General features: G+C 45.5%; 59 protein-coding genes (2 of these 59 running past the window's edge). 29 read left to right on the plus strand and 30 right to left on the minus strand.

What is annotated here, in order from left to right:
• From pdxH to trkA, 6 genes are all read right to left on the minus strand, one after another.
• Positions 1–5 carry the 5' end (the start) of a pyridoxamine 5'-phosphate oxidase gene (gene pdxH / locus FME95_RS09205; RefSeq protein ID WP_147714093.1) on the minus strand. It extends 634 nt beyond the left edge of the window, so 5 of the gene's 639 nt are visible here — the first part of the coding sequence; its start codon is at positions 3–5; its stop codon lies off the left edge, out of view.
• Between the two features lie 37 nt (positions 6–42).
• On the minus strand, positions 43–861 hold the full coding sequence (mutM, locus tag FME95_RS09210) for a bifunctional DNA-formamidopyrimidine glycosylase/DNA-(apurinic or apyrimidinic site) lyase (protein ID WP_147714094.1): 819 nt from the start codon (positions 859–861) through the stop codon (positions 43–45).
• 170 nt (positions 862–1,031) lie between these two features.
• Positions 1,032–3,098: a glycine--tRNA ligase subunit beta gene (glyS, locus tag FME95_RS09215; protein ID WP_147714095.1), complete on the minus strand. Its 2,067-nt coding sequence runs from the start codon at positions 3,096–3,098 to the stop codon at positions 1,032–1,034.
• Complete coding sequence (gene glyQ / locus FME95_RS09220) at positions 3,098–4,063, minus strand: glycine--tRNA ligase subunit alpha (protein WP_147714096.1); 966 nt, start codon at positions 4,061–4,063, stop codon at positions 3,098–3,100. The genes glyS and glyQ overlap by 1 nt, the downstream gene beginning before the upstream one ends.
• 117 nt (positions 4,064–4,180) lie before the next feature.
• On the minus strand, positions 4,181–5,629 hold the full coding sequence (locus FME95_RS09225) for a TrkH family potassium uptake protein (protein ID WP_147714097.1): 1,449 nt from the start codon (positions 5,627–5,629) through the stop codon (positions 4,181–4,183).
• A gap of 68 nt (positions 5,630–5,697) precedes the next feature.
• Positions 5,698–7,074 carry a Trk system potassium transporter TrkA gene (gene trkA / locus FME95_RS09230; RefSeq protein ID WP_147714098.1) on the minus strand — a complete coding sequence of 459 codons (1,377 nt, stop codon included), beginning with the start codon at positions 7,072–7,074 and terminating at the stop codon, positions 5,698–5,700.
• A 164-nt stretch (positions 7,075–7,238) separates the two neighbouring features.
• Here trkA and FME95_RS09235 point away from each other — a divergent pair, with 164 nt between their 5' ends.
• The gene (locus tag FME95_RS09235) at positions 7,239–7,793 is read left to right on the plus strand and encodes a VTT domain-containing protein (RefSeq protein WP_147714099.1); all 555 of its coding nucleotides are present in this window, start codon (positions 7,239–7,241) and stop codon (positions 7,791–7,793) included.
• A 32-nt stretch (positions 7,794–7,825) separates the two neighbouring features.
• On the opposite strand, the gene rsmB is transcribed toward FME95_RS09235, so the two are convergent.
• From rsmB to def, 3 genes are read right to left on the minus strand one after another with little or no spacing between them, the layout of a single operon-like run.
• Positions 7,826–9,124: a 16S rRNA (cytosine(967)-C(5))-methyltransferase RsmB gene (rsmB, locus tag FME95_RS09240; protein ID WP_147714100.1), complete on the minus strand. Its 1,299-nt coding sequence runs from the start codon at positions 9,122–9,124 to the stop codon at positions 7,826–7,828.
• Complete coding sequence (gene fmt / locus FME95_RS09245) at positions 9,121–10,080, minus strand: methionyl-tRNA formyltransferase (protein WP_147714101.1); 960 nt, start codon at positions 10,078–10,080, stop codon at positions 9,121–9,123. The genes rsmB and fmt overlap by 4 nt, the downstream gene beginning before the upstream one ends.
• Positions 10,081–10,083: 3 nt before the next feature.
• Positions 10,084–10,590, minus strand: a complete 507-nt coding sequence (gene def, locus FME95_RS09250) for a peptide deformylase (protein WP_147714102.1) — start codon at positions 10,588–10,590, stop codon at positions 10,084–10,086.
• A gap of 311 nt (positions 10,591–10,901) precedes the next feature.
• Between def and dprA the strand changes: the two genes are divergently transcribed.
• The 4 genes from dprA (at position 10,902) to FME95_RS09270 (ending at position 15,757) form a co-directional block, all read left to right on the plus strand.
• Positions 10,902–11,996, plus strand: a complete 1,095-nt coding sequence (dprA, locus tag FME95_RS09255) for a DNA-processing protein DprA (RefSeq protein ID WP_147714103.1) — start codon at positions 10,902–10,904, stop codon at positions 11,994–11,996.
• 161 nt (positions 11,997–12,157) lie between these two features.
• Complete coding sequence (tsaC, locus tag FME95_RS09260; RefSeq protein WP_147714104.1) at positions 12,158–12,715, plus strand: L-threonylcarbamoyladenylate synthase type 1 TsaC; 558 nt, start codon at positions 12,158–12,160, stop codon at positions 12,713–12,715.
• A 27-nt stretch (positions 12,716–12,742) separates the two neighbouring features.
• Complete coding sequence (hemF, locus tag FME95_RS09265) at positions 12,743–13,675, plus strand: oxygen-dependent coproporphyrinogen oxidase (protein ID WP_147714105.1); 933 nt, start codon at positions 12,743–12,745, stop codon at positions 13,673–13,675.
• Between the two features lie 408 nt (positions 13,676–14,083).
• Positions 14,084–15,757, plus strand: coding sequence for a methyl-accepting chemotaxis protein (locus FME95_RS09270; RefSeq protein ID WP_147714106.1), 1,674 nt, complete (start codon positions 14,084–14,086; stop codon positions 15,755–15,757).
• A 180-nt stretch (positions 15,758–15,937) separates the two neighbouring features.
• On the opposite strand, the gene leuA is transcribed toward FME95_RS09270, so the two are convergent.
• Positions 15,938–17,653: a 2-isopropylmalate synthase gene (gene leuA, locus FME95_RS09275; RefSeq protein ID WP_246109345.1), complete on the minus strand. Its 1,716-nt coding sequence runs from the start codon at positions 17,651–17,653 to the stop codon at positions 15,938–15,940.
• 331 nt (positions 17,654–17,984) lie between these two features.
• Here leuA and FME95_RS09280 point away from each other — a divergent pair, with 331 nt between their 5' ends.
• The 5 genes from FME95_RS09280 to FME95_RS09300 all read left to right on the plus strand — a co-directional run bounded on the left by FME95_RS09280 (position 17,985) and on the right by FME95_RS09300 (position 21,684).
• Positions 17,985–18,470 (plus strand): Lrp/AsnC family transcriptional regulator, encoded by a 486-nt coding sequence (locus FME95_RS09280; RefSeq protein WP_147714107.1) that lies wholly within the window; start codon positions 17,985–17,987, stop codon positions 18,468–18,470.
• An 11-nt stretch (positions 18,471–18,481) separates the two neighbouring features.
• A complete protein-coding gene (gene lspA, locus FME95_RS09285) occupies positions 18,482–19,075 on the plus strand; it encodes a signal peptidase II (RefSeq protein WP_222709929.1) in 594 nt (197 codons plus the stop codon).
• A complete protein-coding gene (locus FME95_RS09290; protein WP_147714108.1) occupies positions 19,075–19,686 on the plus strand; it encodes a fumarylacetoacetate hydrolase family protein in 612 nt (203 codons plus the stop codon). Before lspA ends, FME95_RS09290 begins: the two co-directional genes overlap by 1 nt.
• 194 nt (positions 19,687–19,880) lie before the next feature.
• Positions 19,881–20,870 (plus strand): oxygen-dependent tRNA uridine(34) hydroxylase TrhO, encoded by a 990-nt coding sequence (gene trhO, locus FME95_RS09295; RefSeq protein WP_147714109.1) that lies wholly within the window; start codon positions 19,881–19,883, stop codon positions 20,868–20,870.
• Between the two features lie 79 nt (positions 20,871–20,949).
• Positions 20,950–21,684, plus strand: coding sequence for a pyridoxine 5'-phosphate synthase (locus FME95_RS09300; RefSeq protein ID WP_147714110.1), 735 nt, complete (start codon positions 20,950–20,952; stop codon positions 21,682–21,684).
• A 39-nt stretch (positions 21,685–21,723) separates the two neighbouring features.
• Here FME95_RS09300 and FME95_RS09305 read toward each other — a convergent pair whose 3' ends face one another.
• From FME95_RS09305 to bamJ, 5 genes are all read right to left on the minus strand, one after another.
• Positions 21,724–22,194 carry a divergent PAP2 family protein gene (locus tag FME95_RS09305; protein WP_147714111.1) on the minus strand — a complete coding sequence of 157 codons (471 nt, stop codon included), beginning with the start codon at positions 22,192–22,194 and terminating at the stop codon, positions 21,724–21,726.
• A 46-nt stretch (positions 22,195–22,240) separates the two neighbouring features.
• Complete coding sequence (locus FME95_RS09310; RefSeq protein WP_147714112.1) at positions 22,241–22,867, minus strand: LysE family translocator; 627 nt, start codon at positions 22,865–22,867, stop codon at positions 22,241–22,243.
• A 46-nt stretch (positions 22,868–22,913) separates the two neighbouring features.
• A complete protein-coding gene (locus tag FME95_RS09315; protein WP_187265488.1) occupies positions 22,914–23,546 on the minus strand; it encodes a UPF0149 family protein in 633 nt (210 codons plus the stop codon).
• An 85-nt stretch (positions 23,547–23,631) separates the two neighbouring features.
• Entirely contained in the window at positions 23,632–24,024 is a 393-nt protein-coding gene (locus tag FME95_RS09320; RefSeq protein ID WP_147714114.1) for a translation initiation factor Sui1, read from the minus strand.
• A 172-nt stretch (positions 24,025–24,196) separates the two neighbouring features.
• Positions 24,197–24,817, minus strand: coding sequence for a BamJ family beta-barrel-assembly machinery protein (bamJ, locus tag FME95_RS09325; protein WP_147714115.1), 621 nt, complete (start codon positions 24,815–24,817; stop codon positions 24,197–24,199).
• Positions 24,818–25,168: 351 nt separating this feature from the next.
• Here bamJ and FME95_RS09330 point away from each other — a divergent pair, with 351 nt between their 5' ends.
• Complete coding sequence (locus tag FME95_RS09330) at positions 25,169–26,086, plus strand: alpha/beta fold hydrolase (protein ID WP_147714116.1); 918 nt, start codon at positions 25,169–25,171, stop codon at positions 26,084–26,086.
• A gap of 8 nt (positions 26,087–26,094) precedes the next feature.
• Here FME95_RS09330 and FME95_RS09335 read toward each other — a convergent pair whose 3' ends face one another.
• Both FME95_RS09335 and FME95_RS09340 read right to left on the minus strand, forming a co-directional pair.
• Positions 26,095–26,496 (minus strand): (deoxy)nucleoside triphosphate pyrophosphohydrolase, encoded by a 402-nt coding sequence (locus FME95_RS09335; protein WP_147714117.1) that lies wholly within the window; start codon positions 26,494–26,496, stop codon positions 26,095–26,097.
• A complete protein-coding gene (locus FME95_RS09340) occupies positions 26,496–27,059 on the minus strand; it encodes a TetR/AcrR family transcriptional regulator (RefSeq protein ID WP_147714118.1) in 564 nt (187 codons plus the stop codon). The genes FME95_RS09335 and FME95_RS09340 overlap by 1 nt, the downstream gene beginning before the upstream one ends.
• A gap of 118 nt (positions 27,060–27,177) precedes the next feature.
• On the opposite strand from FME95_RS09340, the gene lpdA reads away from it, so the two are divergent.
• A complete protein-coding gene (gene lpdA, locus FME95_RS09345) occupies positions 27,178–28,593 on the plus strand; it encodes a dihydrolipoyl dehydrogenase (RefSeq protein ID WP_147714119.1) in 1,416 nt (471 codons plus the stop codon).
• 31 nt (positions 28,594–28,624) lie between these two features.
• On the opposite strand, the gene mnmE is transcribed toward lpdA, so the two are convergent.
• The 4 genes from mnmE to rpmH all read right to left on the minus strand — a co-directional run bounded on the left by mnmE (position 28,625) and on the right by rpmH (position 32,387).
• Positions 28,625–29,980, minus strand: a complete 1,356-nt coding sequence (gene mnmE, locus FME95_RS09350) for a tRNA uridine-5-carboxymethylaminomethyl(34) synthesis GTPase MnmE (protein WP_147714120.1) — start codon at positions 29,978–29,980, stop codon at positions 28,625–28,627.
• Between the two features lie 107 nt (positions 29,981–30,087).
• Positions 30,088–31,740 (minus strand): membrane protein insertase YidC, encoded by a 1,653-nt coding sequence (yidC, locus tag FME95_RS09355; RefSeq protein ID WP_147714121.1) that lies wholly within the window; start codon positions 31,738–31,740, stop codon positions 30,088–30,090.
• Between the two features lie 88 nt (positions 31,741–31,828).
• A complete protein-coding gene (gene rnpA, locus FME95_RS09360; RefSeq protein ID WP_147714122.1) occupies positions 31,829–32,236 on the minus strand; it encodes a ribonuclease P protein component in 408 nt (135 codons plus the stop codon).
• 16 nt (positions 32,237–32,252) lie between these two features.
• Entirely contained in the window at positions 32,253–32,387 is a 135-nt protein-coding gene (rpmH, locus tag FME95_RS09365; protein ID WP_147714123.1) for a 50S ribosomal protein L34, read from the minus strand.
• 579 nt (positions 32,388–32,966) lie between these two features.
• On the opposite strand from rpmH, the gene dnaA reads away from it, so the two are divergent.
• Genes dnaA through gyrB form a run of 4 tightly spaced genes read left to right on the plus strand, consistent with a single transcriptional unit; the run spans position 32,967 to position 39,187 of the window.
• Positions 32,967–34,526, plus strand: coding sequence for a chromosomal replication initiator protein DnaA (gene dnaA, locus FME95_RS09370; protein WP_425468225.1), 1,560 nt, complete (start codon positions 32,967–32,969; stop codon positions 34,524–34,526).
• A 25-nt stretch (positions 34,527–34,551) separates the two neighbouring features.
• Positions 34,552–35,658 (plus strand): DNA polymerase III subunit beta, encoded by a 1,107-nt coding sequence (dnaN, locus tag FME95_RS09375; RefSeq protein WP_147714406.1) that lies wholly within the window; start codon positions 34,552–34,554, stop codon positions 35,656–35,658.
• Between the two features lie 15 nt (positions 35,659–35,673).
• Positions 35,674–36,774, plus strand: a complete 1,101-nt coding sequence (recF, locus tag FME95_RS09380) for a DNA replication/repair protein RecF (RefSeq protein ID WP_147714125.1) — start codon at positions 35,674–35,676, stop codon at positions 36,772–36,774.
• Complete coding sequence (gene gyrB, locus FME95_RS09385) at positions 36,767–39,187, plus strand: DNA topoisomerase (ATP-hydrolyzing) subunit B (RefSeq protein WP_147714126.1); 2,421 nt, start codon at positions 36,767–36,769, stop codon at positions 39,185–39,187. Before recF ends, gyrB begins: the two co-directional genes overlap by 8 nt.
• 167 nt (positions 39,188–39,354) lie before the next feature.
• Here the strand turns inward: gyrB and FME95_RS09390 are convergent, their stop codons facing one another.
• The 4 genes from FME95_RS09390 to FME95_RS09405 form a co-directional block, all read right to left on the minus strand.
• On the minus strand, positions 39,355–39,852 hold the full coding sequence (locus tag FME95_RS09390; protein ID WP_147714127.1) for a GNAT family N-acetyltransferase: 498 nt from the start codon (positions 39,850–39,852) through the stop codon (positions 39,355–39,357).
• Positions 39,853–40,017: 165 nt separating this feature from the next.
• Positions 40,018–40,302 carry an MGMT family protein gene (locus FME95_RS09395; protein WP_147714128.1) on the minus strand — a complete coding sequence of 95 codons (285 nt, stop codon included), beginning with the start codon at positions 40,300–40,302 and terminating at the stop codon, positions 40,018–40,020.
• Positions 40,303–40,371: 69 nt separating this feature from the next.
• Positions 40,372–41,874, minus strand: coding sequence for a GGDEF domain-containing protein (locus FME95_RS09400; RefSeq protein WP_147714129.1), 1,503 nt, complete (start codon positions 41,872–41,874; stop codon positions 40,372–40,374).
• Between the two features lie 235 nt (positions 41,875–42,109).
• Complete coding sequence (locus FME95_RS09405; RefSeq protein ID WP_147714130.1) at positions 42,110–42,748, minus strand: thiol:disulfide interchange protein DsbA/DsbL; 639 nt, start codon at positions 42,746–42,748, stop codon at positions 42,110–42,112.
• A gap of 282 nt (positions 42,749–43,030) precedes the next feature.
• Between FME95_RS09405 and yihA the strand changes: the two genes are divergently transcribed.
• The 4 genes from yihA to FME95_RS09425 all read left to right on the plus strand — a co-directional run bounded on the left by yihA (position 43,031) and on the right by FME95_RS09425 (position 45,554).
• Complete coding sequence (yihA, locus tag FME95_RS09410; RefSeq protein WP_147714131.1) at positions 43,031–43,642, plus strand: ribosome biogenesis GTP-binding protein YihA/YsxC; 612 nt, start codon at positions 43,031–43,033, stop codon at positions 43,640–43,642.
• A gap of 66 nt (positions 43,643–43,708) precedes the next feature.
• A complete protein-coding gene (locus tag FME95_RS09415) occupies positions 43,709–43,957 on the plus strand; it encodes a YheV family putative zinc ribbon protein (RefSeq protein WP_147714132.1) in 249 nt (82 codons plus the stop codon).
• 38 nt (positions 43,958–43,995) lie between these two features.
• Positions 43,996–44,466, plus strand: a complete 471-nt coding sequence (purE, locus tag FME95_RS09420) for a 5-(carboxyamino)imidazole ribonucleotide mutase (protein ID WP_147714133.1) — start codon at positions 43,996–43,998, stop codon at positions 44,464–44,466.
• A complete protein-coding gene (locus tag FME95_RS09425) occupies positions 44,463–45,554 on the plus strand; it encodes a 5-(carboxyamino)imidazole ribonucleotide synthase (RefSeq protein WP_147714134.1) in 1,092 nt (363 codons plus the stop codon). The genes purE and FME95_RS09425 overlap by 4 nt, the downstream gene beginning before the upstream one ends.
• Positions 45,555–45,571: 17 nt before the next feature.
• On the opposite strand, the gene FME95_RS09430 is transcribed toward FME95_RS09425, so the two are convergent.
• Positions 45,572–46,192, minus strand: coding sequence for a hypothetical protein (locus tag FME95_RS09430; RefSeq protein WP_147714135.1), 621 nt, complete (start codon positions 46,190–46,192; stop codon positions 45,572–45,574).
• 191 nt (positions 46,193–46,383) lie between these two features.
• On the opposite strand from FME95_RS09430, the gene FME95_RS09435 reads away from it, so the two are divergent.
• Genes FME95_RS09435 through dtd form a run of 3 tightly spaced genes read left to right on the plus strand, consistent with a single transcriptional unit; the run spans position 46,384 to position 48,439 of the window.
• Entirely contained in the window at positions 46,384–47,001 is a 618-nt protein-coding gene (locus FME95_RS09435) for an SCO family protein (RefSeq protein WP_147714136.1), read from the plus strand.
• A gap of 18 nt (positions 47,002–47,019) precedes the next feature.
• The gene (gene pip / locus FME95_RS09440) at positions 47,020–47,988 is read left to right on the plus strand and encodes a prolyl aminopeptidase (RefSeq protein WP_147714137.1); all 969 of its coding nucleotides are present in this window, start codon (positions 47,020–47,022) and stop codon (positions 47,986–47,988) included.
• Positions 47,989–48,001: 13 nt separating this feature from the next.
• On the plus strand, positions 48,002–48,439 hold the full coding sequence (gene dtd / locus FME95_RS09445) for a D-aminoacyl-tRNA deacylase (protein WP_147714138.1): 438 nt from the start codon (positions 48,002–48,004) through the stop codon (positions 48,437–48,439).
• Here dtd and FME95_RS09450 read toward each other — a convergent pair.
• The 3 genes from FME95_RS09450 to FME95_RS09460 all read right to left on the minus strand — a co-directional run bounded on the left by FME95_RS09450 (position 48,436) and on the right by FME95_RS09460 (position 50,233).
• The gene (locus FME95_RS09450; RefSeq protein ID WP_147714139.1) at positions 48,436–48,780 is read right to left on the minus strand and encodes a hypothetical protein; all 345 of its coding nucleotides are present in this window, start codon (positions 48,778–48,780) and stop codon (positions 48,436–48,438) included. The two genes, dtd and FME95_RS09450, sit on opposite strands and share 4 nt — an antisense overlap.
• A gap of 100 nt (positions 48,781–48,880) precedes the next feature.
• Positions 48,881–49,555 carry a YiaD family glycine zipper/OmpA-like lipoprotein gene (locus FME95_RS09455; RefSeq protein ID WP_187265489.1) on the minus strand — a complete coding sequence of 225 codons (675 nt, stop codon included), beginning with the start codon at positions 49,553–49,555 and terminating at the stop codon, positions 48,881–48,883.
• A gap of 96 nt (positions 49,556–49,651) precedes the next feature.
• Complete coding sequence (locus tag FME95_RS09460; RefSeq protein WP_147714140.1) at positions 49,652–50,233, minus strand: winged helix-turn-helix transcriptional regulator; 582 nt, start codon at positions 50,231–50,233, stop codon at positions 49,652–49,654.
• A gap of 162 nt (positions 50,234–50,395) precedes the next feature.
• Between FME95_RS09460 and FME95_RS09465 the strand changes: the two genes are divergently transcribed.
• Together FME95_RS09465 and gshA are read left to right on the plus strand one after the other, a co-directional pair.
• A complete protein-coding gene (locus tag FME95_RS09465) occupies positions 50,396–52,708 on the plus strand; it encodes a Tex family protein (RefSeq protein ID WP_147714141.1) in 2,313 nt (770 codons plus the stop codon).
• Positions 52,709–52,800: 92 nt separating this feature from the next.
• Positions 52,801–54,351, plus strand: a complete 1,551-nt coding sequence (gene gshA / locus FME95_RS09470; RefSeq protein ID WP_147714142.1) for a glutamate--cysteine ligase — start codon at positions 52,801–52,803, stop codon at positions 54,349–54,351.
• A gap of 26 nt (positions 54,352–54,377) precedes the next feature.
• Here gshA and FME95_RS09475 read toward each other — a convergent pair whose 3' ends face one another.
• Positions 54,378–54,776 (minus strand): flagellar basal body-associated FliL family protein, encoded by a 399-nt coding sequence (locus FME95_RS09475; RefSeq protein ID WP_147714143.1) that lies wholly within the window; start codon positions 54,774–54,776, stop codon positions 54,378–54,380.
• A 281-nt stretch (positions 54,777–55,057) separates the two neighbouring features.
• Here FME95_RS09475 and rsd point away from each other — a divergent pair, with 281 nt between their 5' ends.
• The 4 genes from rsd to FME95_RS09495 form a co-directional block, all read left to right on the plus strand.
• A complete protein-coding gene (gene rsd, locus FME95_RS09480) occupies positions 55,058–55,525 on the plus strand; it encodes a sigma D regulator (protein WP_147714144.1) in 468 nt (155 codons plus the stop codon).
• Between the two features lie 123 nt (positions 55,526–55,648).
• Positions 55,649–56,590 carry a WD40 repeat domain-containing protein gene (locus FME95_RS09485; protein WP_147714145.1) on the plus strand — a complete coding sequence of 314 codons (942 nt, stop codon included), beginning with the start codon at positions 55,649–55,651 and terminating at the stop codon, positions 56,588–56,590.
• A gap of 41 nt (positions 56,591–56,631) precedes the next feature.
• On the plus strand, positions 56,632–57,363 hold the full coding sequence (locus FME95_RS09490) for a ParA family protein (protein ID WP_147714146.1): 732 nt from the start codon (positions 56,632–56,634) through the stop codon (positions 57,361–57,363).
• 95 nt (positions 57,364–57,458) lie between these two features.
• Positions 57,459–57,671: the beginning of a histone H1-like repetitive region-containing protein gene (locus FME95_RS09495; RefSeq protein WP_147714147.1), read on the plus strand. It continues 960 nt past the right edge of the window; the window shows 213 of its 1,173 coding nt (coding positions 1–213); its start codon is at positions 57,459–57,461; its stop codon lies off the right edge, out of view.

Below are 57,671 nucleotides of genomic sequence, written 5' to 3' on the forward strand. Positions count from 1 at the left end.
TTCATAATCTCTCCAGCTGCTGGTTATAAAGCATAGAGCCTGTTAGCTCGGTTGGCACTGCGTGCAATAACAGGTGCTGCGATTGGCGGTTCGCATTTCTTTTATCAGCGTGCCACACACCAAACAGGGCAAGCCCGCACGACCATAAACATTCAGCGATTGGGCGAAATAACCCGGCTTACCATCGCCGCCAACAAAGTCTTTTAGTGTTGTACCGCCTTGTTCGATAGCCTTTGCCAACACTTGCTTAATGCTTTCGGCCAAAGCAACCGCTTCGGCTTTAGTCAGGCGACCAGCCTGTTTATGCGGATAAATACCGGCCAAAAACAACGCCTCATTGGCGTATATGTTACCGACGCCAACCACCATTTTGGCATCCATTATCAAAGTTTTAATCTTGGTTTTACGTTTGCGACTGCATTGATACAGGTAATCACTGGTAAAGGCATCGGTTAAGGGTTCAGGGCCCAAATGCGTAATCAACGCGTGCTGTTCAACCGGCTCAACGGTATGCATAAAGGCGCCAAAGCGGCGAGGATCATGATAACGCAGACGGGTGCCGTTACTCAGTTCAATATCGAAATGATCATGCTTGTTAGGCGTCGGGTCATCAAACAGTACGCGCAAATTGCCCGACATGCCCAAGTGAATCAGCAGTGCGCCTGAATCCAAGTTTAAAATTAAATACTTAGAGCGGCGCTCAACCGAATGGATGGTTTGGTCTTGCGCCCAAGCCGCCAGCGACTCTTCTATCGGCCACCTTAAGCGGAAATCACGAATGCTGACACGAGAGATCTGTTGACCTTCAATGTGCGGTGCAATGCCACGCTTGGTAGTTTCGACTTCTGGCAGTTCGGGCATTTCAATACCACCTATAACGATCTATTGAGACTATCTATTGAGCTTGCTAGTAAACTTATTGCAGAACAGGTCACTGATTGAAAAAAGGCCCATAAAGGGCCAATGGCTAAAAACACATCAAATACTATCGCTAAGAACACATCAAATACTGACGTTAGCGCTCAGTGCTACTAGAGCACTGAAATATCAGCCACCTGCATAAACAGATTGCGCAGCTTAGCCAATAACGCCAAACGGTTCTGACGCACTTTCGGATCGTCAGCATTAACCATGACGTCATCAAAGAAGCGATCAACTACGTCTCGCAAGCTAGCAAGCTCGGTTAACGCGGCAGTATAGTTGGCTGCCTGAACCGACTCGGTGACAACCTGGCTGACGTTTTCTAGCGCGGCAAACAATTCCGTTTCAGCCGACTCAGCAAAGAGTGCTGAATCAACTTCGGTGCTGATATCGTCTTCTGCCTTCGCCAAGATATTCGACACCCGCTTATTCGCAGCGGCCAAGGCAGACGCCTGCTCAAGCTGGCTAAATTGCGCCACGGCACGCACACGTCGGTCGATATCCAGAGGCTTGGTCAAATTTAACGCTCGCACCGACTGGAAAATTTCAGCACGGAAACCAGCATCGGCGTACCAAGCGCTGAAGCGGTCTAATGCATATTGCACAACCTCATTAACAACCTGATCTTGTTTCGCCAAAGCCTTATGTTGACCAGCGGCAAAACCCACCAGCTCGGCCAAATCTAAATCCAATTCACGCTCAACAATAATACGTAGCACACCTAATGCTGCACGACGTAATGCGAACGGGTCTTTGGTTCCTGTTGGCGGCTGGCCAATACCAAACAGGCCAGATAGATTATCGAGCCGATCGGCCAGCGCAACGGCCATGCCTTCTTTGCTTTCTGGCAATGAATCACCAGCACCTGCTGGCTTATATTGCTCCAAAATAGCCTGTGCCACGGCAGCATCTTCACCGTCAGCCAAGGCATAGTAACGCCCAGCAATACCCTGAAGGTCGGTAAATTCAAACACCATATCAGTGACAAGATCGGCCTTAGCCAAATAGGCTGCGCGCTCGGTATTTTGTTTCGACGCTGAAATTTGTTCTGCGATGTGGCCAGCGATCGATTGGATGCGCAAGACTTTATCGTAAACACTGCCCAACTCTTGTTGGAACATGACTGTTTTGAGCTTTTCAACTCGATCAGCCAACGGTGTTTTCTTATCGGTTTCCCAGAAGAAGGCGGCATCGGCCAAGCGTGGGCGAATCACCTTTTCATTACCTTCAATAACAATCTCAGGCTGCTTACTTTCGATATTACTGATAAAAACAAAGTAAGGTTGAATAGCGCCTTCGGCGTTAACCGTAGGGAAATATTTTTGATGCTCTTCCATCGAAGACATCAAGGCTTCTGCTGGCACGTCTAAGAAGCGCTCTTCATAACTGCCGACCAAAGCCACTGGCCATTCGTTTAGAGCCGTCACTTCATCTAATAAGTCATCGTTAATAACAGCAACCACGCCTTTAGTTTGCGCTGCGGCTTTGGCATCGGCCGCAATTTTTTGCTGACGCTTTTCGAACGAGGCCATAACAAAGCCTTGGTTCAGCAAGGTGTTTTCATAGTCCGATGCTTTATTAATCACAATTTCTTTCGGCGCATGAAAACGATGGCCACGAGTAACGTTTGCAGACGAAACACCATAAAAAGTCGCTGGCACGACCTCTTCACCTAACAGCATTAACAACCATTTCACCGGACGAACAAATTCGTCACGGCGCGCACCCCAACGCATACGCTTAGGAATTGGTAAGCTATCTAAGGTTTCTTGCACAATGGTTGGCAATAACGCCTTGGTTGCTTGGCCAGGCTTAGTGCCGCGATACATCAGCCAAGGGCCTTTTTTGGTTTCGACCTGTTCTAGATCGCTAACTTCAACACCGCAAGAGCGGGCAAAGCCTTCAACTGCTTTAGTGGGCTTGCCATCGGCATCGAAAGCCACCGCAACCGCAGGGCCACGGCGCTCAATCTGCTCATCGGGTTGTTGTAAATCTAGGTTGCTGAGCGTCAGCGCTAAACGACGCGGCGCAGCAAAGCGCTCACTGGCGTCAAACGATAAACCGGCAGCGGTTAAACGCTCGATAATGCCATCGGCAAAGGCATCTTGAAGCGAGCGCAGCGCTTTCGGTGGTAATTCTTCGGTGCCTAATTCAATTAAAAAATCTGCTTTGCTCATTAGTTTTTCTCTCCCGATGCTGCGGCTTCTTTCGCGATGACTTCGTCTCGTAAGGCTTTAGGTGCTTGAGGGAAACCAAGCTTTAAGCGTGAGTCATAATAGGATTTAGCAACCGCGCGTGAGAGGGTACGAATTTGCAAAATGTAACGCTGACGTTCGGTGACCGAGATCGCTTTACGGGCATCCAACAGGTTAAAGGTATGGCCAGATTTTAAAATTTGCTCATAAGCAGGCAAGGGTAGATTTTGTTCAATCAGTTTTTCAGCTTCGCCAGCGTGGTAATCAAACTGATGGAAAAGCTCTTCAACATTGGCGTGTTCAAAATTGTAGGTCGATTGTTCGACCTCATTTTGATGGAACACATCGCCGTAAGTAACAGGCGTGCCATCTGGACCGACAGTCCAAATAAGATCGTAAACGCTGTCGACACCTTGAATATACATTGCCAAACGCTCAAGGCCGTAAGTAATTTCGCCAGTCACAGGGTAGCATTCTAAACCGCCAACCTGCTGGAAATAGGTAAACTGGGTGACTTCCATACCGTTCAACCAAACTTCCCAACCTAAACCCCATGCGCCCAGCGTTGGGTTTTCCCAGTTATCTTCGACAAAGCGAATGTCGTAAATCGTAGGATCAATGCCCATGGCTTTGAGCGAGCCTAAGTACAGTTCTTGGATATTATCTGGGTTCGGCTTCAATACCACCTGATACTGATAATAGTGCTGCAAGCGATTTGGGTTTTCGCCATAGCGACCATCGGTTGGCCGACGCGACGGCTGAACATAAGCCGCGTTCCATGTTTCTGGCCCTAACGCGCGTAAAAACGTCGCTGGATGAGAAGTACCGGCACCGACTTCCATATCTAACGGTTGCAAGATCACGCAACCCTGATCGGCCCAGTACTTTTGAAGCGTTAAAATAAGGTCTTGAAACGTCAGCGTTTCGGAAGGTGTTTTCGTCGTCATGGTGCTCATTTCGCCTTGCGCAACAGCAGTGATTTAAAAGGTGGCACATTATACACAGGCCAGCCGCATGGGTCATGCGAGGATCTGAATAGTTTTAGCGCAACCGCTTAGGCGTTTTCACTTACGCCAATATTGCGGTGTAAATAGCACCAATAGGGTGAAGATTTCTAAACGGCCGAGCAGCATGGCAAGACACAGCAGCCATTTGGCGACAGCAGGAATGCTGCCGTAATGCTCGGCCACTTCACCCAAGCCTGGGCCTAAATTATTCATTGCAGAACCAACCGCAGACCAGGTAGTAACAAAATCTAAGCCGCAGGCAAGCAGACCAAAAAAGATAATGCCGTAGGCTAGGATATAGACACTGAAAAAGCCCCAAACCGACTCAACCACCTTATCGCTAACTTTGCGATCGCCGACCTTAACGCTGAATACACCCTTGGGGTGAATAAGTCGTTTCACTTCGCGAAGACCCTGCTTAAAGATCAACATAACCCGCACTACCTTCATGCCTCCGGCTGTAGAGCCAGCGCAGCCACCAATAAAGGACGCCATAAACAATACGAACGGCGCAAACAAAGGCCAGATCGAAAAATCGGCTGTGGCGAAGCCTGTGGTAGTTAACAAGCTGATACTTTCAAAAATACCGTAGCGGAACGATTCAAAGGGCGTGTAAGTATGGATTAGCAAGAGCGTTATCGAAGTAACTAATGCCAATGTTAATGCGATGATTTGAAACGCCCGATACTCAGGGTCTAAGAAATAGTGCTTTAGCGATCGGCTGTTCCAAGCCACGTAGTGCAGGGCAAAATTGGCCGAAGAAAGCAGCATAAAGACTACTGCGATCAGTTCGATGGTGACATTATCAAAGTAGCCAATAGAAGCATCGTGGGTAGAAAAACCACCAATGGCGACAGTCGAAAAGCTGTGCGACAGCGCATCAAAAAAACTCATACCCGCAGCCCAATAAGCCAAGCCACAAATAATGGTTAAGGTTAGATAGATATACCAAAGCGCTTTCGCCGTTTCGGCAATTCTGGGAGTAAGCTTGTTATCTTTTACTGGCCCCGGTGTTTCGGTGCGATACAGCTGCATGCCACCAATGCCGAGCATCGGTAGCACGGCGACCGCCAAAACAATAATCCCCATGCCGCCCAACCATTGCAGTTGCTGACGATAAAACAAAATACTCTTCGGCAAAAAATCGATGCCGGTAATCACCGTTGAACCGGTTGTGGTTAAGCCACTAAAGGATTCAAAAAAGGCGTCGGTATAACTCAAATTCACAGCAGGTGCTAAATACAGCGGAATCGAGCCAGCAACGCCCAATACCACCCAAAACAAGACGGTCACCAAAAAGCCATCGCGAGCACGCATCTCTTTTTTATAATGGCGTACCGGCAGCCACATAAAAAAGCCGACCGCGACAACCCATAAGAATGCAACGATAAAAGCATGGTGCGCACCATCTTGATAGATCAGTGACACCAACACCGACGGCAATAACGTCAGGCTAAACACCATCAGCAGTAAACCGAGAATTTTTAATGTAAGTCTAAACTGCATGGCGGGTTGCTGAGCCTTTGTGTTTTGAAGTCATGTTTTATCTAGCAATAAGTAACCGAGCAAGCGAGCTAAAAGAAGCTAAAGCCAACTTGGAATAATTTTTCGACATCTGGCGTGCGGCGCTTATCAACCAAAAACAGAATCACGTGATCGCCGGATTCTATTTTTGTTAGGTCGTGCGCGATAATGACTTCTTCGTTGCGCACGATAGCACCAATGGTACAGCCTTCAGGTAAGTCGATATCTTCAACGAAACGACCGACAACCTTCGAAGACTTTTCATCACCGTGCGCAACCGCTTCAATGGCTTCGGCAGCACCACGGCGCAACGAATGCACATTGACGATGTCACCGCGACGCACGTGCGCCAACAAACTGCCCACTGTGGCTTGCGGTGGCGAAATAGCGATATCGATATCACCACCCTGAACCAGATCGACATAGGCGGTGTTATTAATCAGCGTCATCACCTTGCGTGCACCTAAACGCTTCGCTAATAGTGATGCCATGATGTTTGCTTCGTCATCATTTGTAACGGCAATAAAAACATCGGTGTCTTCGATGTTTTCATCCAGCAGCAATTCTTGGTCGGAGGCATCGGCTCGTAACACGATGGCCTGTTTTAGATGATTACTGAGCCAATCGCATCGCTTTTCATCGCGCTCTAACACTTTAACTGAGTAACGCTTTTCAATACTGCGAGCCAATCGATAACCGATGTTGCCACCGCCAGCGATAACGATTCGTTTATAGGTATTTTCTTTGCGTCGCAGCTCGCTCATGATGGCTCGAATATCGCTACTGGCAGCGATAAAGAACACCTCATCTTCAGCTTCGATAATGGTATTACCTTCCGGAATAATCGCCTGACCTTTGCGATAAATAGCAGCGACTCGAGTTTCGGTAGTCGGCATATGGTGGCGTAAAAAACGCAATTCTTGACCCACCAACAGACCGCCGTGAACCGCCTTAACTGCCACCAGCTGGAGCTTGCCGTCGGCAAAATCGAGTACCTGAAGCGCGCCGGGCGTTTCAATAAGGCGGTGAATGTAGTTGGTCACCAATCGTTCGGGGCTAATCAAAACATCGACAGGGATGGCATCTTGGGCAAAAAGTTTATCGGCATCGCGAATGTACTGAGGGTCGCGAATACGGGCAATTTTGGTTGGCGTTCGGAACAGCGTCAGCGCAACCTGACAGGCAATCATATTGACTTCATCGCTGCTGGTCACAGCAATTAGCATATCGGCATCGTCAGCACCGGCTCGCTCTAGAATATCAGGCAACGATGCTTGGCCGTTAACCGTTCGAATATCAATGCGATCCTGTAATTCACGTAATCGCACACTGTCGGTGTCGACTACGGTGATGTCATTTTCTTCGGACGCTAAATTTTCCGCTAACGTGCCACCAACTTGGCCAGCGCCTAATAGGATAATTTTCAATGCCTAACCTCTATAGGGTGTCGCTAACACCGATGATTGATATGGGTTCAACAACCTAAAAGCTTTAATCGTAGTGAGCAATCGTTGTAATAGAGAATAATAGTAGCGAGCTATGGTTTGAAAAACGAGTTTGAATTACACAAATACTGACTTAAAGTGTCGGCATGACTCATAATCGTAAATTATTCATTTGGCTAGGGATGATTATCCTAGCTCTGTTCTCAATGCAGCAACTGGTTAGCCATTACAGCTGGTCTGAAATTCAACAGCTGATGCAGCAATACGAAACGCCAATTTTAATGGCTTATTTTGTTTTACTGAGCTTTCGCGGTGTTCTCTTTGTGCCGACCATGCCGTTTATTATTCTCATGGCGTATAGCTTCCACCCGTTGTTGGTATTTGCCGTCACACTAATGGCTTCTACCCTTTCTGCTTGGGTGGTTTGCGTGGCAGTAGATCGTTTTAATTTTGCCGAAAAGGCAGCAAAATTATCTGCTCGGCACCACGCCAAAGCCAGTAACGCGTTAGAAAAATATGGTTTCTTTGCCGTGCTTATTTGGGCGCTGACACCCATTACCTTTACGGAACTAATAGTCTACTTGGCGCGCATTGGTCAGCTTTCGCGTTGGCGTATTATTCCGGCGGTTATCTTAGGCGAAGGCAGTTTGATTCTATTTATCATTCTGCTTACCGACCTGTTTAAGCAGTGGATGCTTTAATGATTGCCGACATCAACAGCCACCGACCGGCATCAACAATCAGCGGTATCGGTTTTCTTTAATAGCGCATAAAAAAAGCCGTCGTGACCATTCGGTTGAGGCAACCATTGCACGCCCATCGGCGAGGCGACATCGGCATCTAGGTTCAACTCAATGACTTCAACATCGGATACTTGGCTAACAAAAGCTTCTATTTGCTGGGTATTTTCATCTGGCAAAATAGAGCAGGTTGCATATAAAAGATGTCCGCCAGGCGCGAGTGTTGGCCAGAGCTTTTGTAACAGATTCTGTTGGATTTTTGCCAGCGCCGAAATATCCGCAGACTTACGCAACAGCTTAATATCTGGGTGGCGACGAATAACCCCAGTACCCGAACAGGGCGCATCTAATAAAATGGCATTAAACGCTTTGCCATCCCACCAATGTTCAACATCGGCAGCATCGGCTGCGATTAACTGAGCTTGCTCGCCAATTCGGTCTAGGTTTTCTTGTACTCGATGCAAGCGCTCGGCAGAAACATCCAAGGCCAGCAATTCTAGATTTTGTGCCGACTCTAATAAGTGCCCAGTTTTACCGCCCGGTGCAGAACAGGCATCTAACACTCGATCACCATCTTTAATAGGCAGCAGTTGCGCGCAAAGCTGAGCGGCTTCATCTTGCACAGAAACATCACCTTGCTCAAAGCCGGGCAGCATCGCCACCGGCGCTGGGCTTTGCAATGTCACACCAACATGAGAATGCTCGCAGGCATGCGCTTGAATGCCTTCTTGCTCTGCAATTTGCAGCCAAGCTTTTGGTGACTGTCGCTTGGCGTTGATGCGCAACGACATCGGTGCAGGAATATTAGAATGCGCACAAATATCGGCATAGTGCTCTGGGTAGGCTTGTCGTAAACGCTTATTCAGCCAGCCCGGAAAGGAGTCGCCACGACGGCATTCAGCCAATAACGCTTCCTTTTCACGCTGAAAACGACGCAAACTGGCGTTCACCAAGCCTTTAGCCCATTGCCGCTTCGACTCTACTGTCGTGGCAACGGTTTCATGAATCGCAGCATGCTCGGCAACATTCAGCTTCCACAGCTGATAAATACCGATCGCCAATATCATGTGCACCAGCCGTTCTTTATCTTTAATCGGCTTATCGACAATTTTGCCGATCAGTTCATCCAGCGCAAAATAGTAGCGGCTTGCGCCGTACACTAGCTGCTGTACAAACGGCTGCTGATCGATGTCGACTTCGGCTAAACGGGTTGGCAGCTCGTCATTCAAAGACCGGCCTTGATCGACAACATTTAATAGAATTTGTGCGGCGATGAGTCGGCTCGATGTCATGCGCCAAAAACCGGGTCTGCTTCAAACGCGGCTTTACGTGCGTTCAAAATATCTTTCACTGGCATGGCTTTTTTACCCGGCATTTGCAACGTTTCTAATAACAACAAGCCTTCGCCAGTGGCAACGGTAAAACCCTCTGGGCCCATCGCGACAATCGTGCCTGGTTGTGCGTCTGTTGCATTGCTTTGCGAATTTGCTTCTAGCAACTGAGCTTTATGAACTCTAACGTTGCTGCCTTGCCATTGTGTAAAGGCGCCAGGCCATGGCGTAAGACCGCGAATTTGGCGGTCGATCTGCTCTGCTGACTGAGCCCAATCAATTGAGCCCTCTGCTTTTTCCAACTTATGGGCGTAATTGGCTAGGCTGTCGTCCTGCTTAACCGGCTTTGCAGTACCCTGTTCTAATTGTTCTAGCGTCGCTATTAAGGCGGGCTGACCAATCTCGATAAGTCGGTCGTGCAACTGCTCAGAGGTGTCGTGCGGATAAATCGGGCATTCACTGATCATCAGCATATCGCCCGTATCAAGGCCTTTATCCATTTGCATAATGGTGACACCGGACTTGTCATCGCCAGCTAAAAGCGCGCGGTGAATTGGCGCAGCACCGCGCCAACGCGGTAGTAACGAAGCATGTACGTTGATACAACCAAGACGAGGCGTATCAAGCACCTGTTGTGGCAAAATCAGGCCATAGGCGATAACCACCATAACATCGGCGTTATAGGCTTTCAGTGTGGCGATAGATTCTTCGGTTTTAAAATTGACCGGCTGCTCAACAGCAATTTGATGCTCTAATGCAAGCGCCTTGACTGGTGATGCCGTTAATTTACGACCGCGCCCAGCCGGGCGATCTGGCTGGGTGTATACCGCAACAATCTCATGCTCGCTATCAAGCAGAGTCTTTAAATGTTCGGCGGCAAATTCAGGATAACCGGCAAAGACTATTTTTAATGCCATTGACTAACGCGCCGCCAATTTATGCTGTTTTTCTAGCTTGGCTTTAATACGGTTACGCTTCAGTGTAGAAATGTAATCGACAAATAGCTTGCCGTTCAGATGGTCGATTTCATGCTGAATGCAGATAGCAAAAAGATCCTCTGCAATAAATTCGATCTGTTCACCTTCGGTGTTTAAAGCCGTAACTTTGATTTTATCCGAACGAGTAATCTTCTCGTAGAAACCCGGAATCGATAGGCAGCCTTCTTGATATTCCATTGGCTCACCCAACTCTTCGAATGTTGGGTTAATCAGCACATGCGGGTCATCCTGTTCTTCTGAAACATCAACGGTAATCACACGCTTATGAACATTCACCTGAGTTGCCGCCAAGCCAATACCTGGTGCATCGTACATTGTTTCAAGCATGTCCTTCGCCAGCGTGCGAATCTCGTCGTCCACGTTCGCCACTTCTGTTGCGACGGTGCGTAAGCGAGGATCAGGAAATTCCAAAATATCGAGTAAAGCCATAACGTATTGATCAACCTAGGTTCATTAAAAAGATAGCCAAAAGAGCCATAAGAAATTGGTCATGACGCCTATGATAGATGCGCCGCAAGGCATTCTTATTGGCAGGCGGATGCGCGCATTGTATCGCCAATCGGGCACAGAGCAAAACCGTCACCGGATTTAACCAGCAAATTAGCGCGTTATTCGACTAACGAATGATCACTTTTTGTGCTAATTTTCCACCGAGCTTGGTGCAACGGATATGCACCATTGATTTTACTGTACGCAGGCAAGCTAACGCCGCGTCAGTCACTACTGATCAAGGATGAATCATGTCGCAACATTGCCTGCCTTGGCTGCGCTGGGTACTGATCCCTAATTTTGGCTTAAAACGCTGCCACGAACTGCTGAACTACCTCGACTCACCACAAGCGCTGTTTTTGCATCCAGACCGCTGGCCGCTACCTGATAGCATTCGGCAGACCCTTAAAGATATGAATCGACTGGGCGAACAGCATCCTGTTCATCGGCGAGCGCTTGAGCAATTAGCTTGGGCCGAAACGGAACAGCATCACCTGATCTCGTTAGAAGATCAGGCTTACCCTGATAACTTTCAGGCACTCTACGATGCACCTCTGATGCTCTGGGCGAAAGGCAAGCCGGAATTACTGAAAAGCTCGCAGGTTGGAATCGTCGGCAGCCGCAACGCCAGCCCAAACGGCATTCGCCACACCAGTGACATTAGCCAGCAACTGGCTCAATCAGGCTTAACCATTACCAGTGGTGGCGCGTTAGGCGTTGATGCTGCCAGCCATCAGGCGGCGCTTAAAGCAAACGGTAACACCATTGCCGTACTGGGCTGCGGACTTGATATCGTCTACCCAAAACAAAACCAGCAATTGTTTCAACAGATTGCTGAGCAAGGGCTATTGCTGTCTGAATACCCGTTGGCAACACCGCCAAGACCCGGCCACTTCCCAAGACGAAACCGCATAATCAGTGGCTTAAGTGATGCTTTAATTGTGATTGAAGCGGCATTAGCCAGCGGCACATTGACCACCGCACAACACGCAATTGAACAGGGCAAAGACATTTTCGCGCTACCGGGTGATATCAGCCACGCCAATAACGCAGGCTGCCACCGGCTAATCCAGCAAGGTGCTTATTTGCTCGCGCATGTAAATGATGTCATTGAGCATTTTCAATTAAAGCCTTCCCGTCAGCATGACCGCAATAAAGAGACTAGTGATTATCCTCTCAGCCCTTTGCAGCAAGGTATTTTAGAATGCCTAGCAGCAGAATCGATGCCGATCGAGAGCTTAGCGCTACAGTTAAACGAGCCGATGAAAAACCTATTAGAACCACTATTAGAACTTGAGCTGGCCGGTCTTTTAGAACAACACCCCGGCGGTTACTGCTTAAGTTAAAGCCGCGAGCTAAACGGTCGTTTAGGCCGTATTTTGCCACTCTAATGCTTATTTACGGCCTTTTCAGTGCAAAATCGATGACAGAAGGCGTTGAAACAGTTGCCGAAAGGCTCGTTGATCAGTAGGCTTTTCGGCAACTTTTAAACAGCCATATATTTGTTATGAATATCCGCGCCATCGCATTAAGAAAAGCCGCCAAGCAGGTGAAAAAGGGCGGTGTCATTGCTTATCCTACTGAAGGCGTTTTTGGCTTAGGTTGTGATCCGTTTAATGAAGACGCTGTCACTCGCATACTGCAGCTCAAAGGACGGCCTGTTGAAAAGGGCGTTATCCTGATCGCATCAGAGCTTTCTATATTTCAGCCCTACCTTGTTGAACTCACCGATGAACAACGTCAGCGCATGAACTCTAGTTGGCCTGGAGCCACCACTTGGGTTGTACCTCATAACGGTAGCTTGCCAGACTGGGTCACTGGTGGGCGCGATAATGTCGCCATTCGTGTCAGCGGTCACCCATTAGCTAGAACATTGTGCCAACGGCTACAGATGCCATTAGTTTCTACCAGCGCCAATCGATCTGGTGAGCCTGCGGCGACAACTGACCCAGAAGTAAAGCAACAGCTTGGCAGCGAATTAGACTACGTTCTTACTGGCAAGGTACTAACACCTGGGCAATCTAGCCAGATAAAAGACCTCATCACACAAACTCAATATCGATAATCGATAGCTAAAGAATATAAAAAATTTATGAACCAACAGACGACACAAATAGACACCGTTAAAATTGAAATCGTTAAAAGCTACCTCATAGCTCTACAAGCTAGCATCTGCCAGTCGCTGCAAGGCTTAGAAAAACAACATGTTTTTAATGAAGACAATTGGCAACGCGCAGAAGGCGGTGGCGGCAGCGTTCGAATTCTAGAAGGCGGTGATGTGTTTGAAAAAGCAGGCATCGCTTTCAGTCATGTGACAGGCAGTACACTGCCGCCTAGCGCCAGTGCGCATCGTCCTGAGCTTGCGGGCGCAAAATGGCAAGCCATGGGTGTTTCACTGGTGATTCATCCAAAAAACCCTTTTGTACCAACTTCACACGCCAACGTTCGTTTTTTTGTCGCCGAAAAAGAAGGCCAGCCGCCAGTATGGTGGTTTGGCGGCGGTTACGACCTAACGCCTTACTATGGCTTTGAAGAAGATTGCATCCATTGGCACCAAACCGCCAAGACGGCCTGCGAACCCTTTGGTGAGCAACTCTACCCTCAGTTCAAAAAGTGGTGCGATGATTACTTTTATTTAAAACACCGCAATGAACCTCGCGGCATTGGCGGTGTCTTTTTCGATGACTTTAATCAGTTCGACTTTGAGCAAAGCTTTGCCTTTATGCGTTCGGTGGGTGACTCCTACATCGATGCCTATTTGCCGATTGTCAAAAAGCGCCTAAACAATCCGTTTAATGAACATAATCGGCAGTGGCAAGCTTATCGCCGCGGCCGTTATGTTGAGTTTAATTTGGTATTCGATCGCGGCACTTTATTTGGCCTTCAGTCCGGCGGTCGCACCGAGTCGATTTTGATGTCGATGCCGCCACAAGCGAACTGGCGTTATAACTTTCAACCCGAGCAAAACTCTGCCGAGCAACGTCTGTTAGACGACTTCTTAATTCCTAAAGATTGGCTAGATTAGCGCCTAACCTAATATATATTAAAAGAACCTATTTAAAAAATTATGCACTTTACCGTTTAGCTATTATTAGCCCTATTGGATAGGGCAGTAGCTACTATGATTTCATTCGTCTATGCGAACTGTTTTTATTTTTTACAATCATACAGACCGTAATGAAGCCTAGTTCGTATTCTGCAAATACAAGCTTTACCGATAACACCAAAATTGGAATACATAACGGGGTTGAGTAATCTATCTTAGATGGCTAGATATGTGACATTCATCACAAAAATAGATTATGGATTATATTTTTTACCCTTAATCACACTAAAGCATCAATTCTCAGCTGTGACTGCAGATACATTAAAATAATTACTCAAACGTTAAAGATGCAACAATAATTATGACGTACAACTGGAGTTACCTATTATGTTTCGGTCATTAAAAGCACAGATTTACATGTTCGCCTTCGTACCCTTTATTTTAGTGGCTTTAGTCGGCGTTTTTGTACAGCTAAAAACTTTAGAGAGCATCAAAGCAGATGTCTCAACAATTTCTGAACAAGCCATTATTGAGGTTGAGAAGCGTCGCCTTGTGACGGTACTAGACTCCGCCATGAGCATTATTCAGCCTTATGTTGATATGCCAGGGAAGACTGGTATGGAAGATGCGCTAGCTTTGCTTTATACCTATCGTTTCGATAATGGCATCGGTTATCTGTTTACCTACGACGGTACAGGCACCCTCCTAATGAGTGGGTCGGGCAATGGGATAGGTAAAAACTTCATTAACAATAAAGATAAAGCAGGTAACTATTTAGTACAAAATCTTTTAAAGGCGGCGCAATCAGGCGAAGGATTTACCAGTTACTTTTTCCCGAAAAAAGGCGAAACTGAGCCCTCTGAAAAATACAGCTATGCTATTTGGATAGACAAGTGGGATGTTGCCGTAGCAACAGGCTTCTTTATTGACGGTACCGAATCATTGTTAGAAAACATTGATAACGCATTGGTCAAGTCTGAACGCATGGCTCTCGGCCAAAGCCTTTTAGTAATTTTAGCCTTATCCTCAGTAGTGGCGACCGTGGTGTTCTTTTCTGTTCGCGCCATATTGTCAGCTCTCTATTCGTTAAAGACAGCCGTGAAGCACCTTGCTGATGGCGAAGGCGACTTAACGACTCAACTACCTTCCAGCTCACTAGATATTTTGGACGATATCTCGAAAAACTTTAATCGCTTTTTATCGAGCATGGCCAATGACATCATCACGCTGAAAAATGCCTGCCACCAACTTAACGAAGTCGCCGATATTTCGCGTAATCAACATGAAATTCTAGCCTCTTCGTCAAACCAACAGATTGAAGAAACCACCAGCACTGCAGCGGCGATTGAGCAGATGTCATCAACTGCCGTAGAGATTGCCAACAATGCAGAAAACACCCGCACCTCGGCAGAAAGCACTGACCAAGAAGTACAAAATGTCCTAAAGCAGGTACAAATCTCTGGTGATGAATTAAACGGCCTTAATTCCGTTTTAAGCAGTGTTGAAAGTTCAGTTCAAGAACTTGGTGGTAACGTCGAAGAGATCAATTCGGTGTTAGGTGTCATTCAGGGTATTTCGGAACAAACCAATCTATTAGCGCTTAACGCTGCTATCGAAGCGGCTCGTGCTGGCGAATTAGGCCGAGGTTTTGCCGTGGTTGCCGATGAGGTACGAAACCTAGCCCAACGCAGCCAGCAAAGCACCATCGAAATTCAAACCATCTTGGATAAATTGCAACAGAGTGCCGACAAAACCATTCAGGATATGACCAATACCTCGGAGCAACGCACTCGAGTAATTGAGGCTATGGATACCATTACTGCCATTATAAACTCCAGCTCAGAATCCATTAAGCACCTAACCAACATGAATATTGATGTTTCTAACGCAGCCAACCAGCAGTCTGAAGTGGTTAATGAAATGGCCAACAAAATCAGTGGTATTGCTGAGATTGCCGAAACCATCGGCCAAAGCTCGCAAGAAACCAGTAAGCAGTTTAATCGTTTAGAGGATCAATCCCAGCTTATTCAACAAGTTGCCAATAAATTTAAAACGCAATAACTCAATAAACTTGCACTAACCACAGCCATTGAGGCTGAAAATAGTGGGAAGTGCTCGGTAACTGGAGAGTCTATCGTTAATCGGCGATAAACTCTCCAGCGATAGTTTGGAGGCAGCAAAAAAATACGACCAACCTTCAGGGGCGGGTGTAACTCAAAGACTCGATCAATTTACCGTCGCCTAGCCAGGAAGCTGTGCGCTGACGCGACCGACTGCCGATAACAATGCTTGTAAATTAGCGGTTGTGGTGTCTTCATGAATCGCCACTGCAACCGACTCGATACCATCGACATCGATACTCAAGCAGGCAATCGCGTCCGAGTCAGTACCCTGTCGTAATGCATGCTCATCGAACTGGGTCACCTTGACGCTGACTTGGAAGTGCTTACCAACAGCATCCGCCAGTGCTTCTAATGCGCCTTGGCCAACGCCTTTCAACGCCAACGGCTCTGTGGCTTCAATTCTAAAGGTTGCTTGCGTCGCTTGGGCTGATGACGTCAAATCATAACCGCTTAGGTTCCAACTTTGCGGAATGGCAAGAAAATGCTCATCGAATAAAGCCTTGATCTGAGCGCTCGATACCTCTGCGCCAGCTTTTTCTGCAACAGACTGAACAACCTTGCTGACATGACCGTGCAGCCACTTAGGCAATTCAATGCCATAGTCTCGTTCCAATACGTGCGCCACACCACCTTTACCAGACTGGCTGTTGATACGCACAACGGCTTCATAATTACGGCCAAGATCAGCTGGATTAATCGGCAAATAGGCCACTTCCCAGTGCGGTACTTGATGGTCGTTGTGGTATTGCAAAGACTTGCGGATAGCATCCTGATGCGAGCCAGAAAACGCTGTATAAACTAGCTCACCGACCCAAGGGTGACGCGGGTGAACCGGCAAATCGGTACATTCGGTGTAGACATCGATCATCTCTTGCACATCGCTAAAATCGAGTGTCGGATCAATGCCTTGCGAGTAAAAATTCATCGCCAATGTCACCAAGTCCATATTGCCTGTTCGCTCGCCATTGCCAAACAAGGCACCTTCGACTCGATCAGCACCAGCCATTAAACCCAACTCCGTCGCGGCAACACCACAGCCTCGATCGTTATGCGTGTGCAAGCTCACAGCTATGTGCTCTCGCTGATGTAAACCGCGGCACATATATTCAATTTGGTCGGCATAAACATTCGGTGTCGCCATCTCAACCGTTGCGGGCAAGTTAATAATGACGTGACGGCCCTGCTGCGGTTGCCAGACATCAATGACTCGGTTACAGACCTCAAGAGCATAATCGACTTCAGTACCGGTAAAGCTTTCCGGCGAATATTCAAACGCCCACTCACTTTGAGGATACTTGGCGGCATAATCCTGCACCCACTTGGCACCCTGAACGGCAATATCGGAAACCTGATCTTGGCTCATGCCAAAGGTTTGCTCACGCTGCACCGTTGAGGTGGAATTATAAACATGGATGATGGCGCGCTTTACCCCAACCATCGATTCGAAGGTACGCTCGATAAGATGCTCTCGCGCCTGCGTTAACACCTGAATGGTGACGTCATCAGGAATTAAATTTTCTTCGATAAGCCGGCGTGCAAAATCAAATTCTGGTTGAGCCGCGGCAGGGAAACCAATTTCAATTTCTTTAAAGCCCAGCTTGACCAGCAACTTAAACATTTTCACCTTTTGCTCGACATTCATTGGCTTCACCAATGCCTGATTACCGTCGCGCAAATCGACACTGCATAAGGTTGGCGCTTTGGTCAGCTGTTGATCAGGCCAGGTGCGATCTTTCAGGGAAAGGGCCGGATAAGCACGATACTTGGTATGGTCAAATGAGCCGGCATCCGCCATTTGTTGAGCGACAGATTGTGTTTTTGGTTGACTGGTCATACTTTCCCCTCATGAATCTCTAAAACCGGAAAAGGCACCCTTAGGTGCCTTAGAATAAACATTTAAATAAGCACTCTCGGTAAAGAGCATATAATTGCGGGTCACAATAGCGCTGCCGGCGTCACCTAAAGGTCATAGGTTTTGCATCGTTACCTCAGGGTAAGAAGTAACCAGGCGGTATTTTATTTAATGACTGTTTTATTCAATAACAAACAGTATAAGGAGCTTGCGCCGCAATGTCCGTGCGTTATTCGCTTATATTTCACTATTTACGCGATTTTGTTGCTAAGATATTAAAATACTAGCAATTTTTAATTATCCGAGGTGCTCTATGAGCGAATCTTCTTCGCTAGACCGCTTTGATCGCGAAATTCTACAGCTGCTACAAATTGATGCTGGCTATTCAAATCAAGAAATCGCAGAAAAGGTCGGCTTATCAGCCTCGCCCTGTTCTCGGCGCATCAAAAGCCTAGAAGAGCGAGGCTTCATCGATCGACGCATTACGTTGGTGAATCGCAAAGCCATCAATCTCAATCTTATTGCCATCATTAATATTCGGATGGATCGCCATACGCCAGACCGCTTTGAGCGCTTTGAAAATGCCGTCGCAAACATCGATGAAGTCATTGAATGCATCCTAGTCACCGGCCAAGACGCAGACTACCAGCTGCGCATTGCAGTACCGGATATGGAGGCTTATCACACCGTATTGCTAAACAGCATCACCACCATTGAAGGCGTTGTTGGTGTGCATTCCAGCTTCGTACTACGCGACATTATTAAAGCCAAGCCATTACCGTTGAATTATTTACGCTAATCAGAAAAAGGTTGCGTCAAAAGCCATTAGCGGCCAATTTTTATTCGGGTATACTGGCCGTTTCCCACTATGAGACAGACTACATCACTGTGATTAATCTATTAAAATCTCGCCTGCTATTCATTGCGCCCATCCTTATTTTGGGCTCAATTCTCGACCGTATTACCAAACTATGGGCGGTTAATTTTCTGCAAGGCGAGCCAAGCGTCAGCTATTTTTCTAATTTTATTCGCATCACCTATGCCGAAAATACCGGTGCTTTCTTAGGCTTAGGTTACAACCTGCCACCTCAAGTCCGATTTTGGCTACTAACTGCAACCGTCGGATTATTTCTGCTTGGCCTAATTGTGTACCTGTTTATCGGTAAAGAGGTTGATAAAACCAGCATCGTCTCATTAAGTCTTATTTTTACCGGCGGCTTTAATAACTTTATTGACCGAGCGTTTAACGACGGCGCTGTGGTCGATTTTCTAAATATGGGTATTGGCAGCTTACGCACCGGTATTTTCAATGTCGCTGATATGTACATTATGGCAGGCGCCGCATTACTCATCGTTGGCCAATTCCTATTCGAGAGAAAGTCTCGTACCCAGGAAGCTGGCTAGTGGCGAGCGTTGAGCTTTTGGGCAAACAGATCACGCCTGGGAAAATCGTCTGCATCGGCCGCAACTATGTTGAACATATAGCGGAGTTGAATAACGAAGTCCCCGAAAACATGGTGTTTTTTAACAAGCCCGCAAGCAGCATAGGCAATACTCTGATTGCTTTTCAGAACGAGCCGATTCACTTTGAAGCCGAGCTTTGCTTTATTTTCCAGCAGGCAAAGCTCGCCTCTGTCGGCTTCGGTTTAGACCTCACAAAAAGAAACCTACAAAGCCAATTAAAGAGCAAAGGGTTGCCATGGGAGCGTGCTAAAGCCTTTCAAAATTCGGTTGTTTTTAGTCCATTTGTACCGCTAGAGGCACCGCTTGAGCAGTTAAGCTTCAGCCTCCATATTGACCAACAGCTGCAACAGCAAGGCAATATTGAGCTAATGATTAATAAGCCGACGGCTATCGTTAAAGAGCTCGAACAGTTTTCACCCTTACAGGACGGCGACATCCTGATGACCGGCACACCAAAAGGCGTAGGCCAGATCATCGCCGGGCAGCAATTCACTGGCCGCATTCTGTTAAATGACAGGGTTATTATTGAGCAACACTGGCAAGCGATTTAACGCCGCAGAGCTCTTAGACACTTCCAAACCTTCCGCCGATAGCAACTTTCCTGTTAAAGCTAGAGAATACGCAACCGACTCAGGTCCTCATCAAATATCAGGGTACCCTTTAGCGTTGAGAACTGGATAATAGCCGCCTTTATTCATCCACAATGCTCTGAATTTGCGATTCAGGGGGCAAAGAGGAAGATGAGATGTCATCACAAATCGTAGTTTGTGCACTCTATAAATTTGTGCGCTTAGATAACTTTGAACAGTTACGGCAGCCGTTGCAGGCGGTCATGGAACAACACCAAGTCAGAGGCACTCTGCTGCTGGCTGAAGAAGGTATTAACGGTACTATTGCTGGCCACCGATACGGTATCGACGCCGTATTGGCTTGGTTAAAGCAAGATGATCGACTCGCCGATATTTCTTACAAAGAAAGCTTTGACGATAACATGCCGTTCTATCGCACCAAGGTGAAACTGAAAAAAGAGATCGTCACCATGGGTGTTGAAGGGATCGATCCAAACCAGGTTGTCGGTACCTACGTTAAGCCTAAAGATTGGAACGCCCTAATCAGCGACCCTGATGTTGTGTTGGTTGATACTCGTAACGATTACGAAGTGCAAATCGGTACTTTTAAAGGCGCGATCAATCCCAAAACAGAAACCTTCAGGGAATTCCCTGACTACGTTGCTGAAAATTTAGACCCAGAAAAAAACAAAAAGGTGGCGATGTTTTGCACCGGCGGCATTCGCTGCGAAAAGTCTACTGCCTATTTGAAAGAGCAGGGCTTTGAAGAGGTTTATCACCTTGAAGGCGGTATCCTGAAGTATCTAGAGGAAGTTCCAGAACAAGATACTCTCTGGCAGGGCGACTGCTTTGTTTTTGATAACCGAGTTGCGGTTAATCATAACCTGAGCAAAGCCGATTACGATCAGTGCCACGCTTGTCGCATGCCGATCACCGAACAGGACATGCAATCTGAGCAGTACATCAAGGGCGTGTCATGCCCACACTGTTACGGCAAGGTTTCTGACGAGCAGCGCGCTCGCTTTGAAGAGCGGCAAAAGCAGATTGAACTGGCCCAGCAACGTGGTGAAGCTCATATTGGTTCAGATGCAACCTCAGCATTAATAAAGCGTAAGCAGCAAAAAAAGCTATACAAAGAAGCGCAAGCTAAAACAAAACAGAAATAAAGACGTCGTTTACGTCTTGTTAATCACTGGCGACCATTAGGGTCGCCATATTGTTCCATCGCTGGTATAGGAATCTCTGATGACGGCACTCAGTGTTAACCTGAACAAAATCGCCTTACTTCGTAACTCTCGCGGTCACGACGAGCCTAACGTCGTTGCGTTTGCGAAAAAATTTATCGATCTTGGAGTGACGGGTATTACCATTCATCCACGTCCAGACGAGCGCCACATCACTCGCCAAGATGCGATCGATTTAGGCAACCTAATTGCACCTTTAAAGGGTATTGAGCTAAATATTGAGGGCTATCCGTCTGAGGAATTTTTGCAGCTTATTGAAGCGGTAAAACCAGACCAAACAACACTAGTTCCCGACTTACCAGGGCAACTAACATCGGATCATGGTTTTGATTTCAATACTCAGGCTGAGTTTTTAGCGCCGATTTTATCGCGACTAAAACAAACCGGTACACGTATCTCGGTGTTCTTAGACCCTGATCTTGAACAGGTGAAGATGGCGGCAAAATCGGATGCAGATCGCATTGAGCTATATACCGAGGAGTACGCTCGCACATTTATAAGTGCAGATCATGATGAGGTGCATCAACGCTACCAAGCCGCTGCGTTATTAGCGCAAGAGCTGGGCTTGGCTGTTAACGGTGGTCACGATTTAAACCTCAACAACCTGAAAAAGTTTGTCTCTATTCCCGGCATTCTAGAGGTTTCGATCGGTCACGCCCTGATCATCGAATGTTTAGAGCAGGGCATGAACAGTGTGGTTGAGCAATATTTAGCTATTTGTCAGCATTCTGCTTAAGCTTATTAAGTCGCCTGCAGTCTGCTGATCAAAAGACTGCTAGGCGTAATAATAGATACCAAGGGCAACGAGTATGCCCAGCAATAAGCCTGCAAATACTTCCTGTAAGCTGTGGCCAATACGCTCACGAAAACGCTGCATGACCAAGCGACCACGGTCTGGACCTTTTTCACGTGCCAATTCACTCAGCGCTCGTAGCTCCTCGATAATGATATTCAACGCCGCGGCATGACGTCCGGCGGCTAAACGAACACCCATGGCATCGTAAGCGACGACGCAGGCAAATACCGCTGCGATAGTAAAGACGCTGGAATCAAAACCATCATGCAGACCAACACCCATCGCTAATGCTGAAACTGTAGCGGAGTGACTACTAGGCATTCCACCGGAGGCAAAGAGCACCTCAGGCTTAATACTGCGACCTTGAATACCTTGGATAATCGCCTTAGCAAGCTGAGCCGATAAATTACCAAAAAAAGCGGCCCATAATGGGTACGAAAATACTGTCATTCGTCTTTATACCTTTCTATTTAATACTGGACTAGTTAATAACAAGCTAGCCAAAAAACAACCAAACACCAACAGCCATCATCAGGCTGCCAGCTATGCGATTCAGTAATCGTACATTGGATGACTTTTGCAATAATCGATTTAACGACTGTCCGCCTAAGGCGTAGGTCAGTAAAGCGGACCATTCAATTAATAAAATAATCGCCACCAGTAACGCTAACTGCGGCGCTAAGGGTAAAGAATCATCTAAAAAGGGCGGCAATAACACCATAAAAAAGGCCCAACCCTTTGGGTTTGCGATGGCGGTAAAAAAACCCTGAACAAATAAAGCTCTACGTGTTGCCGAAGAACTTGCTGTATCGTCCAATTCAGAAATTGCCAATTTGCCTCGCGAGCGCCACATTTCGACACCCAACCAGAGCAGGTATAAACCTCCCACCCACTTAAACAGGTAAAAGGCCCACGGTACACTCAATAATAGTGCGGCAACACCCAACACCGAAGCAACCGCGACAGCACCAACAGCAATCAATTCACCCAACATCATCCAAAGCGTACGTCGCACACCAATGGTGATACCCAACGTCATCGATAGCGTCATGCACATCCCTGGCGTAAAGGAGACGAACAAAAAGGTCGGGATAAAGGCCGCCATTAAAGCCGTATTTAACATTGGAAAACCTCGTGGAATGGGTAGTTAGGCCGAAAAACGATACCAATCAGTGAGACACTTGCTGACTGGCTAAAACAGCCATACCGAGACGAACATGAAGGTCGGCAGCCTTGGGCAGGTTAATAAGTATTTGCTCAGCTAGCTGATCTGGCCGCAACTTAAGCGACTTTTCTTCAATGTAATTTTTGGCTTTTTCAGGGCTGGTAAAGAAAGTTAGCGCAAATACCTGAGTCGCTAACTCTTCGCGTAATTCGTCTGGTGTTAACGCAGACCAAAGAGATGAAATGCATTGATAGCCGCGCTCAAAACCCTGACTAAAACTATTCATTGCACTGCCTTCTGCAATGGCCAACAGAGGATCAGTTTCTGTTGGTAGAGCGTACTTTTGTTGCTCCATTCGTGATTTGGAATGCAGCTGATAAGAAATTAATAAATTAAAGCTATCACCCGGAGTTTCATCGGGTAATTCAATCAGTGGCATCAACTCCGCTAACCATTCGGTAGGAGAGATATCGGCTGGGGCACTATTAATCGCAAATAAAAAACCATTAATGGTTTCCATCGCAGGATACATATCAGTCTCAGCTATACGATCTTGACGCTTTAATAATTCAAAACGCTCAATCAGGCCATCCAACGACTGGCGATAGCTTAAACTTTTAATCCATGGATCCGACATCTCTTTACCTTCTATATAAAGCGCATTCATCAATACGTAAATGACTCAAACTCTAGGGCGAGCGTGATCCAGCTCGCCATCCTGTCTAGCCACCGGATTTTTTAACCTGATAACCCTTGTCGCTCAGTAAGCTATACAGCAAGTCACGACAATCGCCCTGAATTTCAATGACGCCATCCTTTACCGTACCGCCCGTACCGGCTTTCGTTTTTAACTCTTTTGCTAATTTTTTTAGCTCATCTGGCGCCAGCAATACACCCGTAACCAGAGTCACTCCCTTACCTTTTCGGCCTTTTGTCTGTCGACTTAAGCGAACAATGCCATCTCCCTCAGGAATTGTCGCCTGAGCACAAACGCAATCAGCAATTGGCTGATCGCAATCGGGACAAATTCGACCAGACTCGGTGCTGTAAACCCGAGAGCCAGTATTCAGTAAGGCGTCTAAGTCGTTAAGGCTAGATAGGTTTTTTTTAGGCATAACAAAGCATCGTTGAAACAGGGTTAATAGTTGAAACAGAGCTATGTAATTAACACAGGATCAATAACATCAAGCTGGATTGCAGTGACATACGCCATCAAAATAAAGCGATACATCAGCGACTCATTAATGACTTAAAGCATCATTAATGAGTCGATTTTTCAGCTAACGATTAAACAATATCCAACAGTTCAACTTCAAAAATAAGCGCCTGATAAGGACCAATCGCACCGCCGGCACCCTGAGCACCGTAAGCAAGGTTATGTGGAATATAAAGCTTCCACTTATCGCCTGGTACCATCAGCTGTAACGCCTCGGTCCAACCGGGAATTACACCATTAACAGCAAATTCAATTGGCTCACCACGGTCTACTGAGCTATCAAATACCTCACCACTGATTAAAGTACCGTGATAATGCGTTTTAACCGTTGAGTTAATCGCTGGCTTCTTAGCACTTTCATCGCCAGACTTAATTACTTCGTACTGTAAGCCAGAAGCGGTTGTGGTAACGCCTTCTCGCTTAGCATTTTCTTCAAGAAACGCCTGGCCTTCACCGGCTAGTTGCTTCTCTTTTTCTGCCTGAACCGACTCCATACGCTCGCGAATCACTTCATAAGCCTTTTGCATATCCATTGGATTAATCGGATCTGCGACTTCAGTAAAAGCGTCTCTAACACCTTCAGCTACGGCTTCAATATCTAAGCCTTCGAAAGGTTGTTGCAATAATTGATTGCCCATTTGGCGACCAATGCCATAGCTGACTTGACGTTCTGGAGTATCGTATTTAGACATATTAATCCTGTTTTTCGGCGTTAAAATTTTGGCCGCGAAGTGTACCACATTGAATAAAAGCTGCATTTATTCCTATTTCAATGCGTCGCAACAGCCTGCACTGGCTATCCAAACGAGCTCACTAACAGACAAAACCTAACCAACGAACGCACTGAATAAAGCTGTGTGTAAGCCTTTGGATAACCCCAGCATAAGCTTGTTATATCCTATGAACGAACGGTGAATAGTCTGTGGATTAAAAATACGCAACAAACATTTTACTCAGCCAATAGTATTCCGCCTGTATTACACTTATGGTTAGCAAAATCGACTTTGCTTACACTCATCCACGCAATCTAGTCAGAGACTCCTATGCAATACCTTGAAGAATTTATCCAAGCGAAAGATGGCCATGACATTCCGGTGAGGCTTTGGCGGCCAAACCGAGTGGAACGTCTATTAGTCATTGTTCATGGCATGGCCGAATATTGTGAGCGCTATGCTGCCTTTGCTGACTGGCTAACCGAATCCAACATCGCAGTGGTTACCCTAAACTTGCGCGGTCACGGCATGGATTGTAACGATGATGAGCTAGGTTACTTTGGTGAAAAAGATGGCTGGCAATTATTGCTAGCAGATATTCATGCGACGATAGAATTTGCCAAACAAGAATTACCTAATGTACCGATAACGCTATTTGGTCACAGCATGGGTTCATTTTTGGCGCAAAATTATATTCAACAATACCCACAACAATGTGAGCAGCTAATTCTAGGTTCTACGAATCGAGTCAATCGCAGCCAAATAAGCAGTGCTTTGTTTTTAGTGTCGTTACTAAAGCGAGTCAAAGGTAGCAGGGCACACAGCTCACTGGTTGAATGGTTGGTTTTTGGCCGCTTTAATCGACGTTTCAAACCAAATATGAGCGACAATGATTGGCTCAGCCGAGATGCCGAACAGGTCGAAGCCTATACCCTAGACCCCTTTTGCGGCTTCCCCTGCAGCTTATCGATGTGGCAGGATTTGTTTAATGGCATGTTATCGATTGATATCAAAAACTGGCCAAGCGAATGTAAGCTTCATCTACTTTCCGGTAGCGATGATGCGCTGGGTGAATTTGGCCAAGGCATTACGATACTAGCCAACAACATTAAAAAGCAGGCGTTACGGCTAACAACTTTCCGGCTGTATCAAGAAGCTCGCCATGAATTGCTCAACGAAACCAACGCCATGCAAGTTTGGCAGGATATTCGTGATATCACGCTCACTGGCAAGCTAAAAGAAGTGTAGCTAGGCTATCAGCCTATTGTCTGAGCTAATAGATGATCAATAATAGGGATGTCAGCAGCGCTCCATGGCAGCTGCTGCAATTCTGACAACGGCAGCCAACGAATAAGATCGTGATCGACACAGTTGAAATCGCCGCATAACCAACGAACTTGAAAGGCATGCAGATCGATTATTTTATCCGGATAACGATGTCGTGAGGTTAACAAAAAGCGTTCTACTCGAACCTCAATAGCAAGCTCTTCTGCAAGCTCTCGCACTAAACACTGCTCAAGCGTTTCACCCAATTCCAACTTGCCACCAGGAAACTCCCAGTAGCCAGCATGTTCCTTATGGGCAGCACGGCGAGCACAACAAATACGATCATCTTTGACGATTACTGCTGCTGTGACGTCTATTATCACTGGCGGCATCAAACGATTCCTTTACGCCAAGCGGCTAATACACGATCAAAATAATCAGAATCATTGGTGCCCTGAACCAAAATCGAAGCGCCATGCAATGTCGCCAATAATTGGCTTGCCAATAGCAACCCTTCGGCTTCATCAACAGCATTTAAACGCATAAACACCTGAGTCAACCAATTCAGTAATAATTCATAAAACTGAGCCAGCTCAGTTGCTACTCGCTCGGGCAATAGCGGTTTATCAGCGGTTAAAATGGTACACAGACTCATATTGTGTTGATCGACTATCTTGCCTTTGAAGCCTGCGATAAAGCCTTCTAATAACTCAATTGCCGATTTAGCGTCACTCATCGGATCAGGTAGTTGCTGCGCAAATTGCTCGGTATAGCGCTCCATAACAGCCGCCACTAAATCACCCTTGGTAGGGTAATGATAATGAACACTGGCACTTTTAATGCCGACCTCTTCGGCAATATCACGAAAACTAAAATTGCCGTAACCCGATTCGATAATAAAGCTTTCACCGGCGTCCAATAATCTTTGTTTTGTGCTTTGTTTATCTACGCTCATCGATACCTACTGTTTTGAAACTTATCTATCACTTGGTAGATATTCTATTGACCTACCCTAAAGCTACAAGCTATATTTTACCTATCAAGTGGTAGATAGATTATATAGGTGGTTCAATATGACTTACGATGTTGTCGTGTTAGGTAGTGGTCCTGGCGGTTATGCTTCGGCGTTTCGAGCAGCCGATTTAGGTTTAAAAGTCGCGCTCATTGAACGCTATAAAACTCTTGGGGGTGTTTGTCTCAATGTTGGCTGCATTCCCTCTAAGGCGTTATTGAGTGTTGCAGGTAAGATTCGCAGCGCTGAACAAACAGACAAGGGCATTAGTTTTTCAAAACCTACTATTGACCTTGAAGCCATTCGCCAACATCGCCAAACCACTGTCGATACTCTGACAAACAATCTAGCGTTAATGGCAAAAGGCCGTCATGTCGATGTTTATTACGGTGAGGGAAAGTTCGTCAGCACCACAGCAATGACCGTTAGCAACCAAAAAGTTCAGACAAGCCTAGAGTTTAAACATGCCATCATTGCGGTTGGCTCAAAAGCTATTAAATTGCCTTTCATTCCTCACGATGATCCTCGTGTACTCGATGCTACCAGTGCACTGCAATTAGAGCGTATTCCAAAGCACTTACTCGTCATCGGTGGCGGTATTATTGGTTTAGAAATGGCAACGGTGTATCAAGCACTCGGTGCTGGAGTAACGATTGTTGAATTAGGCAACCAAATCATGACCGGTGCCGATAAAGATTTAGTACGGGTTTTTCAACAGGCGAATAAAGACAAATTCAACTTCTTAACCCAAACTCAGGTGACTGACGTGACAGCAACACCAGAGTCACTCAAGGTATCAATGACCAACAAAGACGATGGATTCTCTCTAGACGTTGATGCGGTACTGGTTTCTATTGGTCGATCGGCTAATGGCAATACCTCTAATATTGCAGAAATTGGCGTTAAAACCGACGATCGAGGCTTTATTCTAACTGACGATCAAGGACGAACATCTGTCGAACATATTTTTGCCATTGGTGATGTGACTCATGGGCCAATGCTTGCTCATAAAGCAGCTCATCAAGGCCATATTGCAGCCGAAGTCATTGCTGGACATTCAGCTCATTTTCAAGCCTTAGCGATTCCATCCATTGCTTATACTTATCCAGAAGTTGCTTGGGTAGGGCTTACAGAAGAGCAGGCAAAAACACAAAACATAGCCTTCAAAACCGCTGTTTTCCCATGGAGTGCCAGTGGCCGTGCTATTGCAGCTGGCAATGCTGCAGGAAAAACAAAACTTATTTATGAGCAAAAAACCGAACGACTGCTCGGTGCTGGCATCGTAGGCGATCATGCTGGTGAATTACTGGGCGAGTTAACCTTAGCAATAGAGTTTGGCGCAACCTTAGAAGATATTGCACTAACAATCCACGCTCATCCCAGCTTGCATGAAACCATTGGACTGGCGGCAGAACTTGGAGCTGGCACCATTACTGATTTGCCAAATAAAAAAGCGCTGCTCAGTCACAGCAATTAGAATTAGCTACCTGCAGCTGCCTATAAAAACCTTACTTACCGATACAAAAGCTACTAAAAATTCGGCCAAGCAGATCATCGGAACTGAATTCTCCGGTGATCTCATTTAATGCATTCTGTGCAAATTTTAAATCTTCAGCCAATAACTCACCGGCGGAATAACCCTGTAATTGTTGCAGACCGTTTTGCAGAGCAGCTTCAGCCTGTGATAACGCATCCAAATGACGCTTCCGCGCTATAAAGCCAGACTCGTGCAAGCCTTCAAAGCCCATCAGTTGTTTAAGGTGCTGTTTAAGATCATCAACGCCTAAACCCTGCTTGGCTGATAACCTAATGACAGGGATCTCCTGAGCATCAATGCCGGGCTGCTCAACGGTCATATCGATTTTATTGCGTATCACCGTTATTTTGGCTTCTGGAGGTAACCGATCGATAAAATCTGGCCATATTTTAGCTGGATCAGTTTCGTCAGTGGTTTTTGCATCGACTAAAAATAAAATGCGATCGGCGGTTGCGATCTCTTCCCACGCACGCTCGACACCAATCTTTTCAACAACGTCCGGTGCATCACGCAAGCCGGCGGTATCGATTAGGTGTAAGGGCATGCCATCGATATGAATATGCTCTTTTAACACGTCACGCGTAGTGCCGGCGATATCGGTAACAATCGCCCGTTCGTGACCAGCTAATGCATTCAGCAAGCTCGATTTACCGGCATTTGGGCGACCTGCGATAACCACTCTCATGCCTTCGCGCATCAATTGACCTTGATTCGCCGCCTGCTTAACGCGCTCCAGTTGCTCAATAATCGTAACCAGATCGGCTTCAACCTTACCGTCAGATAAAAAATCAATTTCCTCTTCAGGAAAATCAATCGCCGCTTCAACATAAATACGAAGCTGGATAAGCTGTTCAACCAGCTGATGGATTTGCTTAGAAAACACGCCTTTTAACGATCGAACGGCAGAGCGGGCGGCTTCTTTAGAACTGGCATCAATTAGATCCGCAATGGCCTCAGCCTGAGCTAAATCCATCTTGTCATTCAGAAATGCACGCTCAGAAAACTCTCCCGGACGCGCTAATCGACAACCCTGCTGAGTAATAGACTCCAGCAACAGCTCTAAAATAACTGGGCCGCCATGACCTTGAAACTCGACAACATCTTCACCAGTAAACGAATTCGGTCCTGGAAAATACAGACTAATGCCTTCATCAATAACAGCACCGTCAGTGTCGTAGAATTCACCATAATGGGCGTACCGAGGTTTAGGAGAGTGCTTTAAAATTTGCTCGGCAATGCTCAAAGCAGCAGGGCCTGACACCCGAACAATACCGACACCGCCACGCCCTGGCGCAGTAGCAACTGCTGCGATGGTTTCTTTTGTCATTTGATTTTTAGACTCTCTTAACCCAACTCTTGAAGACACATTTGAAACAATACTGCAGGCATAAAAAAAGCAGACAATGCCTGCTTTTTATACAGCATCAGCTAATGTTAGTCAGCGGACTTTTTAGCTTCTGCTCGTTCAATGCTCTTATTAACAATAAATTGCTGAACAATAGTAATGATGTTGTTGCTCAACCAGTAAAGTGTCAGACCGGCTGGGAACCACAAGAACATAAAGGTAAACATAACAGGCATTAACTTCATAATTTTAGCCTGCATTGGATCCATTGTTGGCTGCTGCTGCATTTGCATCTGAATAAACATAGAGACACCCATCAACAGAGGCAGAACAAAGAACGGATCTTTAACTGATAAATCAACAATCCAGAACATAAAGGGTGATTGACGTAATTCAACCGACTCCATTAACGTCCAGTACAGTGCAATAAAGATTGGCATTTGCAGGATCATCGGTAAGCAACCACCTAATGGGTTTAGCTTTTCCTTCTGATACAGCTTCATCATTTCTTGGCTCATGCGTTGACGATCGTCACCAAACTGATCCTTTAACTGCTGAATCTTAGGTGTGAACTTACGCATTTTAGCCATAGAACGGTAAGAAGAGGCCGTTAATGGGTACAAAATAGTTTTTACTGTCAGGGTCATTAAAACAATGGCCCAACCCCAGTTACCAACCAATGAATGGATAAAGTCGAGCAACTTGAATAACGGCTGTGCAATCCACCATAACCAGCCGTAATCGACGGTTTTTTCTAGGTTACTGGCTAAATCAGCGAGTACAGACTGCTTTTTAGGGCCAACATAAAATTCGCCAGATAGGCTAACTGTCTCGCCTGGAGCAATCGCAAACGAAGATGATTTATAGCCCGCATAATACAATCCGTTACTCTTTAATGCGTAGTAGCTGTTTTCACCTTGTGTCGCAGGGACCCAAGCAGATAAGAAGTAGTGCTGCTGCATTGCTAACCAGCCGTTTGCACTACGAGCTGAGAAATCTTCATCATCTAGATCTTTAAAGGATACTTTTTCATAGGCTGAGCCATCTGTTGAAAAGGTTGCACCCAAATAAGATTTTTTACCGATACCGGCCTGTGTTGGATCTTCTGAGCTATCTCGCTTGATCTGTGCAAAAAGCGTTGTATAACGCGTTTCAGCGGCGTTATTGGTTATTTCATGGCGAATATGAATAACGTAACTAGAACGATTTAGCGTAAATACTTTATTAACTGTTAGGCCGTTTTCAGCGGTGTGGCTTAAAACAACGTTGAGTTCATCTTGGCCGTCCGCCATACGATAAACAGCCTCAGCAGATTGGTAACGCGCACGATTACCAGTATCGATACCATGATCACCCACTAAACCACTTTGAGCGACGTAATATCGATCTTCAGTTTCTAATATTTTAAACGGGATGTTTGGAGTAGATAACGCATTCGGGTATTGAGGCAGTGCGGCTAACTCAATATCACCACCGGTGAGATTGATATTAATATTTAACGTATCTGTAATAACTGAAACAACATCGCCTTGCGTTGAATTCTCAGTACTCACAGCTTGATCAGTCGGAATGGAAGACGTCGCCGTTGGGATATCGTTAAACGAAGACCCTTCTGTAGGAATCACAACTGATTGGTTTGTAGATTGCTCTGCGGTCGCTGAATAGTCATTAGACCACTGTAAAATCATAATATAAGAAACAATTGCCAAGCCGACAATCAGGATAATTCGACGAACGTCCATAAATAGATTCCGATTTAATGATAACTAAGATTTTTCATCTTCATAAAAGCGCCGAAATGGTACCTGTGACTAGGCATTTTTACTAGGGCTAATCAGAGCTTGGCTGATGAAGTGAACGCTTTATTGATTTTGTTTGTTGTGAACGCTTAGTTAACTTATTGAATTGTTTTTTTAGTAACTGCCGTACTTCTTCATTAGACAGCTTATCTATACCTTTACGGGCTAATATTATTATATCCATATCAGGAACTTCGGTATTGTGCAGCCGAAAATAGTCCTTGGTGACACGTTTAATACGGTTACGCTGGACAGCAAAGCGGATATTCTTTTTTGAAAATATAAAGCCAAGGCGGGAGTGTTTAAGGGTGTTAAAGCGTGCCAGCATTAAAAAATGCTCACATGGCGCTTTAACATCTACCTTATCAAAAACCGTCTGATAGTCTTTTGCGTTTAATAAACGCATCCCCTTAGGGTAACCAAACGGTTTTTCAGACATTACTTCAGTCTTAAGATTAAGCGCTTAGTGCAGCACGACCGCGTGCGCGACGACGAGCTAGAACTTTACGGCCATTCTTAGTTGCCATACGTGAACGGAAACCGTGGCTACGCTTACGCTTTAGATTACTTGGTTGAAAAGTACGTTTCATTGTTAGGTCTTCTCTAAATTTATTGGCTCACTTGGTGTTTGAGCCACCAAGTATGGTTTGAAACAAGGCAATAACCCCTGTTCCCATGAAATTTGGACGGCGGATTTTAAAGAATCATCCAAGATAAAGCAATGGTTGTTTTTTAAACAGAGTTAAGTGTCTTAGATAATAATTTAATGTTTAAGTATATATATGTTTTTTTATTATTTATTGTTAATTATTAAGCAGGCTATTTTCTGTTTATAACTTAAAAAAACTCAATAAAATCATATACTTATAAGTTTTATAACAACTGAATAATTAGCGTATAGGCTGGGTGGATATGGCCGGAAAGGTGTGTATAAATAGCTAAGTTATACACATGTGAAGTGTCCAGCGTCCATTCACAGGCTTATTAACTTTGTTATACGGTTGTTATGCACAGCCATTGCCGCGAATTTTTTTTCATATTATCGGGCCGATGTTTGCTTTAGCTTTAAATAGTCGCTGTTTTGGTTCAGTGGGGTTTAATACTAGAGACAGTTAATAGTCGCTTCCTTACTTGCTTCAGGCTGGTATCGCTTAGCGCTGTCAGTTAAAATGCTTTATCTTTTTTGGCTTTCCGGAGTCTTCGTGCAAGACGCTATTTGGCATCAATGCTTGGAGCAATTACGTTCTGAGTTACCGTCTCACCAATTTAATACCTGGTTACGACCTTTAACTGTGGATAATCGATCTGAACAGTTGGTGTTATTGGCGCCTAATCGCTTTATCGCGAATTGGGTTCGGGATAAGTATCGGCAACGTATTGAGTCGGTCGCTGAACAATATGGTTATGCTGGAAGCGTCTCTATTGAAATCGCTTCTGAAGTTACTCGAGCTGAGCCGGTGCGAAGTGGCTTAAATGTTAGTAGCGCTCCACAAAGTCATACCACTGTTAATGGTGTTTCTACACCTAATAGTGTTCCTGCATCGGCTGCGGTTATTGAAGGTCATGTAGTGACGGAAGCCGCCAGTGCCGCGCAGATTTCTGAGCAAGTAAAGCAAAGCGCAGCGTCGGTATCGATAGATGCTCCAGCGGTTAAAGCCAGTGATTCAGTGATTCAAACAACAGGCTCAAAGCGTGGTAAAAACCGAGTCCAGAGTTACCTTAATAAGTCTTTTACCTTTAAGTCGTTTGTTGAAGGTAAGTCGAATCAACTTGCCTTAGCGGCGAGCCAGCAGGTTGCTAAGAATAGCGGTGGTGCTTATAACCCACTCTTTATATACGGTGGCGTAGGTTTAGGTAAAACGCACCTTATGCAGGCTATTGGTAACGAGATTGTTGAACAAAATCCTTCAGCTAAAGTTGTGTATTTGCATTCAGAACGCTTTGTCGCTGATATGGTAAAAGCACTGCAACTTAATGCTATTGCAGAATTTAAAAAGTTTTATCGCTCGTTAGATGCGTTATTAATTGATGATATCCAGTTCTTCGCTAAAAAAGATCGCTCTCAAGAAGAGTTTTTTCATACCTTTAATGCTTTGTTGGAAGGTAATCAGCAAGTCATTTTAACCTGCGATCGTTTTCCTAAAGAGATCGATGGTTTAGAAGATCGTTTGAAATCTCGTTTTGGTTGGGGTTTAACTGTTGCGGTTGAGCCACCCGATTTAGAAACTCGAGTTGCCATTTTGATGAAAAAGGCCGAACAGGCGAAAATTATTTTACCTGCAGATGCTGCTTTCTTTATAGCGCAGCGTATTCGTTCGAATGTTCGGGAATTAGAAGGTGCGCTAAAGCGTGTTATCGCTAATGCGCAGTTTACCGGTTCGGCTATTAATACTTCCTTTGTTAAAGAGTCGCTAAAAGATTTATTGGCGTTACAGGATAAACAAGTCAGTATTGAAAACATTCAGCGTACAGTGGCGGAATATTTTAAAATTAAGATATCGGATTTATACAGCAAGCGTAGAAGCCGTAGTATTGCTCGTCCTAGACAGGTAGCAATGGCACTCGCTAAAGAATTAACCCAGCACAGCTTGCCTGAAATTGGTGAGGCGTTTGGTGGCAGAGACCACACAACTGTATTGCATGCTTGCCGTAAGGTTAAAGAGCTTCGCGAAACTAACCAAGATATTCGCGAAGATTATAATAATTTACTCAGAACATTGACCACCTGATAAGTAGGATGGAAAGAACTTTATGATTCAGTTTTCACTCGCACGTGAGCAACTATTAAAACCCCTTCAATTGGTAAGTGGCGTCGTTGAAAAGCGTCAAACCTTACCGGTATTGTCTAACGTTTTGCTCGAGGTCGACGGTTCTGAACTGCTGTTGACAGGTACTGACCTTGAAGTGGAACTGGTTGGTCGCGTGGTTTTATCTGAGCCTTCAGAAAGTGGCTCAATTACAGTGCCGGCGAAAAAGTTTTTAGATATTGTTCGCTCGCTGCCAGATGATTCGATCATTAACCTAAAGCAAAATGAAGAGCGCGTTATTGTTAGTAGTGGTCGTAGTAAGTTCACCTTGACGACATTACCTGCTGCTGAATTTCCAAGTATTGAAAAAAGCGCTGACGATGATGAGTATGCACTACCTCAGTCGTCATTAAGTCAGTTGATTAACGCCACTAGCTTTGCAATGGCTCAACAGGATGTTCGTTACTATCTGAACGGCATGTCGTTAGAACTTAACCAATCTTTAGTTCGCACCGTTGCAACTGATGGTCACCGCTTAGCGATGAGTTACGTGACGGTTGACGGTATGAATTGCCCAGAAAAGAAGCAGGTTATTGTGCCTCGTAAGGGTATCTTGGAGCTTAATCGATTACTTACTGATTTGGATGCATCGATCAAGGTTTACATTGGCGCATCGCATTTACGTGCAACCACAGAAGAGTTTAGCTTCACCACTAAATTGGTCGACGGTAAATTCCCAGATTACGAGCGTGTATTACCTCGTGGTGGCGATAAAGAAGTGGTTGGTGATCGCCAAGCGTTAAAATCAATCTTTAGCCGAGCGGCGATTCTTTCGAATGAAAAGTATCGTGGCGTACGCATGATTCTATCTGAAGGGAACTTGTTGGTTAAAGCCAATAACCCAGAACAGGAAGAAGCTGAAGTTATGGTTGAAGTTGACTATAGCGGCCCAGAGTTGGAAGTTGGCTTCAATGTTAACTATGTTCTCGACGTTTTGGGCGTTATCAGTGGCGAACAGGTTAAGTTTGTGTTGTCAGATGCCAATTCCAGTGCTTTGGTGACTGATTTCGATGATGAGTCCTCTGCTTACGTTGTTATGCCGATGCGGCTCTAATTCGGTCTCGTTGCTGTGAGTTTAAGAACGCTTTCGATCCGTGGCGTTCGGAATCTAAACGATAACGAGATTAACCTCTCACAGGGGGTTAATGTCTTCTTTGGTGATAATGGTGCAGGCAAAACTTCCGTTCTGGAATCTGTGCACCTTTTAGCCATGAATCGTTCATTTCAACAGTCTCGTACTCGAACTGCGGTAAGTCTGAATGCTGACCTAGCGATTTTGAGCGCTGAATTGTGTGATGGCGATCAGTTATTAGTTAAGCGATCGAGTGATGGTAAGTCCTCAGTCGCCTTAAATGGTAAGGCAGTCACCTCTGTTTCTAGCTTGGTGACCAAGCTTCCCACCCAGTTAATTCATTCGGGCAGCTTTAAGCTTTTAGAAGGCAGCCCGAGTGATCGTCGTAAGTATTTAGATTGGGGCGTTTTTCACACCTCATCTGATTTTATGGCGGTTTGGCAGCACTTCCAAAAATGCCTGAAAAACCGGAATTCCTTACTCCGATCTGGTAAAATAGATCGTTCTCAAATGGCTGTTTGGGAGCAGGGCTTTATTGAGTCTGCTGTCAAAATAGATCAGATGCGACAGCGCTATCTGGCTGAATTTAGTCCGGTGTTTAAACAAATTCTGCAGCAGCTTGTGGAATTGGATGACGTTGATATTAGCTACTATCGAGGTTGGGATAAAACCAAAGATTTTAGTGCAGTATTGGAAGCACAACGGCATCGAGATTTAAAGTTAGGTTACAGCCAGTCTGGTCCGCAACGAGCAGATTTAAAAGTTAAGGTAAGCAATTTGAACGCTGTTGATGTGCTATCGCGCGGTCAGCAGAAGTTAGTCGTGTGTGCGCTTAAGATCGCTCAGAGTCGTTTGCTGCAGTCTAAAGTTACTCAACCGAGTATCTTTTTAGTGGATGATTTGCCTTCTGAGTTAGATGAACGGCACATACATAAATTATGTCTTCTATTAGAAGAGATCGGATGTCAGGTATTTATGACCGCAATAGAGCCTGACACATTTAAGAACATTTGGTTAAAGCCTGATCAGATTGATATGTTCCACGTGGAACATGGTTCTGTAACAAGGGTGACTAATCTTGGAGAAAGCAATGTCTGATAATTATGATTCATCGAGTATCAAGGTACTAAAAGGCCTGGACGCTGTACGCAAAAGACCAGGTATGTACATTGGTGATACGGACGATGGTACCGGTCTGCATCATATGGTTTTCGAGGTGGTAGATAACTCCATCGACGAGGCGCTTGCAGGTCACTGTAGTACCATTAACGTCACGATTCACCCTGATGAATCTGTCAGCGTTGAAGATGATGGTCGTGGTATTCCAACTGACATTCACCCTGAGGAAGGGCGTTCAGCAGCAGAGGTTATTTTAACGGTATTGCATGCGGGCGGTAAATTTGATGACAACTCCTATAAAGTATCCGGTGGTTTGCATGGTGTAGGGGTTTCAGTAGTAAATGCATTATCAGAAGAACTAAAGCTTACGATTCATCGAAATGGCCAGGTGTTTGAACAGGAATACCGCCATGGTGTGCCAGTTGCCGATCTTGTTGCCGTTGGTGAAACAGATCGCTCAGGTACAAAGGTACGCTTTAAGCCTTCTGCAGAAACCTTTGCCAATATATCCTACTCGTTCGATATTCTTGCCAAGCGACTCAGAGAACTGAGCTTTTTGAATTCAGGCGTTGCTATTAAGTTGTATGACGAGCGTACCGGTACTGAAGAGGCCTTTCATTATGAAGGTGGTCTAAAAGCCTTTGTTAGTTTCCTGAATAACCAAAAACAAACGCTAAATGAAGTATTCCACTTTGTTTATCAGCGTGAAGAAGACGGCATTGGTGTCGAGGTTGCGTTGCAATGGAATGATACCTACCAAGAGAATATCTTCTGTTATACCAATAACATTCCACAGAAAGATGGTGGTACACACTTAGCAGGCTTTAGAGCAGCACTAACTCGAACGTTGAATAATTACATTCAGCGCGAAGAGCTGCTTAAAAAGCACAAAGTAAATACCAGTGGTGATGATGCTCGTGAAGGCTTAACTGCCATTATTTCGGTTAAGGTGCCTGATCCTAAGTTCAGTTCACAAACCAAAGAAAAGCTGGTTTCCTCTGAAGTTAAGTCTGCCGTAGAGCAAGAGATGTCACGCATCTTCTCTGAATATCTGATGGAAAACCCGAACGCTGCAAAAACAGTTGTTAATAAAATGATTGATGCTGCGCGTGCTCGTGAAGCGGCCCGTAAGGCGCGTGATATGACACGACGTAAAGGTGCGCTTGATATTGCAGGTCTACCGGGTAAGTTGGCTGACTGCCAAGAAAAAGATCCAGGTTTATCAGAACTGTACTTGGTGGAAGGTGACTCGGCTGGCGGATCTGCCAAACAGGGCCGAGATCGTCGTACACAAGCTATTCTGCCATTGAAGGGTAAGATTCTAAACGTTGAAAAAGCCCGCTTCGATAAAATGCTGCAATCACAAGAGGTTGGTACGCTAATTACCGCACTGGGTTGTGGTATTGGCCGAGAAGAATTTAATATCGAAAAGCTCCGTTATCACAGCATTATTATTATGACCGATGCTGACGTCGACGGATCTCACATTCGTACCCTGTTATTGACCTTCTTCTTCCGTCAAATGCCAGAGCTTATTGAAAACGGCCATATCTACATTGCTCAGCCGCCGTTGTATAAGATTAAGAAAGGTAAGCAAGAAAACTATATTAAAGATGAGAAAACTCTCGATCAGCATCTTTTAGCCCAAGCCATTGAGAATGCATCGCTGCATGTCAGCGCTACGGCTCCGGCTATTCAAGATGCTCATTTAGAAGCGTTGGTAAACGAATACAAAGCAGTGTTTAACCAGATCGATAAGATGAGTCGAGTGTACCCAGCATTGGTATTGCAGAACCTACTGTATTTGCCGCAATTAACCGGTGCTGATCTATCTGATCAGGCCGCAGTTTCAAGCTGGGTCGATGCACTTAATGATCGCTTTGAGTCGTTAGAAGACGCAGCGCCAAGCCGTTATCAGTTTGAAGTTGTACCGGCTGAAGATGAAAGCGGTCGTTGGTTGCCTAAAGTGATTGTTACACTGCACGGCTTGTCTACAGATTACACCTTCAATGCTGGATTCTTTGACAGCAAGGAATATCGCGCCATTGTTGAATTAAGCAAGAAGCTGGACGGCTTAATTGAAGAGGGTGCCTACATTGAGAAAAATGACAAACAGAGCCCAGTAACCAGCTTTGCTGATGTCATTGATTGGTTAATGAATGACGCTAAGAAAGGCTACCAGATACAGCGCTATAAGGGTTTGGGTGAGATGAACCCAGAGCAGCTTTGGGAGACGACGATGGACCCTGAAGTGCGGGTTATGTTGAAGGTTAAAATTGAAGATGCAATTGCTGCCGATAAGATCTTCATGACCCTGATGGGCGATGATGTAGAGCCGCGTCGTGAGTTCATTGAATCGAATGCGTTGTCGGTTTCTAATCTAGACTACTAGGTTTTATTTCTATATTGGCGACACGGTGTCTTGTTTTGCACCGTAGTCGCTTTAGTTTTCCTCTTCCTCTTCCTCTTCCTCTTCCTCTTCCTACTCTTTTTTCTTTTGCAGCTTATTTGTTATTTATGACTTTGAATGATGTTCCACGTGGAACACTCTTCAATCTGCTACAGCTGTTTTTCCATCAAAGAGATCGAATGGTATTGCCCTAGTTTGTAGCCGGCGTCAGAAAGCACGCCCACCTGTTCAAAACCGAATTTCGAATGCAGGCTGATCGATCGTTCGTTTGGTAAGGTAATCAATGCATAGGCTCGATGAACGGCTTCTGCTGATAGGCGTTGAAATAGAGCTTCATAGAGTTTTTGCCCGAGTCCCTTGCCTTTATATTCAGGCGTTAAGTAAACGCTGACTTCAACTGAGCTTAGGTAAGCATTCTTGGGGCGAAAGGGAGCGCTGCAGGCGTAGCCAATGATTTCATCGCCCTCTAGAGCGGTTAGACATTGGTGTGGGCCTGTATCTTTAAATTGATGCATCCAAGGAGATCGGCTAGCGATGTCGTAGCTGTCGGTATCAAAGGTAATCGCAGTGTGTTGGATGTAATAATTAATAATATCAACAAAGCTAGAAAGATCATTCTCAATGGCTGGGCGGATCTGAATAGACATAAAACAAATTCACTTCATTGGTTAGGTTAAATTGTGGATCTGGCCCAAAAGCTTTTTGGGCTGGTTATTCGTATGGCGTGGATTTTTTGCTTAAGCTAAAGGCAACGCTGAGAGCTATTGCTCAGCGGTTGGTAATGTAAGCCACAAAGAGTATTGGGCACAAGGTTAAGGCCAGAATTGTTCAACCGGATATTTACCGGTTTTATTGGGCAATAAGCCTTCTTCAGCGAGCAATTGATGTTGCTGCTGTTGGTTTGGGTGGCTTGAGATTTTGAATTGACTATTCATGACTCGATACCAAGGCAGGCTAGAGTCATTGGGTAGTTGCTTAAGCCAGGGCATGATTTGGCGGACATGAACACCGGACATCTTTGCTAGCTGCCCGTATGTGGTAAATCGCCCTTTGGGAATAGAGGAGAGACAGTGTAAGAAAATAGCGTTGTCGGCCATTGGTTTCCTGAGCTGCTGAAGCGTTGTTGTAAGTCGCGCTATTATAACTCAGCTGTGAGAGGTCACATACTAACCGCTTACTCTGTTCCGGCCCTGCTTTTTACTGTTATAGAGTTTCTCATCAGCCCGCTGTAACCAGGCTTCATTCGTCTCTTGGCTAGTACGCTCAGCAACGCCTGCCGAAATAGTGATCGGTACTGGCTTGCTTTGGAAGTGGAATGGGCAGCGTTCAATATGCACTCGAATCTTTTCAACCGCAGCAAAGGCATCTTTCAAGCTGGTTTCGGGCAGCAATAAAATAAACTCTTCACCACCATAACGAGCAAGATAATCAGTTTCACGACAGACTTTAGTCATCTCTTTGGCGATGACTTTAAGTACTTTATCGCCAACTAGGTGGCCAAATTCATCGTTAATCTTCTTGAAAAAGTCGATGTCGAGAATCGCGATGCTCATGGTATGACCATAGCGCTCTGCTCGGCTAAGCTCCTGTTTTAGCTTGTCGCTAAAGCCTTGGCGGTTGGGTAATTGGGTTAGATGGTCGTTTTTGCTGATTTTACGCTCACGTTCGAGCTCTGACATCAGACTTTGGTTTTCCTGTTCGAGTTGAGAAACCTGATCCACCATCTGTACTTTGCTTTCTTGCAAGCTGGTGATTTTAGAATCGTAGCTGGTTTGGTATTCCTCTAACCTTGAGGCAATGTTATCCAGAGAGTCCAGTAGCTCGGTCTTTAGAGTATCAACGGTGTGCTTTTCATCAATCTTCTGTCGCGCCTCTTTCATTTGCTGATTCAGGCTGCGGTTAAAATACTGGTTGATCGACTTTAAATCGCTAAGTGTGCTGGAGTCGGACTCAACAATCTGAGTAATGCGGTTAAGTTTTTGGTTAACCTTGGCAAGGTAGCCTTCAAACTTGTGCTTTTCTTCAATCAGTCGGTTCTGGATAATTTCTATGGTTTCGCTGGTAATGCTGTTTAGCTCAGTCCATTCCGGCGTTTTATTCAGACGTTCTTTAAGTGCTTTGGTTTGTTCTTTTTTATCAACCGAATAGAGCGCTTCTAAGACAGACTTTAGGTGCTTAGTTAGGCTAGTTCTGACACGAGAGATTAATTCTGCTTCGCCGTTACCATAGTTTGTACTGGCATTAGTATTGGCGCTTTCTGATGCGCTGTTTGTGCTGGGAGAAGTAGATTGATCTGAAGCTGAAGGATCATCAGCTAGGCTGCTAATAATCGTCAGTTCTTTAGCCAGCGGTTCGGCAATTTGCATCAGATCGATAATGGTTGGCTTGTCTTGATTAATCGGCCTGAGCAGCGACTGACGATCTTCTTTTAGGATAGAGCTGAATATCGCCTTGTAGTTTTTAATACCGTTCTCAGTCATCAACTCAATGCTGTCGTAACTGTTTTCAACCAGGCTAAGAATCGATTGAAATTCGCGTACGCTAAAGTCGTTTTCTTTCAGTACATTGCGTAATCGAGATAGCTTGTTGTCTAGGTCATGATCATAGCCTGTTAACATAAGGCTTAAGCTACGAGCCCCCCGGATCAGGGGAAGAAGATCACTAGACATCAGTCAGTTCCTTTTTTATTGAGCATGAAATAGATAAAGAGCCCACAGTATAGTCAAACTATAAGACGGCGATAAGCGTTCTATTGAGTAGATCTTGAGTAGTGAGAACTGATAGTGGTGCAAGTAAAAATAATCGGCCAGTTAATAAGTAATTACTAACTGGCCGGGCTCAGCTATACCGAGCGGTGCCAACCTTTAGAAAGTTGGCGGAAGGTAATAAAACAATCTATTTGGCTTATTCAGACGCTTCTGATTGAACCAATGATTGAGCTGCGTATAGAGCAAGCTCATTACCACCAACAGCGGCACTGTCGATGCGATAAAGGCCGTTAGCAACGAGCGAAGGCGTGCCGCTAATATTGCTGTCACGAGTTAGAATAATCGCAGTATTAAGCTTGGCGTTAACGGCGAAAGAGTAGGCGCGTTTCATATACTCTTCTTTAGAGATGCCAAACTTGCTTTCAAAAAAGGCAGCAAACTGATCGTCGGTTCGTAAGCGCTTACGTTCTTTATGGATATAATTGAAGATCGCTTGGTGTGCGTCCTTACCTAATTTGGAAATCTCTAACACGTAATAGGCTCGAGCTTCTGGTTTTTGGTGTTCGTTGAATACTACAGGAATGGGGGTGAATTTAATGTTGTCTGGCTTTTCCGCTAGGTATCGGCTTACAGCCGGTTCTAGGTTTGCACAGTGAATGCAGTTGTAACTGAAAAACTCCATGACTTCGCCAATTTCGTCGCCTCGATAAGAGGTTTTAAGCGGAGTTTGTAAGGTAACGTAGTGTTGGCCTTCTTTATATTGGGTGTTTTCAGCAGCGAAGACCGCTGAAGCGAATGTGACCAGTAGGCTAATAAGTAAATAGCGCTGAAACATGAAGTGACTTCCTTTAAGTATGTTGATTAGGGATGTTGCCTAATCCATGGACAATAAAAAAGTGGCATTGTTGCTTTGTTAGGGCCACTTTTCATTTTATTTACTGCCGGTGAATAAAAGCTTAACGCTCAGCTTTATATTTGGAGCGATATCGTCAGTGAAATAACCCTAGAATATCGTCAGCGGGTAAAAGATAGTGCGACGGCAAACGAATCGTTAGCGTATTTTTTTTGCTGAAACAGATACAATAGGCCAATAAACCTAACTATTGAATAGCTCCCTATGCAAACGATTAAGTACGATTCCGCTGAGTTTTTTACCAGTGCGCAAAAATATTCACAATGCCCATCCGATATCGGTTCGGAAGTCGCCTTTGCTGGGCGCTCCAATGCCGGCAAAAGCTCGTCGATGAATGCTCTGACCCGAAATTCCAAACTGGCCAGAACCTCTAAGACGCCGGGTCGAACGCAATTATTGAATTTCTTCACGCTCAGCGGTGGTGATTTCCGTCTGGTTGATTTGCCAGGTTATGGTTTTGCCAAAGTAAACCGTTCGATGAAAGCCGACTGGGAAGAGAATATTGGCGAATACTTGGCTGAGCGAGTCAGCCTAAAGGGTGTGGTTTTGGTCATGGATATTCGACACCCAATGACTGATTTCGACCAGCGCATGGTGGAATGGGCTGTTCAGGCAGAAATGCCAATGCGAATCCTATTAACCAAGTCGGATAAGTTAAAAAAGGGTCCGGCTAAAAATACCTATTTAAAAATAAATAACGAATTACGATCTAGAGCGCCATGGTTGAGCGCACAACTGTTCAGCTCCTTAAAAAAAGAAGGCGTTGATCAGCTTAGCCAATGGTTGACCGAGCAATTGACAGAAGAGCTGGAATAAAGGCTTAGTCTATCTGCCGAGCTCGAACACAGAGATAAGTCCTTAAGAAACCCTTAAAGAGTTGCCATGAAAAAACGATTTATCGCCGGCGTTACCTGTCCAAAGTGTGGCGCACTCGATACCATGACGGTTATTAATAATGAACTGGAGCTGCTGTACGTTCGCGAATGCGTCGAGTGCGGTTTTAGTGATCGAATTAGTACTCAGGTTAATACGCCTAAAGAAATTACAACTCGAGTGACGCCTGAATCGGTGCAGTTGAAGGATGAGCATATTCAGGTAGTTAAATTTATTCAAAATGAGGAAGACAACTAGTGTCGAACGATAACGGATCCGCTCTTGTAGGTGTCATCATGGGTTCCCAATCCGATTGGGCTACCATGAGTCATACATCTGAAACGCTTGAAAAACTCGGCATTGCTCACGAATGCAAGGTGGTCTCTGCGCATAGAACGCCGGATTTGTTGTTTGACTATGCTCAGTCAGCAGAACAGCGTGGCTTGCAGGTGATTATTGCAGGCGCTGGCGGTGCCGCGCACCTGCCTGGTATGTGTGCCGCAAAAACCCATTTACCGGTTTTGGGTGTGCCTGTTCAGAGCAGCATGTTAAGTGGTGTCGATTCGTTGCTAAGTATTGTCCAAATGCCTGCGGGCATTCCGACTGGCACGCTCGCGATTGGTAAGGCCGGCGCGATCAATGCCGCTTTAATGGCTGCCAGCATTCTGTCCTTATCTGAAGAGTCTATTGCTCAGGCGTTGAAAGCGTTTCGTGCTCAGCAAACAGAAACCGTACTTGCTAACCCAATTCCAGGAAATACCTTATGAAATTAGCTGTTGTCGGCGGCGGGCAATTAGGCCGTATGCTTGCTCAAGCTGCACTTCCTTTGGGTATAAAAACACAATTTTTAGACCCATCAGAACAATCCTGTGCTCAGGATGCAGGCGCGTTAATTTGTGACGCTTACGATTCTGCAGAAGGCATTGAAAAATTATTGCAGGGCAGTGATGTTGTTACCTTCGAATTTGAAAATGTGCCGCCTTCAACGGTCGCCACGTTAGCGCAGTCGAAGCCTGCGTTTCCGCCAGCCAGTGCATTATCGACGGCGCGTGACCGTTGGATAGAAAAGTCTTTGTTTCAGCAGCTCACTATACCAACGCCGCGATGCGCAAAAATTGATAATCAGGCCGATCTTGATCAGGCCGTCATCGACCTCGGTTGTCCTGCTGTATTAAAAACCCGAACCTTGGGCTACGACGGTAAAGGGCAAAAGGTGTTACGCCAAGCCAGTGATGCTGACAACGCCTACGCAGAGCTTGGCTCGGTGCCGCTGATAATGGAAAGCTTTATTGATTTCGAGTACGAAGTCTCCTGTATCGGCGTACGTGATCAAGCAGGCCAATGTGTTTTTTACCCATTAATTCGCAATGAGCATCGCCAAGGCATTCTTTATCGTAGCCAACCTATTGCAGACCCAGTATTGCAGGCTCAAGCGGAAAGTATCGTTGAGTCGATGCTGGTTGAGTTGAATTATGTCGGTACCTTAGCGTTTGAGTTTTTTGTTAAAGATAATCAATTGATTGCCAATGAGATTGCTCCGCGAGTGCATAACTCCGGTCATTGGACAATTGAAGGTGCACAGTGCAGCCAATTTGAAAATCATGTTCGAGCGGTGGTGGGTTTGCCGTTGGGCAGCTGCGAGGTTCGCGGTGAGGTGGCAATGTACAATGTGATTGGCCGTCAACCGGATGTAAAAGCATTGTTGGCCATTGCGGGCGTACACTTACACGATTACGGTAAATCTGAACGAGCGGCAAGAAAAATTGCTCACATTACGGTAACGGCACAGGCTGCGCATCAACTTGAAGAACGCTGTCAGCAAGTTGAGGCGTTGTTGGTGAACGATTTAGGCTGAATGAATCCATTCAGCCATTAGCTTAAATACGGCGGTGGTTTATGGCCGTTGGCTTGGTTACTGTCGATTGAAAGACTTTGCAGTGGCTTGCTGACAAACTGCTCAGCAAGGTCGATCACTAACCGATCCAAAATATCGGCATAGGTTGAACCGAGTAATTGATGAGCAATCAAGTTGGCCTCGGTCATATCCCAAGGCAATAAGCTTTGGCGGTGATAAACACCGACGTAGTCATTGGCTTCTTCTAACATCCGCCAACTGAAATACAGCCGATCTAAAATACCAAATAGCCCGATATCATGGTGATCGATAGGTTGCTGTAAAAAGGTTTCCAATAATTCTTGTAACGTTTTAGCGCTACTTGGATCACTGCACTTAGCCAGCTCACAGAAAAACTGTTCGAGCATCGCTGGTAACTCAAATGCGTAGCGAGAGACTAAGCAGTCAATTTGTTTCGGCGTCATTGTTTTAGGAATATAAAAAACAACGGCATCGTCTTCTGCTTGGTCATCAGGGATTGATGGCTGATAAACCTCCGTTACCGTTAGGCAGCATTTGGCATTATCGTTGGTTAACGAATGTTGGACAAAGTCAGGCTTTGCCGCACTCGTGTTTTTTTGGTTATAGGAGCTATACATCTCATTAGCCTCGTTATGTTGTGACAGGCTGTTTTCATCTTATCTTCACTCAGACTGATGGCTGTTAAAGAATCGATCCGCCTTTTTCTGTCAGGCTAGTTGATGACAACGGCTAAACTAGGTGAGAAATGTAAAAGCAGGTCAACTTTTGTAAAAGGGTGACCGAGTGCTCGTTTAAAAAGGACAAAACAATGACTAACAGAGTTCAGTTCACGGTTATCGCAGCGGTATTAATCACAGTTATCGCCGCGTACATTGGCTTTTCGCATTACACTGGCTTTGATCGTCAGCTTAAAGATAATCATGTACTGCGTTTCCCATCGCCGCGTTTGCTGCCTGAAGTCTCATTAACGCGTCACGATGGCGAGCCGTTCAGTATTGAACAGTTCAAAGGGCGATGGAATCTTATTAACTTCGGCTATACCTTTTGTCCAGATATTTGCCCGACTAACATGGCTGATATGCGTCTGGCTTACACTGAGTTGGCCGAGGCGGGTTTTACCGATCAGCTTAACTTTTGGATGGTAACTGTTGATCCAGCACGAGATACCGAACAGCAGCTTGCCTTGTATGTGCCCTATTTCCATGCCGACTTTGTTGGTCTGACGGGTTCATCTGATGAGATTAGTCAATTGGCAAGTGCATTAGATGCGGTTTACTACATCGAGGGTGAAGGCGAAGGTTACACCGTCGCTCATAGTGATAACTACGCTATTATTAATCCGGCAGGTGAGTATGTGGCGTTGATCCGTCCTCCACATCGTGCACAAAATATAGTTGCTGCATTGAAGGTGTTAATGCAGCCATAAAAATAAAAAGGGGTTGCTGTGAAAACGCTTTATCCTAGTTTGCGTCCGTATCGTAGCGAGATGTTGGCCGTCGGTGACGGTCATGAGCTCTATTTGGAATGCAGCGGCTCACCCAGTGGTATTCCGGTGTTGGTCATTCATGGTGGCCCCGGCGCGGGAAGCTCAGATCAACTGCGGCGATTTTTTAATCCAGAACATTATCACATCATTCTCTTTGATCAGCGTGGCGCAGGGCGCTCGATCCCGCATGCGAATACTCACTGTAATACTACGGCGCATACTCTTGCTGATATCGAGCGTATTCGTGAGCATCTCATGATTGATCAATGGCTGCTGTTTGGTGGCAGTTTTGGTGCGACATTGGCGCTTTTATACGCGCAACAGCGACCGGATCGAGTCAGTGGCCTCATTGTGCGTGGTGTTTTTCTCGCCCGCCAACAAGATTTAGATTGGCTTTATTTATCTGGCGCTAATCGGTTTTTCGCCGAAGAGTGGCAGCATTTTTCTGCCGAAGTGTCAGGTAAAACCGGTGATGATTTGGTCGCAGCCTACTATGAACGGCTACATAGCGATAACGAATTAGCCGTGATTTCAGCGGCAAAAGCTTGGACTCGATGGGAGGTCGCAAACAGCACATTGCGCGCCAACCAGGCAAACACCAGTGCGTTTTTAAAAACCCATACGGCGTTGGCTTTAGCAAAAATCTCTAGCCACTTTTTTAAACATAAAAGTTTTATTGAAGAAAATCAGATACTGAACAATGCCGAATGCCTTAAGGGCATTCCGGGTTATATCGTTCACGGTCGTTACGATATGATCTGCCCACCGGAGCAAGCACAGCTATTAAGTCAGCATTGGCCAGATGCACAATTGCATCTGGTTCGCGAGGGTGGTCACTCGGCATTTGACGAAGCGATCATTGATGCGCTGATTCGCAGCACGTCAAGAATGGCAAAACAGCTTGGGCGGCCAGAAAGCCAAGCATAACCGTACGGACTTTATGAAAGCGTTAATACAACGAGTGAAACAAGCCTCAGTTGAGGTAGAGGGGTTATCGATTGCCTCGATTCAGGCAGGCATGCTGGTGTTAGTCGGTATCGATGCGCACGATACAGAAGCTAACGTGATTGCATTGGCAGAGCGATTATTAAAATATCGTCTGTTTGCTGATGAGCAGGGCAAGATGAATCTGAATATTCAGCAGTCAGCAGGAGAGATTTTATTAGTATCGCAATTCACCCTGTCGGCGCAAACAGATAAAGGTTTGCGTCCAGGGTTTTCCAGTGCTGCCAGTCCAGATCAGGGTAAGCTGTTATTTGATCGAGTCGTTGAGCATATAACAGGCTTGTACCCTAATACTCAGACCGGACAATTTGGTGCCGATATGCAGGTGTTTTTGCAGAACGATGGGCCAGTAACCTTCTTATTAGAAAATTAGCGCTGCACAACAAAAATAATCAGTTTGATAAACAGCACCATCAATGCACTAAAGGTGACTAACCAAATAATAAAGATCAGGTTTTGCCATGCGTTACGGATGCGAGCTAAGAAGCCTGTAGCCTGTTCAACATTATGATGAATCTGTTTAAGTAAGGCATAAGTGATCAGCCAAAAAGCGCAGCCAGCAAAAGAAAGCAGCCAGTAAACAGGTTCCAGATCTGGCCATAGAATCGGCAATAGAAAGGTCAGCAAGGCTTGAATGACACTCAGGCCGACGAAGACCGAATGATAAGGTGCGATGGGTTTGAGCTGTTTAAACAGCGTCTGTTTTAATTTCACAACCGAAACCTAATTGCTTTTGTTAGCGGTATTCGCCGCTTAAAGTGAAAAAGCCACCCTGCTGTAAGCATCGGTGGCTTTATGTTGATAGTGCGCCTAGTTATTCAGCGCTGATCGCATCTAGAGTGATTTCTACACGACGGTTTTCGGCTCGACCGGCTGCATTATCGTTGCTGGCAATTGGGTACAGTTCGCCATAACCAACTGCCGCAATACGTTCGATAACCACACCTTCACGTAACAAAAAGTTAGCAACCGATGTCGCTCGTTGCTCTGATAACAGCTGGTTATAAGCGCTGCCGCCAGTGCTGTCGGTATGACCAGAAATGGTGATCAAGGTATCGTCATATTCTTCTAGGACTTTGGCCAGTGAAGTCAGCGTGTCAGTAAAGGACGATTGAACAGTCGCGCTGCCCACTTCAAAGGTAATGTTACCAGGCATGATTAGCTCGATTTGACCTTCTTCGGTACGCTCTACCTGAATACCGCTACCAATCAGTTCTTTACGCAGAATGGCTTCCTGTCGGTCCATGTAATAACCGATACCACCGCCAGCAACACCGCCAATACCGGCGCCGATTAACGCCTGTTTTGCACGATCCTCTTTAGAGGCCGTAGAGGCACCAATAACAGCACCAATAATACTGCCGGCAATCGCGCCTTTAGAGGAGTTACTGACTTGGCTTTCACCGGTATAGGCATCGAAGGTAAGACAGCCCGACAGCAGTGAGCTGAAGATTGCTAACGGCAGGGTAAGTTTGATCCAATATTTCATTACAAATAACTCCTTTATTAGGGCATTCAAAATGCCATGTTGTCCGCCAATAAATTTAATGTACCGCTGACAATAAAATAAACAATAGCCCTATTGTCAGTTTTTGAAACGATGGTTGACTAATTCGAGCGGCATAAGGCTCGACTGCTTAGCCTCTTCCATTACGATGTGGCTTTTGGACTCTCGAACATGTGGTAACGCCAGCAGTAATTCGCCTAAATACTTACGATAATTTTTAAGGTCACTCATTCTAAGTTTTAATAAATAGTCTGATTGGCCTGAAATTAAATGACACTCCTGAACATAGCTGAATTTTTCGGCCGCAGTTTTGAATTCTTGGAAAGTCTCTGGTGATTGCACGGTGAGTGTAATTTCTAAAAACACCAATAGCTCAAGTCCAAGAGCATCGGCATTAATGTCGGCGTGGTAGCCTAAGATATAGCCGGAAGCTTCTAATCGCTTCACTCGTTCCATACAGGGCGTGGTCGATAAACCGACGATCTGAGCCAACTCAACATAAGAAAGGCGAGCGTTTTTTTGCAGTGCCTTGAGTATTTTAAAGTCAATTCTGTCCAGCTGACGTTGTTTACCAGAATCCTTTTGCACAGCTACCTCATGAATCTCTGCATCGATGACTCGGCTTGAGCAATAGCGCTTAGCCGTTTGGCTAAGCAACATATCACGCTATTTTGGGCGTTTCGAATGGTTTTCATTGCAATTTGTGCGTTGCTGTTTCGATTCTATATAAATCAGATATTTAGCGATGAACATGACTTGCAATTGTGTGGTCTTTTTTCAATGATGGCGCGTCGCGAAAGGTGCATAACTGTTAGGAACTACATGTCAGCTATAGAATCAAAAATTGCCAACGAATTAAAAGTATCCGTCTCTCAGGTAGCCGCCGCGGTGGCATTGTTAGATGAGGGCGCAACAGTACCCTTTATTTCTCGGTATCGAAAAGAAGTAACCGGCGGTATGGACGATACCCAACTGCGCCAAATGGAAGAGCGTTTACGCTATTTACGCGATATGGAAGATCGCAGATCGAGCATTTTGGCCAGTATCGAAGAGCAAGGGAAGTTGACCCCAGAGTTAACACAAAAAATATCAGCAGCAGAAACTAAAACCGAATTAGAAGACCTTTACTTACCCTATAAGAAGAAGCGTCGCACTAAAGGTCAAATTGCCATTGATGCGGGATTATTGCCATTAGCAGAAGCCTTATTGGCGGACCCAACATTAAATCCAGAACAAGAAGCGCAGGCTTATATTAATTCAGACGCCGGCGTTGACGATGTTAAAGCCGCTCTTGATGGCGCGCGTTATATCTTAATGGAACGTTTTGCTGAAGACGCTGACTTATTAGCTAAGCTGCGCGACTTTATGTGGCAGAACGGCGAAATGCAGTCGCGTGTTATCGAAGGTGAACAGGCTAAAGGTGAAAAGTTTCAAGATTACTTCGAGCATGATGAAGCGATCAAAAAGGTGCCAAGCCACCGTGCGTTAGCAATGTTTCGTGGTCGTAACGAAGGTGTATTATCGCTTTCACTCGTGATCCCTAATGAGGATGCGCGCGCAGGCGGCACCGGCACGATAATGGTTGCTGAGCATTTTGCGATTGAAGATCAGCAGCGAGCAGCCGACGCCTGGTTGAAGGATGTTTGTCGTTGGACATGGCGAATTAAGTTATTAACGCATATCGAAACGGATTTGTTCTCTCGAGTAAGAGAGCAGGCCGAACAGGCGGCGATTGATGTCTTCGCCAAAAATCTAAAAGATTTGCTATTGGCCGCACCAGCCGGTGCCAAAGCAACGATCGGTCTCGATCCGGGCTTGCGAACCGGTGTTAAAGTCGCGGTTGTCGATGCCACTGGCAAGATTAAAGATCACGGCGCTATTTTCCCAACGCCGCCGCAAAATAAAATTGCTGAAGCCGAAAAAGTTTTGCTTGGCCTATGTGAAAAGTACGACATCGAACTGATCGCTATCGGTAATGGTACCGCCAGCCGAGAGACTGAGCGTTTTGTAAAAGACTTCTTAAAGAAAAACTCACACATTAAAGCTCAGCCAGTGATGGTGAATGAAGCAGGCGCATCGGTTTATTCAGCATCGGAATATGCCGCGAAAGAGTTTCCAGATTTAGACGTCACCATTCGAGGTGCCATTTCAATTGCGCACCGCTTGCAAGACCCGTTGGCGGAATTGGTCAAGATCGACCCGAAATCGATTGGTGTTGGCCAGTATCAGCACGATGTTTCCCAAGTTGCGCTAGCACGTCAGCTCGATGCGGTAGTAGAAGACTGTGTGAACAGCGTCGGTGTGGATCTCAATATGGCTTCTGCTCCCTTGTTGGCTCGGGTGTCTGGATTGAATCAGACCATTGCTAATAACATTGTCGCTTTTCGTGATGCCAACGGTGCTTATCAGTCGAGAAAGCAATTAAAAGAGGTGCCGAGATTAGGGCCTAAAGCCTTTGAACAGGCCGCTGGTTTCTTACGTATTATGGACGGCACCGATCCGTTGGACCGTTCAGGCGTGCACCCAGAAGCCTACAGTGTGGTGAATAAAATTGTTCAGACGCAAAATAAAAGCGTACAAGAGGTGATTGGCGACACTCGCTTTTTAAAGGCATTAAATGCGGCTGACTATACCGACGACACTTTCGGTTTGCCGACGGTAACCGACATTATTAAAGAGCTGGATAAGCCAGGCAGGGATCCGCGACCTGAATTTAAAACTGCTCAGTTCCAAGATGGTGTAGAAACACTAAAAGATTTACGCGAAAACATGACACTCGAAGGCGTGGTGACAAACGTCACGCACTTTGGTGCCTTTGTTGATATTGGTGTGCATCAAGATGGTTTGGTGCACATTTCTGCACTTAGCCACACCTTTGTTGATGACCCTTCTAAGGTTGTTAAGGCCGGTGATATCGTTAAGGTCAAGGTTATGGATGTTGATGTGCAGCGTAAGCGCATTGCATTATCGATGCGTTTGGATGACGATGCCAGTGAGCATGAATCTGCAGGCGAACGTAACACCCAGTCGAAACGAACGTCGCCAAAACAGGTCAAAGCGAAATCCAAACCGGCACCGTCGAACACATTAGATGCGTTGTTTGATCAGGCGCTAAAGAAACAAAAAAATAGCTAATCAACGTGCGCGCAGTCATAACCGGCTGCGTGCCTTTGATTTAAAGCGATCTAACCCCATACTGAAAGTCACCTAATTGCGAGGGCAGTTCCTTGGCAGCAATCTCCCGTTTCACTCTATTTAAGCAATTACGTGCAAGCGCATTTGAATTCCAACGTGGTATCGAACGAGAAACGTTGCGCGTCAGGCCTAATGGTCAGCTCAGTCAAACAGCACATCCAGAATCACTTGGTTCGGCGCTAACACATTCATCGATCACTACCGATTATTCAGAAAGCCTGCTTGAATTTATAACCGGAGTGCATACCGATAAGAATGCATTATTTGCCGAGTTAGATGAGTTGCATCGCTTTGCCGCTTCTCAGCTTGACGGTGAACGCCTGTGGCCAAGCAGTATGCCCGCGGTATTGCCGCAGCAAGAAGACATCCCAATCGCACAGTATGGCGATAGCCACATTGGTCGGCTTAAAACCATTTACCGGCACGGCTTATGGCATCGTTATGGGCGTAAAATGCAGACCATTGCCGGCCTACATTATAATTGGTCGCTAAACGACAGCTTTTGGCGTCAGTGGGCGTTATTAAATGGTAAGACAGGCGATTTAACCGACTTTAAAACCAACGAATACTTTGGCTTGATTCGCAGCTTCCGTCGTCATAGTTGGTTGTTGTTGTATCTGTTTGGTGCTTCGCCGGCGGCTGATGAAAGCTTTACCGATGCGCCAACGCCAACATTGAGCGCTTTAAACCAGCAGACCTTATACGCTCCCTATGCGACCAGCTTGCGAATGAGTGATATTGGTTACTCTAATAAAGCACAGGCTGATCTATTCGTTTGTTTTAATTCATTAGAGAGTTATGCCAGTACCTTGATGGATGCTATTCAGCAACCTTATCCCGCTTATGAGGCTATTGGTGTCAAGAAGGGCGATCAGTATCAACAACTGAGCACATCAATACTGCAAATCGAAAACGAATATTACAGCGACATTCGACCTAAGCGAGTCGCTTATTCGGGTGAAAAACCGATTCACGCCTTACGTAAACGAGGCGTTGAATACATCGAAGTACGCTGCCTGGATGTGAATCCCTATTCACCGGTAGGGATCGATGCATCGGATGTTGATTTTATCGATCTGTTTTTGCTTTGGTGTGTAGTGCAAGATCACCCAGAGATATCGGTTGCCGAATGCCTACAGTTAATGACTAATAATCAGCAGGTTGCCATTAAAGGGCGTGATCCAGAATTGAAGATTGTTGTGAATGAACAGTCTCATGGGCTGACGTCATTGGGCACGCAGCTGCTAGAGTCGATGCAGTTGGTTGCTGCACAAATAGATTCGTTAACCGGAACCGATACTTATCAGCAGGCTTGTGCTGCACAGCTTGAAAAAATACAAAACCCCGATCAGTTACCTTCACAACAGGTCTTGGCAGACGTTAAAGCACAAGGCTCGTTCCTTAATTTTTCCAGTGCGCAAGCTGAGCAATTGCAGGTACATTATCAAGCGCCGTTATCATCAGAGCGGTTTGATTTCCGAGTCGAAGAAAGTAAGCGTAGTTGGCGTCGACAGCAGGATATTGAGAATTCTGATCAAGGTCCGTTTGATCAGTTCTTAGCCGAGTATCTCAGGCAGGAATAGCCTGATAGAAAGCTGAATAAATAGGCTTAGGGTTGGATAATAAAGCTGGTGAGAAGAACTCGGTCAATCATTGGGTTGCCGGTTTCTTTTCGCAGTAGGTTTTGAATTGCCTTGGTCATTAGCATCAAAAATTCATCACGAGCTTCTGAAGAGCGTAAAGTTGCCTCGTCTTGTTCGGCAAACATCATGATAACGGTATGGCGAATAGCGTCTCGATGTTTATCAACTATGGGAACATTTACTTTATCTCTGACTCGTAACGTGACCTGAGTTTGAATAAACCGGACTCGTCGAGCGTCACCAAAGTTAACCGTCAATACAGGGCGCACCTCATAATAGGCGGTTTCAGCGCTAGAAAAGCTCGCAGTAAAGGCAATGACAATGCACAGCAGCAGTTTAGTGATTGTGATCGATTTCAAATTCATAACAAAAAATCCAGCGACGGTAGCGTCAGTTCCAGTTAGGGCCTCAAATATAGCAGGCTCGAATAGCCTTTGCCTATTTCCAGTTGCTAAACTGAGTATCAAGCCGCGTAGCGTTGTTTAATTGACCGAATAAGAGAAAACCGATGGTCAATAAACAGATCGGCTAGATTAGGTTCTTTTATACCTGCTTGTGGCTCAGAAAAACAGAGAATATAGTGGGTTTGTATCCAGCCTAATAAATAACAGGCCGACGCCTTTTAAAAAGCCAATAGGTCATACATATGCTTGAGAACTGCAAAACTGCCTTAGAACGTTGGGGTGGCACTCACGAAATTATTGATCGCTGGTTAGGTGATCGCAAACAGACGTTGATTCATTTCTTTCAGATCCAAGATGCAGAAGGTGAAGAGGCCGTGTGTCGCTCGATCGAAGAGTTTAATCGACTATTGGTGGATTATATCTCCAGCGGTCATTTTGAAGTCTACGAGCAACTGTTTCGCGAAGCGACAGAATTTGACGACGACGGTGGTATCGCATTAGCGAAAGAGCTGTATCCGCTAATTGAAGAAACCACTCAGTTTATGCTCGACTTTAATGATAAGTATGCAGCCCACTCGATGATTCAAGCCAATATTGCCTCGTTAAAAGGTGACTTATCTGCCTTAGGTGAAAAGATGACGGAGCGATTTGCTTACGAAGATCGTTTGATCGAACAGCTGCATAATGCACACGAGAGCAAACTGCTGTAATCGTTATTATTTTTTAAACACCCAAAAATGATACTAAAGGCTAGTCATAATGCTGGCTAGCCCTCTCTTTATCTCTGTTATAGAGTGCTACACTCAGATAACTTATCGAGTCAGAGTGGCACCATGATTCCAAACAATCTCCTTGTCCTACTTCTTATTCTATTTTTAGCCGGTTGCGCTAAAACACCCAGTGATGAACTGCAGATCGGCATTGATGGCTTGTATGCGGCCGAAATTCAGAACGATGGCTCTTCTTTAGTGGCTGGTTCTTTTAAGCACGGCGGCTCCTATTGGGACTTACGTAAAAAATCGCGCGAATACAGCTGGAACCACAAAGACGGCTATATAACCGACATTCTCTACACCGATATTTCTGACGATGGACGCTTTGCCTTAACGGCGAACTATTACAACGTAGTGATATGGCATACCGAAACTGGCGAAGCGATTTCGTTTTGGGAAGCACCAGGAAGAATTGAGTCAGCCGATCTTTCTCAGGATGGCCAATACATCATGCTGGGTTTGAATAACAGCACAGCAGTGATATTCCATTCCCAATTGGGTGCCATGATTGCTGAGTTTCAACATGGCGGCCCGGTTGGCTCAGTTGCCATTAATGTCAGCGGAGGTTTTGCCGCTACAGGTTCTGAAGACGGTACGGCAAAGTTGTGGAGCTTGGAGGACTTTTCGCTAGTTAAAGAGTTTCCTCACGATAACCAGGTATCGATGGTGAAATTTAGCGATACCGGTCGTCAGCTATTAATTGTCCCAGCTAATGAAGAAGCAGAATTGTGGACGACTCAAAGTCTGCGTTTGCGATCAACAATCTCGTTAGGTAACTATCGGATTTATAGTGCTCAGTTTGTTGGTGAAAATAGATTGATCGTTGGGACGACGCATCGAAATATATTTGAGTTTGATGCATCCAATGGTGCTAAGTTGGAAACCTATCAAATAGGTACTAAAGGCAGTCAGTCATTTAAAAGCGCGATAGTATTGGATGTTGCGAAACAAGACGATAGACTGCTAGCCGTGAGTTCAAGTGGATACCTTTACATCTTTTAAGCCGAGTCTTCATTAGGGTAGGCAACAGACAGGTAGATAACATGACAAATAATGAAGAAACGATTCAGCCAAGCGAGAAGAGCGAATCGCAAGCTCGGGTTATCACACCACCAAAACCCAAGCGCATATTGGTTGCTAATGCCAAAGGCGGCAGTGGTAAGACAACTGTAGCGACAAATCTTTCAAGTTTATTTGCGAGTCGAGATGAGCATTGCGCGCTCATCGACTTCGATCCTCAGGGATCAGCGACGCAATGGCTTCAGTTGCGACCATCAGAGCGACATCGCATACACGGTGTATCCGCCTATAAAAAAACCGCTGCTCAAATGACCCGCACCTGGTATCTCAGAAATTTACCACCAGAGACGACAAAAGTTGTTATCGATACGCCAGCAGGTTTGACTGGCATGCTGCTGAATGATTTGGTGCGTGAAAGTGACTTCGTCATTATCCCTGTGACACCATCGCCGATTGATATTCGCTCGACAACCAACTTCATTAAAGATTTGTTTTTGACGCCGGCACAGCGAACAAAACCGAAAAAAATCGCGGTGATTGCTAATCGAGTTCGCAGAAATACATTGGTTTATTCTAAATTGGAACTGTTTCTCAAAAGTTTGAAGATTCCGTTTGTATGCTCGTTCCGAGATACACAGTTTTATATCCGTGCATCAGAATACGGTTTAGGTATTCACGATCTAAAAAATCGTGAAGAAAAAGACATGATGGACTGGGTAAAGTTAATCGAATGGATCGATAAACATAAAAACTAAAAATTATTATTAAATACTTGAAATTTTTTGAGTGTCATCGATAGTACAGCGGTGTTAAACTTTTTCGTGAAAACTAATACATGAGGACTGGGGTCATGGCCGTCGCAAAGAAAACTACTGCAAAAAAAGCTACAGCAAAAAAGACAGGTGCAACTACTGCACGTAAAACAACTGCTGCTAAGAAAGCGCCAGCAAAAAAAGCCAGCGCTTCTGCTGTTGCAAAATTAAAGACTGAACTTCTTAAGCAAGAAGTTGCGCTTGCAAAAGCACAGCAAAAAGAAGTAACCGATTCAGAAAAATTAGTTGCT

This window comes from Reinekea thalattae (assembly GCF_008041945.1).
Lineage (GTDB): Bacteria > Pseudomonadota > Gammaproteobacteria > Pseudomonadales > Natronospirillaceae > Reinekea > Reinekea thalattae.

Coding starts and splice junctions, on each gene's coding strand:
- mutM (WP_147714094.1), bottom strand. CDS start 861: ATGCCCGAACTGCCAGAAGTCGAAACTACCAAGCGTGGCATTGCACCG.
- glyS (WP_147714095.1), bottom strand. CDS start 3,098: ATGAGCAAAGCAGATTTTTTAATTGAATTAGGCACCGAAGAATTACCA.
- glyQ (WP_147714096.1), bottom strand. CDS start 4,063: ATGACGACGAAAACACCTTCCGAAACGCTGACGTTTCAAGACCTTATT.
- FME95_RS09225 (WP_147714097.1), bottom strand. CDS start 5,629: ATGCAGTTTAGACTTACATTAAAAATTCTCGGTTTACTGCTGATGGTG.
- FME95_RS09235 (WP_147714099.1), top strand. CDS start 7,239: ATGACTCATAATCGTAAATTATTCATTTGGCTAGGGATGATTATCCTA.
- rsmB (WP_147714100.1), bottom strand. CDS start 9,124: ATGACATCGAGCCGACTCATCGCCGCACAAATTCTATTAAATGTTGTC.
- fmt (WP_147714101.1), bottom strand. CDS start 10,080: ATGGCATTAAAAATAGTCTTTGCCGGTTATCCTGAATTTGCCGCCGAA.
- def (WP_147714102.1), bottom strand. CDS start 10,590: ATGGCTTTACTCGATATTTTGGAATTTCCTGATCCTCGCTTACGCACC.
- dprA (WP_147714103.1), top strand. CDS start 10,902: ATGTCGCAACATTGCCTGCCTTGGCTGCGCTGGGTACTGATCCCTAAT.
- tsaC (WP_147714104.1), top strand. CDS start 12,158: ATGAATATCCGCGCCATCGCATTAAGAAAAGCCGCCAAGCAGGTGAAA.
- hemF (WP_147714105.1), top strand. CDS start 12,743: ATGAACCAACAGACGACACAAATAGACACCGTTAAAATTGAAATCGTT.
- FME95_RS09270 (WP_147714106.1), top strand. CDS start 14,084: ATGTTTCGGTCATTAAAAGCACAGATTTACATGTTCGCCTTCGTACCC.
- leuA (WP_246109345.1), bottom strand. CDS start 17,653: ATGACCAGTCAACCAAAAACACAATCTGTCGCTCAACAAATGGCGGAT.
- FME95_RS09280 (WP_147714107.1), top strand. CDS start 17,985: ATGAGCGAATCTTCTTCGCTAGACCGCTTTGATCGCGAAATTCTACAG.
- trhO (WP_147714109.1), top strand. CDS start 19,881: ATGTCATCACAAATCGTAGTTTGTGCACTCTATAAATTTGTGCGCTTA.
- FME95_RS09300 (WP_147714110.1), top strand. CDS start 20,950: ATGACGGCACTCAGTGTTAACCTGAACAAAATCGCCTTACTTCGTAAC.
- FME95_RS09305 (WP_147714111.1), bottom strand. CDS start 22,194: ATGACAGTATTTTCGTACCCATTATGGGCCGCTTTTTTTGGTAATTTA.
- FME95_RS09310 (WP_147714112.1), bottom strand. CDS start 22,867: ATGTTAAATACGGCTTTAATGGCGGCCTTTATCCCGACCTTTTTGTTC.
- FME95_RS09315 (WP_187265488.1), bottom strand. CDS start 23,546: ATGTCGGATCCATGGATTAAAAGTTTAAGCTATCGCCAGTCGTTGGAT.
- FME95_RS09320 (WP_147714114.1), bottom strand. CDS start 24,024: ATGCCTAAAAAAAACCTATCTAGCCTTAACGACTTAGACGCCTTACTG.
- bamJ (WP_147714115.1), bottom strand. CDS start 24,817: ATGTCTAAATACGATACTCCAGAACGTCAAGTCAGCTATGGCATTGGT.
- FME95_RS09330 (WP_147714116.1), top strand. CDS start 25,169: ATGCAATACCTTGAAGAATTTATCCAAGCGAAAGATGGCCATGACATT.
- FME95_RS09335 (WP_147714117.1), bottom strand. CDS start 26,496: ATGCCGCCAGTGATAATAGACGTCACAGCAGCAGTAATCGTCAAAGAT.
- FME95_RS09340 (WP_147714118.1), bottom strand. CDS start 27,059: ATGAGCGTAGATAAACAAAGCACAAAACAAAGATTATTGGACGCCGGT.
- lpdA (WP_147714119.1), top strand. CDS start 27,178: ATGACTTACGATGTTGTCGTGTTAGGTAGTGGTCCTGGCGGTTATGCT.
- mnmE (WP_147714120.1), bottom strand. CDS start 29,980: ATGACAAAAGAAACCATCGCAGCAGTTGCTACTGCGCCAGGGCGTGGC.
- yidC (WP_147714121.1), bottom strand. CDS start 31,740: ATGGACGTTCGTCGAATTATCCTGATTGTCGGCTTGGCAATTGTTTCT.
- rnpA (WP_147714122.1), bottom strand. CDS start 32,236: ATGTCTGAAAAACCGTTTGGTTACCCTAAGGGGATGCGTTTATTAAAC.
- rpmH (WP_147714123.1), bottom strand. CDS start 32,387: ATGAAACGTACTTTTCAACCAAGTAATCTAAAGCGTAAGCGTAGCCAC.
- dnaA (WP_425468225.1), top strand. CDS start 32,967: ATGCTTTATCTTTTTTGGCTTTCCGGAGTCTTCGTGCAAGACGCTATT.
- gyrB (WP_147714126.1), top strand. CDS start 36,767: ATGTCTGATAATTATGATTCATCGAGTATCAAGGTACTAAAAGGCCTG.
- FME95_RS09390 (WP_147714127.1), bottom strand. CDS start 39,852: ATGTCTATTCAGATCCGCCCAGCCATTGAGAATGATCTTTCTAGCTTT.
- FME95_RS09395 (WP_147714128.1), bottom strand. CDS start 40,302: ATGGCCGACAACGCTATTTTCTTACACTGTCTCTCCTCTATTCCCAAA.
- FME95_RS09400 (WP_147714129.1), bottom strand. CDS start 41,874: ATGTCTAGTGATCTTCTTCCCCTGATCCGGGGGGCTCGTAGCTTAAGC.
- FME95_RS09405 (WP_147714130.1), bottom strand. CDS start 42,748: ATGTTTCAGCGCTATTTACTTATTAGCCTACTGGTCACATTCGCTTCA.
- yihA (WP_147714131.1), top strand. CDS start 43,031: ATGCAAACGATTAAGTACGATTCCGCTGAGTTTTTTACCAGTGCGCAA.
- FME95_RS09415 (WP_147714132.1), top strand. CDS start 43,709: ATGAAAAAACGATTTATCGCCGGCGTTACCTGTCCAAAGTGTGGCGCA.
- purE (WP_147714133.1), top strand. CDS start 43,996: ATGGGTTCCCAATCCGATTGGGCTACCATGAGTCATACATCTGAAACG.
- FME95_RS09425 (WP_147714134.1), top strand. CDS start 44,463: ATGAAATTAGCTGTTGTCGGCGGCGGGCAATTAGGCCGTATGCTTGCT.
- FME95_RS09430 (WP_147714135.1), bottom strand. CDS start 46,192: ATGTATAGCTCCTATAACCAAAAAAACACGAGTGCGGCAAAGCCTGAC.
- FME95_RS09435 (WP_147714136.1), top strand. CDS start 46,384: ATGACTAACAGAGTTCAGTTCACGGTTATCGCAGCGGTATTAATCACA.
- dtd (WP_147714138.1), top strand. CDS start 48,002: ATGAAAGCGTTAATACAACGAGTGAAACAAGCCTCAGTTGAGGTAGAG.
- FME95_RS09455 (WP_187265489.1), bottom strand. CDS start 49,555: ATGAAATATTGGATCAAACTTACCCTGCCGTTAGCAATCTTCAGCTCA.
- FME95_RS09460 (WP_147714140.1), bottom strand. CDS start 50,233: ATGTTGCTTAGCCAAACGGCTAAGCGCTATTGCTCAAGCCGAGTCATC.
- FME95_RS09465 (WP_147714141.1), top strand. CDS start 50,396: ATGTCAGCTATAGAATCAAAAATTGCCAACGAATTAAAAGTATCCGTC.
- FME95_RS09475 (WP_147714143.1), bottom strand. CDS start 54,776: ATGAATTTGAAATCGATCACAATCACTAAACTGCTGCTGTGCATTGTC.
- rsd (WP_147714144.1), top strand. CDS start 55,058: ATGCTTGAGAACTGCAAAACTGCCTTAGAACGTTGGGGTGGCACTCAC.
- FME95_RS09485 (WP_147714145.1), top strand. CDS start 55,649: ATGATTCCAAACAATCTCCTTGTCCTACTTCTTATTCTATTTTTAGCC.
- FME95_RS09490 (WP_147714146.1), top strand. CDS start 56,632: ATGACAAATAATGAAGAAACGATTCAGCCAAGCGAGAAGAGCGAATCG.